Here is a 55674-nt window from a genome sequence, read left to right on the forward strand (position 1 = left end):
GGGACGGCGGACGGGGTATCAAATAGTCTGGCGTTGACTTTTGGCACGCTGTTGAGTTCTCAAGGAACGGACGCTTCCTTCGTACTCACCCTCTCGGGCTTTCCTCCGGGCGCTTCCCTTCGGTGTTCCACCACTCTATCAGGCTTTTCCGGCCTCCCTTACCGCTTCCTTATTCTGCAAATGCAGACACACAGAAGCGGATCCAGGAATTGGATCACGTCCGATAGGTGCTGCCCTCGCCTCGCCTGCAGTGGACTGCGGCACCGGTCGTGGGCAGGGACCCGACAGTACAGCTCCCGCCGGGGCGAGGCAAATCGATTCCGGAGGCTCCGGGGTGCCCTGTGGGCTGCGCCGGGTGGCCCTTGGTCATGCGGAACCCTCAGTTCCTATGACTTAGGCTTCTGGCCAGTGCGCCGTCCGGGACAGGCAGTGACGGCGCGTGATGAATCTCCACCCCTGGGAGGCTTCCCATGACCACCGTGACGTCCCCGCTTGCCGGACGTGCCATCGGACTCGCGGCAGTGCCCGATCCGGTCTTCTCCGGCGCGATGGTGGGACCCGGTACCGCTGTTGACCCCGTGCGTGAGCCCTCCGAGGCCGTCTCGCCCGTCGACGGCGTCATTGTCTCGCTGCACCCGCACGCGTTCGTCGTCGTCGACGGCGAGGGGCACGGTGTGCTCACGCATCTCGGCATCGACACTGTGCAGCTGAACGGCGAGGGCTTCGAGCTGCTCGTCAACAAGGGCGACACCGTCACGCGGGGCCAGGCCGTCGTGCGCTGGAACCCGGCTGCCGTCGAGGAGGCCGGCAAGTCGCCGGTCTGCCCCATCGTCGCGCTTGAGGCCACCGCCGACTCGCTGGGCTCGGTCCAGGAGGACGGCGAAGTGAAGGCCGGCGACACGCTGTTCAGCTGGCAGTGAGCCGCAGCCGTCGCCGCGTCGTGACAGGGATGCGCGGTGGCGGCACGTACGACATCCAACGCGACGGCGACGAAGCCGTCGTATCTAACGGAGCGGGTGACATGGAGACAACGCTGCGAGGCGTCGGCGTGAGCCACGGTGTGGCGATCGGCGAAGTGCGGCACATGGGCACGGCGGTTCTGGAGCCGCCGGCCAAGCAGATCTCGGCGGACGAGGCGGAACGCGAGCAGGGGCGCGCACGCCAGGCCGTGGAGGCTGTGGCCGCCGACCTCATCGCACGCGGCAACCTGGCCGGCGGCGAGGCCCAGCACGTGCTGGAGGCCCAGGCCATGATCGCGCAGGACCCGGAGCTGATCGCCGACGTCGACCGCCGCGTCGCCGTGGGCAGCACCGCCGAGCGCGCGGTGTACGACGCGTTCTCGCACTACCGCGAGTTGCTGGCCGGGGCCGGCGAGTACATGGCCGGCCGCGTGGCCGACCTGGACGACGTGCGCAACCGCATCGTCGCGCGGCTGCTGGGTGTGCCGATGCCGGGTGTGCCGGACAGCGACGAACCGTACGTCCTGGTCGCGCGGGACCTGGCGCCCGCCGACACCGCGCTGCTCGACCCGGCGCTGGTGCTGGGCTTCGTGACCGAGGAGGGCGGGCCGACCAGCCACAGCGCCATCCTGGCGCGGGCGCTGGGGGTGCCGGCGGTCGTGGCGCTGCCGGGCGCCGGTGAGCTGGCCGAGGGCACGGTCGTCGCGGTCGACGGCAGCACGGGCGATGTCTTCGTGGACCCGAGCGCGGACAAGCGTGCCGAGCTGGCGAAGGCGGCGGAGGAGCGCAAGGCCGCGCTGGCGGCCTCGTCCGGTCCGGGTGCGACGTCCGACGGTCACAAGGTGCCGCTGCTCGCCAACATCGGTGGCCCCGCGGACCTCGCGGCCGCGGTCGAGGCGGGTGCCGAGGGTGTCGGTCTGTTCCGTACCGAGTTCCTCTTCCTCGACGACAACAAGAAGGCGCCGTCCGAGGAGAAGCAGGTCGAGGCCTACCGCAAGGTGCTGGAGGCGTTCCCCGAGGGCCGGGTGGTCGTGCGGGTGCTGGACGCCGGCGCCGACAAGCCGCTCGACTTCCTGACGCCGGCCGACGAGCCGAACCCGGCGCTGGGCGTGCGGGGTCTGCGGACGCTCCTGGACCACCCGGAGGTGCTGCGGACGCAGCTGACCGCGCTGTCCAAGGCGGCCGAGGGGCTGCCGGTCTACCTTGAGGTCATGGCGCCCATGGTGGCGGACCGCGCGGACGCGAAGGCGTTCGCGGACGCGTGCCGCGAGGCGGGGCTGCAGGCCAAGTTCGGTGCGATGGTGGAGATTCCCTCCGCCGCGCTGCGGGCGCGCTCGATCCTGCAGGAGGTCGAGTTCCTGTCGCTGGGGACCAACGACCTGGCGCAGTACACCTTCGCGGCCGACCGTCAGGTCGGTGCGGTGTCGCGGCTGCAGGACCCGTGGCAGCCCGCGCTGCTCGACCTGGTCGCCGCTTCCGCGGAGGCCGCGAAGGCCGAGGGCAAGAGCTGTGGCGTGTGCGGTGAGGCCGCGTCCGACCCGCTGCTCGCGTGCGTGCTGACGGGTCTGGGCGTGACGAGCCTGTCGATGGGCGCGGCGTCGATTCCCTATGTGCGGGCGACGCTGGCCAAGCACACGCTCGCCCAGTGCGAGCGGGCCGCCGCGGCGGCGCGTGCGACGGACTCCGCCGAGGAGGCGCGGCTGGCCGCGCAGGCGGTGCTGTCCGGCGAGTGAGCCGGATGTGACGTGCGTGTGAGGTGAGAGGTGCCCCGCCCGACGGCGGGGCACCTTTCGCTTGCCGGTCGTATGCCGGAGACGGTCATGTGTCGTGCGGCCCTTCGCAGTCGGGGGCGGGGTCCGGGTCGGAGTCGGAGTCGGGGTCGGGGAGGGCGATGCCCGCGCGGTAGTCGACGCCGGGTTCGGGCGGTACGGGTTCGCCGGTGCGGGCGTCGGTGCAGTAGGCGGAGAAGACTTCCGCCTCGGTGAGCGGGCGCAGCCGGCCGCCGCGCAGACTCCAGCCCCGCAGGGTGTCCCGTCGGCCGGGGGCCGAGGTGCGCAGGACGATGCCTCCGGGGCGGTCCGTGGCGATGCCTGCGGCGAGGACGGTGCACAGGACGAGGGCCGGTGCTTCCTCCCCCAGGTGCACGCGGCCGTCGGGGGCGTGCTCGGCGTGGAGCGCCGCGACGAGCGGTGTGGCCCCCTCGGCGGGGATGCTGCACACGAGGTGGTGCGTCCCCGGTCCGGCTGCCTCGACGAGCTGTCGGAGCAGTCGGGCGGCCCTGGCGAAGGCCGCCTGTCCGATGTCCTCTCCGCAGCTCGCGCAGTCGCCGCGGGTGAGCAGGCTGGTGGCGTAGTCCCAAGTGGCCTGCTGTTCGGCCTCGTTGATGAGCTCGGGCAGCAGGAGGTGCAGGGGCTGCCCGGCGTAGGTGACCTTGGTTCCGGTGGCGGCGACCTCCGCGACGTAGCGGGTGCGGCTGGCGGTGGTGTCGGGGTCGAGGTGCGCTTCGGCGCAGAACTCCTCGTAGACCACGGGGTCGAAGAGCGTGACGCTCGTGTGCGTGCCCTGGGCGGCGAGTGTGCGCAGCAGCCCCTCCATCTGCCGCAGGTAGGTTGTGTGGTCGTCGAAGCCGAAGGACTTGTACCGTCTCATGGCGGCGAAGTCGTGCTCGTCGGCCAGGACGGCCACGGTGCTGGGCACTTCTCTGCGCAGCCGGCGTCGTGCGCTCGTCCGGCTGCCGCGGTCGGTGGTGTGCGCCATTTTCTTCTCCCCCTCGGCGCGTGTGATCGATGCTCACTCACCGTAACCGCCGCCACTGACAACGCCGTTCGCGCGGGGTCGGCTCAGGAGCGCTCGTGGGCCAGTCGCTCGTAGAACCGCAGGAGTTCGGGGTTGTCGACCGAGCCCGGGTTGACGGCCTTCTCCAGCGGGGTGCCCTGCAGAAGGCGTTTGACGGGCACCTCGATGCGTTTGCCGGTCAGGGTGTGGGGGACGGCGGGCACCTCGATGACCTCGTCGGGGACGTGGCGCGGTGAGAGCTGTTCCCGGATGGTCGTCTTGATACGGGCGAGGAGGGCGTCGTCGAGCGTGGCACCGGGGGCGAGGTGGACGAAGAGCGGCATCCAGTAGCCGCCGTCGGCCTGTTCGATGCCGACGACGAGGGATTCGCGGATCTCGGGGAGGCGTTCGACGGCCTCGTAGATGTCGGCGGATCCCATGCGGACGCCCTGGCGGTTGAGGGTGGAGTCGGAGCGGCCGTGGATGACGACGCTGCCGCGCGAGGTGAGGGTGATCCAGTCGCCGTGCCGCCAGACGCCGGGGAACATCTCGAAGTAACTCTCGTGGTAGCGGCTGCCGTCGGGGTCGTTCCAGAAGCGGACCGGCATCGACGGCATGGGCCGGGTGACGACCAGTTCGCCGACCTCGTCGGTGACGGGTTTGCCGTGGGCGTCCCACGCCTGGAGGTCGGTGCCCAGGCAGGGGGCCTGGAGTTCGCCGATGTGGACGGGCAGGGTGGGCACGGCCCCGGCGAAGCAGCTGCACACGTCCGTACCGCCGCTGACGGAGGCGATCCACAAGTCTTCTGCGACCTCGTCGTGGAGCCAGCGGAAGCCGTCGGGCGGCAGGGGCGAGCCGGTGGTGGCGACGCAGCGGACGCGGGAGAGGTCGAGGTCGTGGCCGGGGTGGACCCCCGCCTTGCGGCAGGCCATGACGTAGGCGGCGGAGGTGCCGAGGAAGGTGGTGCCTGTGCGTTCGGCCACGCGCCACTGGGCGGCGGTGTCGGGGTGGCCGGGGCTGCCGTCGTAGAGCACGACGGTGGTGCCCACCAGGAGTCCGGAGACGAGGAAGTTCCACATCATCCAGCCGGTGGAGGTGTACCAGAAGAAGCGGTCGCCGGGGCCGAGGTCGCAGTGCAGGAAGAGCTGTTTGAGGTGTTCGACGAGGATGCCGCCCTGGGACTGGACGATGGCCTTGGGCAGTCCGGTGGTGCCCGAGGAGTACAGCACCCACAGGGGGTGCTCGAAGGGCACCTGCTCGAAGACCGGCTCGGCGTCGGCGGAGGTCAGCTCCGTCCACTCCAGGGCGCCCTCGGGGGCGGGCGTGCCGAGCAGCGGGACGTGCACGACGGCGCGCAGTGTGGGCAGGCCGGTGCGCAGTTCGGCGACGGTGGCGGTCCGGTCGTGGCGTTTGCCGCCGTAGTGGTAGCCGTCGACGGTGAACAGGACGACGGGTTCGACCTGTTGGAAGCGGTCGAGGACGCTGCGGGCGCCGAAGTCGGGGGCGCAGGAGGTCCATACGGCGCCGACGGCCGCGGTGGCGAGCAGGGCGACGACGGCTTCGGGGATGTTGGGCAGGTAGCCGCTGACGCGGTCGCCGGGGCGGACGCCGAGCCGGCGCAGTGCCTCGGCCAGGGAGCCCACCTGGCGGCGGAGTTCGCGGAAGGTGACGGTGCGGGGCTCGTGGGTCTCGTCGACGTGCAGCAGGGCGGGCTCGTCGGCGCGGGCGGGGTCCTCGGCGGCGCGCAGGGCGTGTTCGGCGTAGTTGAGGGTCGCGCCGGGGAACCAGCGGGCGCCGGGCATCGCGGGGTCCGCGAGCACGCGCCGGTAGGGGCTGCCGAAGCGTACGTCGCAGTATTCGACGAGGGCCTGCCAGAAGCGTTCGAGTTCGGTGACGGACCAGTGGTGCAGCGCGGTGTAGCTCGCGGCGGGGTCGCCGGGGGCCGGGGCGGGGGCGCCGTGGTGCTCGGCCGCCCAGGCCTGGAAGCGGGTGACGCGGGCGCGTGCGATGCGGTCCGCGCCGGGCCGCCACAGGGGCTCGGGGTGCGGGGCGGGCTGCTGAGTGCTGGTCATCTGGCGGCTCCCGGGCTCGACGCGTCGTGGGCGTCACCGCGCACACAGGCGGGGTATGCGCGTGACGCGGCTGACGAGGACGATGCCATGTGATCGACTCGGGCACCAGGGTCGGCGTCTGTCAGTGCCACGGCGCGCGGGGTGGTGCGGGGCGGTGCGGTTCCACAGGGGGTGAACGGCAGTTGAACGGCACACCGGCCGGATCTCGTCGATGGCAGGCTGAGCAGCATGGATGCGGGTGATCTGCGGCGGTTGGCGGGGGCGGTGCGTTCGGCGGACGGGCTGCGTGCCGTGCGCTACGCGTGGCGACGGCGGTGTACGGACGCGCGGGGGCTGCCCCGGGCGGGGGTGGAGCGGGCGCGGGTGCCGGGTGCGGCGACGGGGGCCGAGCCGCTGGCGGGCGGTGGGGTGGTGCGTTTCGCGCGCTCTTCGCTGTGGGTGCGGGTGGCGGCGGGCGGCGCGGTGTTCTGCGGCTGGGACGGTGCCGGGCCGGAGCCCTCGTACGCGCTGGCCGGGCCGGTGCCGGAGGCGGACGAGCGGGCGGTGCTGGAGCCGGACACCGACGGCGGCTGGCGGGTGGTCTCCGAGCGGATGCTGGTGACCGTGGGGCGGCACGGCTCGGTGGAGGTGCGGACGCCCGGCGGGGCCCTGCTGCGCCGCGAGTTGCCGCCCCGCTGGTGGGAGCCGGTGGTTCCGGTTCCGGGGGGCGGGTCCGGGAGTCCGGGGCCGCGGGGCGCGGCTCGGTGGCTGCAGCGGGCCGAAGTCGCGGCGGACGCGCGGTTCTTCGGGCTCGGCGGGCGGGCGGCGGGGCCCCGGTTGCGGGACGGGGCGTACCGGCTGTGGAACACCGATCCGGGCGGGGCCTTCGAGCCGGGTGACGATCCGCTGTATCTGACCATGCCGGTGCAGCTGGTGGTGGCGGACGCGGGTACGCATCTGGTCTTCCACGACAACTCCTGGGACGGCCGCGTCGTGCTGCGTCAGGGCGAGGAGGGCGCGGGTTCCGGGCACGACCGGCCGGGGCGCTGCGACGTCCGTGCGGACGGGGGCCCGTTGCGTTTCTGGGTGCTGGTGGGTACGCCCGCGCGTGTGCTGCACAACTGGGCGCTGCTGACGGGCGCTCCGGCGCTGCCGCCGTCCTGGGCGCTGGGTCATCAGCACGCGCGCTGGGGGTTCGGCGGCGAGCGCGAGGTGCGCCGGGTGGTGGCCGGTTACCGCGAGCGCGGGCTGCCGCTGTCGGCGGTGCATCTGGACATCGACCACTACCGGGGGCACCGGGTGTTCACGGTGGACCGTGAGCGGTTCCCCGATCTGCCGGGGCTGGCCGAGGAGTTGCGGGGGCAGGGGGTGCGGCTGGTGTCGATCGTGGACCCGGCGGTCAAGGCCGAACCGGGGCAGCCGGTGTACGACGAGGGTCTGGCCATGGGGGCGTTCGTGCGGGACGGGCGGGGCAGACCGGTGCGTGGCGAGGTGTGGCCGGGCACCTCGGTGTTCCCGGACTTCACCGATCCGCGGGTGCGCAGGTGGTGGGGCGGGCTGTTCGCGGAGCGGCTCGCGCAGGGGTTCTCGGGGTTCTGGCTCGACATGAACGAGCCGGTGTCCTTCGCGGGGTTCGGCGATCCGACGCTGCCGCGTTCGGCCCGGCACGTGCTGGAGGGGCGCGGCGGTGACCACCGGGAGGCGCACAACGTGTACGGGCTGGGCATGGCGCGCGCCGCCCACGAGGGGCTGTGCCGGCTGCGGCCGGACGAGCGGCCGTTCCTGTTCTCGCGCTCGGGCTGGGTGGGCATGCAGCGTTACGGCGGCACCTGGTCGGGCGATGTGGCGACGGGCTGGCCGGGGCTGCGGGCGTCGCTCGCGCTCGTGCTGGGCCTGGGGTTGTGCGGGGTGCCGTACTCGGGTCCGGACATCGGCGGGTTCACCGGTTCCCCGTCGCCGGAGCTGTATCTGCGCTGGTTCCAACTGGGCGCGTATCTTCCGCTGTTCCGTACCCATTCGGCGATCTCGGCGGGGCGGCGGGAGCCGTGGGAGTTCGGCGGCCGGGTGCTGGAGCACGCGGCGGCCGCGCTGCGGGAGCGGGTGCGGCTGCTGCCGTACTTCGTCACGCTGGCGCATCTGGCCCGGCGGACCGGGGCCCCGTACGCGCGGCCGGTGTGGTGGCGTTCGCCGGAGGACCGGGCGCTGCGCGACTGCGAGGACGCGTTCCTGCTGGGTGATTCGCTGCTGGTGGCGCCCGTGCTGGAGCAGGGGGCCGAGCAGCGGGCGGTGCGGCTGCCGCGCGGGCGGTGGTACGACACGGCCACGCGGCGGGCGTACGACGGTCCGGGGCAGGTGCTGCTGGACGCTCCGCTGTCGCGCGTTCCGGTGCTGGCGCGGGCGGGTTCGGTGGTGCCGGTCGCGGGTGCGGACGGCGGGGTGGAGCTGGAGGTGTGGGCGCCGGCGCCGGGCCGTACGGGCGGTGGCGTGCTCGTCCCGGACCGGGGGGACGGGTGGGAGCCCGCGCGGGCGGTGCGGTTCACGACGCGGTGGCGGGACGGGGTGGTGGCGGTGGAGCAGGAGGGCTCGCCGGAGGTGACGTATCCGGTGCGGGTGCTGGGGGCCGAGGAGGGGCCGGGGCGGCAGTGAGCGGTCCGGTAGAGGGCTGGTCCGGTAATGGGCTCCGTTGCCGGACAGCCGGTCCTCATGCTCCCCCGGACGAGCGGGACGTGCGCGGGTGTCTTCCGCCGCGCGTGAACACCTGATATCTGCCATCGCATGGCTTCCTGTCCCTCGGTCACCGTCCTCCCCCGCCACGTCCGCCCCCGCCACGTTCTCCTGCTGCTGCTCACCGCGCTGTTCGCGCTCGTTCCGTGCTTCACGGCGCAGGCCGGCCCGCTGCGGGACCCTCGTCCTGCGGCGGATTTCGTCGCCCTCTCCGAGGTCGATCCGACGGTCCTCCAGGAGGTGCGGTACTTCACGCCGCACAACTTCACCGGCCGTCCTGTGGAGGGTTATCGGCGTCCGGCGTGCCTGCTGACGCGTCCGGCCGCCGAGGCGCTGCACCGTGTACAGCGTGCGCTCCTGCGGAAGGGTCTCTCGCTCAAGGTCTACGACTGCTACCGGCCGCAGCGGGGTGTCGACGGTTTCGTGCGCTGGGCGAAGGATCTCGACGACCAGCGGATGAAGGGGGAGTTCTATCCCCGCGTCGAGAAGTCCCGGCTGTTCGAGGACGGTTATATCGCCGCGCGCTCGGGGCACAGCCGGGGCAGCACCGTGGACCTCACGCTCGTACGGCTGCCGGTGCTGCCGACGCGCCCGTACGTGCCCGGTGAGCCGCTCGCCCCCTGCTACGGGCCGCGGGAGCGGCGTTTCCCCGACAACTCGGTGGACATGGGCACCGGGTTCGACTGTTTCGACACGCTCGCCCACACGCTGGACCCCCGGGTGGGGGGTGTGCAGCGCGCGAACCGGCTGCTGCTGAAGTCCGCCATGGAGCGGGCCGGTTTCGTCAATCTGCCCGAGGAATGGTGGCACTTCACTTATCAGCCGGAGCCGTACCCGGACACCTACTTCGACTTCCCCGTGTGCTGGTCGCCTCCTACAGGGCCCGCAGACCGTGGATGACGTCGCGCAGCAGGCTCTCGTCGGGCAACTCCGCCGGGGGGACGGGGCGTACGACCCGCACCAGCCGGGCGGCGATCAGGTCGGCGACCAGGACGCGTACCACGCCGGGGGGCAGATCGAGTGCGGCGGCCAGGTCGGCGACCGCCTGGGGGGCGCGTCCGGCCCGGTCGACGATGTCGAGGTGTTCGGGCGCGAGGGCGGGGTCGGTGGCGGCGCGGGCGGCGAGGTCCGTGTCGGCGACGACGAGCGCGATCAGGTCGAGCCCGGCCGCTGCGGGGCCGGCGGTGCGGCCCCGCGTCATCGCGTACGGGCGTACGACGGGCCCGGCCGCGGCGTCGTACCACACGTCCCCGTCGGCGGCGGCCTTGCGGTGCCGGCCCTTGCCCGGGCCCCGGCCGGGCGCGGAACCGGCCGCGGGCGGTCGGCCCGTCCCGGGGGGCATCGCGTCGGTCACCCGTCGGCGGCGCCGGACCGCGGGGCGGTGGCCAGGTGGGCGCCGACGCGTTTGACGAGCAGCGTCATCTCGTAGGCCACCAGGCCGATGTCGGCGTTCGCGTCGGCCAGCACGGCGAGGGCGCTGCCCTCCCCCGCCGCGGTGACGAACAGGAAGGCCCCGTCGAGTTCGACGACGGTCTGGCGGACGTCGCCGGCGTCGAAGCGGTGGCCGACTCCCTTGGCGAGGCTGTGGAATCCGGAGGCCACGGCGGCCAGGTGCTCGGCGTCCTCGCGGGCGAGGTGCTTCGAGGCGCCGGTGGCCAGGCCGTCTCCGGAGAGGACGAGTGCCTCGCGGACGCTGCCGACGCGGTCGACGAGGTCGTCGAGGAGCCAGGTGAGTCCGCCGGCGCCGCCCGGGGCGGTGGCGGGCGCGGCGGGGTGTGCCGTCGTGTGTGCCGTGGCGTGTGTCGCGGTGTGTGTCGCGGCCTTCGGTGCGGTCATGGGCCGTCTCCCTCGGGTGTGGTTCCTGGTGCTGTGCCGGTCGGTGGTGTGCTCGGGGGGCCGTCGGGCGGGGCCGCCCGGTGGTGCGCTCCGCTGTCGTCGCTCTCGCGCCCGCGCTGCCAGCCGCGTTGGAGGGCGGCCATGCGGGCCCGTACCTCGTCGGCGTCGCGTTCGGGCGACGGGCCGGTGGGGGTGGGCCCCGGCTGCGCGGCGAGGGCGGCCTGCCGTACGCGCCGGGGCAGTCCTCCGCTCGGGGTGTGCTCCTGCTCCCCGGGGCCTGCGGCCGCGGTGGGCGGCCGGCGGCGCGGGAGGGGTGCGGGGGCCTCGCTCGCCTGGTGGTGCTGTTCGTCGAACGGGCAGAGCCGGGGCGGTGGTTGCCGTGGCGCGTCGGGCGGCCGGTGGCGCGGCGCGGCCTCGGTGAGCAGGGCGGAGGGGACGAGGGCGACGGCGGTGGTGCCGCCGTACGGGGAGGGCTGGAGCGAGACGCGCACGCCGTGGCGGCGGGCGAGGCGGCTGACGACGAACAGGCCGAGGCGGTCGGTGTCGGTGAGTTCGAACTCCGGTGTCTCGGCGAGGCGGAGGTTGGCCTCCAGGAGGGCGTCGGGGGTCATGCCCAGGCCCCGGTCGTGGATCTCCAGGGCGAAGCCGTTGGGGACCCGCTCGCCGTGGACCTGGACGGCGGTGTGCGGCGGGGAGAAGACGGTGGCGTTCTCCAGGAGTTCGGCGAGGAGGTGGGTGAGGTCGGCGACGGCGGGACCGTGCACGGCGAGCGGGGGCAGCCGGCGCACCTCGACGCGCTCGTACGCCTCGACCTCGGCGACGGCGGCCCGTACCACGTCCATGAGCGGGACGCTGCCGCGCCACTGCCGGCCCGGGGCGGCGCCGGAGAGGATGACCAGGCCCTCGGCGTGCCGGCGCATGCGGGTGGTGAGGTGGTCGAGCCGGAAGAGGTCGGCGAGTTCGGCGGGGTCCTCGGTGCGGCGTTCCATGGCGTCGAGGAGGCGCAACTGCCGGTGGAGGAGCACCTGGTTGCGGCGGGCGAGGTTGACGAAGACGGCGGAGACGCCGCGGCGCAGTTCGGCCTGTTTGACGGCGGCCTCGACGGCGGCGCGCTGCAGGGTGCCGAGCGCCCTGGCGACCTGGCCGAGTTCGTCGGGGCCGTGGTCGGCCGGGGGGGCTTCGGCCTCGATGTCGACGGTTTCGCCGGCGGCGAGGCGGCGCATCACGGCGGGCAGCCGGACGCCGGACGCCTCGTGGGCCTGTTTGCGCAGCGCGCGCAGGTCGCGCACGAGGCCGCGGCCGACGCGCAGCGAGACGACGAGGGAGCACAGGAGGGCGGCCAGGCCGAGGACGCCCGCGCAGGCCGCTTTGGTCAGCACGCCGAGGGCGACGGGTTCGACGCGGTCCGCGTAGCGGTCGACGGCCTCGTGGTCCATGCGGGCGAGGTCGTCGAGGACGGTGGTGACGGTGGACTGCCAGCGCTGCGGGTCGAGTTGTCCGTGGGCGCGGGGGCCGCCGGCGAGGATCACGGCGTCCTCGGTGGTGCGCAGTGCCTCGGCGGCGGAGCCCTGCCAGTAGTCCTCGTAGGTCTCCTGGTCGGTGGTGGGCAGGGCGAGCAGGGTGCTGCTGTAGAGGATCCTGCGTTCGGCGACGCGGTCGGAGAAGGCGCGCAGGTCGGTGCGGCTCATGGTGCCCGCGGCGAGGGCGGCGGCGAGGAGGGCGTCCTCGCGGGAGAGTGCCTCGCGGGCGCGGGCGATGCCGACGAGGGAGCGGCCCTGCCGGTCCATGTCGACGTTCTGCAGGGTGCTCAGGCCGCCGAAGAAGGCGTACTGGGGGTCGACGATCTCGTTGTAGGCGGTGAAGGCGGTGGCGCTGGTGACGGTGTTGTCGTCGACCTTGCGGCGGATGTCGGTGATGTCGTCGAGTCGTTTGTCGATGCCGGTCAGCCGGCGTCCGGCGTCGTCGCCCATGTCGCCGCGCAGGCTCTGGGCGGCGGTGCGGAAGGCGGTGACGGTCCGGTCGGTGGCGTCGCGCCGTTCGCGCAGGGCGGCCTGGGCGGTGGAGTCGCGGCGGTCGGCGAGGTGGACGAGGGTCTGGCGGCGTTCCTGCTGCAGGGCGCGGATCATGTCGTCGGCGGGTTCGCCCAGGTCGCGCAGGACGTCGGCGGCGGCGAGGAGGCGGGCGGCCTCGACGCCGGTGAGGGCGGTGGCGAAGATCCACAGGGCGGTCAGGGACACCAGTGGTACGAGCAGGAGTGCCACGATCTTCCGGCGGATCGACGTGCCCCGTAAGCGCATGGCCTCCCCAACGTCAACCCCGGCGCGCGGGGGTGGTGTTACGACAACAATGCGCCGTGAGCCTACTACTGTGCGGTACAGCTCTCGAAGACCAGTGCGGCCGCCGACTGCCGCCGGGGGGAGCGCAGTTGGCGGCGGGTGCGTTGATTGCGGGGCTTTCACCCCGTACGGGTGGCGGTCAGTGCCGGTCGTGCGGCATCAGCCGATCGCGTGGTGTCGGCCGGTTCTGTCTCCTCGCGGGAACTTCCGGGCGGGCTCGGCCGCTCTTGGTGGTGGGAGAGTCCCGCCGGCCGCGGTCCGTGGTCCGCGCCGGGGGGAGCCACTGGGGGAGGTGGGCCGTGACGGTCCGGAATCACGACGTCCCGTCGTACCGTCCTCGGCCGCTGTGGGTCGAGGAGCCCGCGCGCCGGCCGCGCATGCCGGATCCGGTGCGCGCCGCCGCGGTGCGCGCGGTGCTGATCATCGCGGTGACGCTCGTCCTGGCCATGGTGGGGACGCTGTTCACGCTCGCCGGTTCCTGGTTCGCGCTGCCGGTGCTGCTGTGCGCGGTGGCGGGTGTGGTGGCCGCGACGTGGGGGGTGCTGGATGTGTGGGTGTCACGGCAGGTGTGGTTGCAGCGGCACGGGGTGGTGTCGGTGCCGAGCAGTTCGGCACGGCCGTCGATACGCCGGGCCCGCAGGCCGCGCTATCAGTGACCGGGGCTTCCTCGGTCGGCGGATCCGCCGCCGGGGCGCTGTGCCGGTCGTGCCGGTCCGTGGGAGCACGCCGTCGGGTGCCCGCCCGCTCCTCGGCACGGACCGGGGCGGACGGGCGGGCGGGATGGTGACGACAGGGCCTAGCGGTCCGCGCTCGCGGCGGTCTCCTCCTCGGCCGGGCGGCGGAACATGCGGGTGGCCGTGATCTGGCCGTGCACCGGTTCGGCGTCCGCCTGCTGCTGGGGCAGGCCGGGCCGCAGGTGCTCCTCGACGCTGATGTACTTCAGGCCCGCTCTGAGGTCCGCGTCGTTGCGCAGCCTGATGACGAGGGGGAACTCGGCCAGCGCCGTGGTGTCGAACAGCCCGGTGGTGTACAGCAACTGCACGCCCAGGGCGTCGGCCACCGCCCGCTGGAGCTCCAGCAGATAGGTGGCGTTGGCGCGCCCGATGGGGTTGTCGAGGAACAGGGTGCCCGCGTGCCGCTGTTTGTCGCGGCCCCGGTCGTTGCTGCGCAGGGCGGCCATGGTGCAGTACAGGGCGATGGCCGCGGTCAGCAGCTGCCCGCCGGAGAAGACGTCGCCCATCTGCCCCACGGGCACGCGCTCGGCGCGCAGCACCGCGTCCGGCTTGAGGATCTCCACGGCGACGCCGCGCGGCTGGAGCGCGGCGGCCACTCCACGCAGCAGCAGGGACATTCCGTCGCGGCGCAGATCGGAGTTCTTCCGCACGGCGGAGCGGGTGGCCTCGTCGATGACCTCGCCGAGCCGCTCGGTGAGCGTGCTCTGGTCCGGGTCCTCGAAGCGCATGCGCAGGAATTCCTGGCCCGACCACTCCCCCAGGCCCTCGGGCAGCCGGGAGAGCCGCTGCGCGGAGCGCAGGGTGGTCAGCGAGGACTCGACCAGGCCGCGCAGCCGGTCGACGATGCTGTCGCGGTTGCGCTCCAGCTGCTGCAGTTCGTCGGTGAGCACGCGCAGCCGGGGGGCGAACGCCTCGGCCCAGGCTGCCGCGTGCTCGGGCAGGGCGGCGGCGGGCAGTTCGCGGATCTGCTGCCGGGCGGGGGTGCGCACCTGCTCGTAGCGGGTGGAGTTGGCGTGCCGGACGAGCACGTCGCTCGCCTCGCGCACGGCCGTCTCGGCGGCGGTCAGGTCGGCGGCGCAGCCGCGCAGGGAGCGCCGGGCCTCGGCGGCGGCCTGCCGGGCCTCCTCCAGGCTGCCGGGGTACGGGCCGGGCTGCTCGGTGTCCTCCTCGGCGGCGGGCTCGCGCAGCAGGTCGCGCAGGAGGGCGGCGGTGTCGTCGAAACCGGTGGCGGCGTCCTCGGCGGCGCGGTGGGCGCGCAGCAGGTCGCCGTGCGCGGTACGGGCGCTCTCCAGCGCGCCGGTGCGGGCGGCCAGTTCGGCCGTGGCGGTGCGCAGCAGTTCCTTGGCCTGCCCGGCGTCGGCGGGCACCAGTGCGTCGGGGAGGGCGGTGTGGGCCTCGCCGTCGGCGGGCGCGAGGCGCTCGGCCTCGCCGCGGAGCCGGCCGAGTTGTTCGCTGGCCGTGGAGGTGCGGGTCTCCAGCAGCTGCACGAGCGACTCGGCGCGGGCGGCGGCCGCCTGCCGGGAGGGCCCGTCGGCGCCGTCGGGGCCTTCCAGGAGCTGGGCGGCGCGGGTGCGCACCTTATTGGTGAGGCGGTCGAGTTCGGCGCGGGCGGCGCTCTCGTCGCTCTCGGCGCGGGCCTGTTCGGCGCGCAGGTCGGCGCCGACGCCGACCTTCTCGTAGACCTGTGAGGCGGCGCGGTAGGCCTCGCGCAGGGCGGGCAGGGAGGCCGTGGGCGCGGCGGTGGTGTCGGGGAGTTCGTCGGGGGCGCCGGCGATCTCGGCGCGCTCCGCGCGCAGGGCGCGGGCCGTGCGCCGGGCGTCGTCGGCGGCGCGCTGGGCGGCGCGGCGGTCCTCGTCGGCGGCGCGGGCCGCGTCCACGAGGGCGGCGGCGCGTTCCTCGGACTCGGCGCTCTCCTCGGCGAGTTCGCGCAGCCGCGTCTGCCAGGCGGCGCGCTCGCGCAGCCGGTAGGGGAGGCCCGCGAGGGCGTCGGCGACGCGGCGGGCGCGCTGCGCTCGCTCCTGGCGTTCGTCGCGCACGCGGGCGGCCTCGGCGAGGGCCGCCTCGGCGTCGGCGAGGGCGGCCCGCAGCCCGGCCAGTTCGGCGGTGGCCTCGTCGGCCGCGCCCCGGGCGCGGGCGGCCTCGTCGGCCAGTTCGGCGAGGCGGCCGGCGGGGCGGCCGGCCCGCCAGGAGGCCAGGCGGGCGGCGAGCGTACGGTCGCCGGCCAGGCGGGCCGCCACGGCGCGGATCTCCTCGTCGCGGGCGAGGGCCTTCTCGCGCAGGGCGTGCCGTTCGGCGTCGGCGGCGCTCTCGTCGTGCATGGCCGGGTTCGGCGGCACGAGGAAGACGCCGCTCTCGCGGGCGGCGGTGTCGGGGGCGGGGGCGAGGAGGGCCTCGGCGGTGCCGACGGCGACGGCGGAGCGCGGCAACAGCGAGGCGGCGCCGAGGACTTCGCGGGCGCGGGTGTGCGAGGCGGGGTCGGTGACGACGACGCCGTCGACGAGCTCGGGGCGGCGGGCGAGCACGGCGGCGTGGTCGGCGGGGTCGACGGCCTGGGCGAGGTAGCGCCAGCCGGGCAGGGCGGGGATGCCGTGCTCGCCGAGGTACTCGACGGTGGCCAGCACGTCGGGGCTCGGCGGCAGCAGGCCGCCGTCGCCGAGCGCGCCCAGGATGCGGGCGTCGTCGGCGGCGGCCGTCCGCAGTTCGAACAGCTGCCGTTCGGCGGCGGCGACGCTCTCGTCGAGCAGTTCGCGCAACGCGTCGGCGCTGCGGTCGAGTTCCTCGGCGGTGAGGGGGGCGTCGTGGGCGGCCGGGGCGGCCGCCTCCTCGTCGGGGCGCGCTTCGGCCGGTCCCGCGTGGTCCTCGCCCTCGCGCTGGCCCGGCACCTGGCCGGTGGCCGACGGCTGCGGCAGGCCCAGGAGTTCGGCCAGGCGCCGGTCGGAGCCGAGGGACCCGGCGGCGCGGCGCTCGGCCTCGTGGGCGCTCTCGGCGGCGGTCGCGGCGTCGGCGGCGCGGGCCGCGGCCAGTTCTGCGCGGGACTCGGCGGCGGCGGCCTGCCTGGCCCGCTCGGTGCTCTCGCGGGCGGCCTCGCGGGCGCTCTCGTAGGCGGCGACGGCCGGTTTCTCGGCGTCGCTCGCGGCGAGTGCGGCCCGGGCGGGGTCGGCGTCGGGGGCGGAGTCGTCGAGCCAGCCCGCGCGGACGGCCTCGGCGGTCTCCTGCTCGACCTCCGCCAGGCGCTGGCGCAGATGGCCGCTCTCGCTGCGGGCGCGCTGTGCCTCGGTGGCGGCGGCGGTGGCGTCGCGGTGGGCCGCCTCGCTCGCCTCCTGCAGGGTGGAGGAGCGTTCCTCCTCCTCGTTGGCGAGCCGTTCGGCGTCCTCGGCCGCCGCGTTGAGGGCCCGTACCAGGTCGGTGGCGGCCTCGGCGCGGGCGGCGAGGGCCGGGGCGGCGTCCCGCTCGGCCTCGCGGATGGCGGCGGCCACGCGCGCGGAGCGGTCGGCGGCGGCGCGGTGGCGCAGTACGGTCTCGGCGGCCTGCCAGGCGGCGTGCAGGGTACGGGCGTCGCCGAGCTCGCGGCGCTGGGCGGCGGCGGCCTTCTCGGCGGCGGCGAGTGCCAGCGAGGCGTGCCGGTAGGCGAGTTCGGCGGCGATCAGGGAGCTGTGGCCGCGTTCCCGCTCGGCGTCGGTGACGGCGTGCGCGGCGGCGGCGACCTGCTCGGCCAGCGCTCCGGCGCGGCCGCGTTCCTCGGCGCCGCGGGCGGAGAGCGCGCGGGCGAGCGTACGGGTGCGCCGCTCCGCCCCGGCGTGCACGCCGCGTGCCGTCCCGCGCCGCTCGGCGGCCTCGGCGATGCGGGCGAGCAGGTCCAGGGAACCGGCGGTGAAGTCGCGTTCGGCGGTCAGCTCGGCGCGGCGGCCCAGCTTGTGGGCGAAGCCGTGGACGAGGTCGGCGAGGCCGTCGGTGTCGCGGGTGTCGGTGACGGCGCGCAGCAGCAGGTCGGTGAAGTCGGAGTCGTTCTTGACGGCGAACAGGCCGGCGGCCTCGCCCTCGTCGGCGTTCATCTCCCGCTGGTAGCGGAAGAGTTCGGGGTCGAGTCCGAGCTCGCCGAGGTGCTCGTTCCAGCGTTCGTGGATCTCCTCCCACACCACGTCCAGGTGCGGGTAGGCCTTGCCCGCCTCGGTCAGGGCGTCGCGGAAGCCCTTCATGGTGCGGCGCCGGCCGCGGGCGCCGGAGCTGCCGTCGGCCGCCTCGCGCAGCACGGTGGCCTCGGCGACGGGCAGGGAGTCAAGGCTCATGCCGGGACCGGGGCGGAAGGAGTACCAGGCCTCGGCGAACTTGCGGGGGTCGTTGGAGACCTGCCGGCCGCGCCACTCGCTGACCTTGCCGACCACGACGGTCTCGCCGGTGACGACGTGCTGCCACTCCAGGGCGACGTGTCCGCAGTCGTCGGCGAGCAGGAACTTGCGCAGCACGCCGGAGCTGGCGCCGCCGAGGGTGTTGCGGTGACCGGGCAGCATGACCGAGAAGATCAGCTTCAGCAGGACGGACTTGCCGCCGCCGTTCTCCAGGAAGAGCACGCCCGCGGGGGCGGGGCGGCGCGGCGGACCGACGGGCTCCTCCTCGAAGAACTCCGCCTGCGTGGGCGCGGGGCTGGGCACCGGCGCGCCGACGCCTCTGAGGTCGAGCACGGTGTCGGCGTAGCGCGCGCCGGCCGGCCCGATGGAGTAGAGGCGGACCCGGGACAGCTCGTACATGACGGACTCTCGTTGTCGTGAAGGGTGGCAGGGGTGTGACGGGTGCGGCGCGGGCCGGTGCCGCCTCAGGAGGCGTGGAAGGGCAGTCCGGCGTCGGCGGCCAGGTCGAGGGCGTCGCGCTCGTCCGGGGGCAGCAGGGTGGCGCTGCCGTCGGCCACGGGCACGATGCCCAGCTCCAGCAGTTCGGCCATGGCGGCGGTGCCGGCCATGTCGCGGACCTGCAACTGGTAGCGGGCGGTGGTGCGGTAGGCGCCGCCGGCGTCGTCGCCGGTGCGCTGCAGGAAGCCGGAGTCGACGAGGAAGCCGATGGCCTTGGCGACGATGCCGGTGGTGGAACCGGCCAGGCGGCGGGCGTCCTTGGTGGCTCCTGTGGCGCTGCGACGCGCGTAGACGCGCCAGGCGGCCTCCAGGCCGGGGGCGTCGGTGCTGGGGTCGGTGTTCTCGCCCGCTTCGGCGGCCCGCTCCTCCAGCCGGCGGCAGGCCTGGCGGACGAAGGCGTCGACCCCGTTGACGGTGACGCGGCCGATGTAGCCGTCGTCGGCGAGGTCGGCGGGGCGGGGGAAGGCCAGGGCGGCGACGGCGAGATGGGCCAGGCCGTGCAGGAAGCGGTCGGCGGAGTCGGCGGTGGTCCGGCGGGCGTAGTCGCCCATGCGCACGGCGAAGACGGAGTCCTCGGCGGCGGTGACGGCCATGCCGGCGCGGGTGGACACTTCCAGGACGACCAGGCCGAGGCCGGCCGCGACCGCGTCCGCGAGGCGGGCGAAGGCGGGGTCGTCGCGGTGCCGGCGCAGCAGCTCGGCGTACTCGGCGTCGCGCGCGGGCACGAGCTTGGGCTGGAGGCCGAAGGCCACCAGCCGGGCGGCGTCGGCGGCGTCGGCGGGGGTCACGGTGCCGCTCGCCGCGGAGGGCGGGGCGGGGCTGGGCACGGCTGCCGGGTGCTCGGTGCCGGCGGCGGTGTCGTGCTCGGTCACGGGTCGTGCTCCTGTGGGTGGTTGCTGCGGTGGTGCCCCGGTCCGTGTGCTCACACGGCCTCCGTGCGGTCCGCGGCCATGCCGGCCGCGTCCAGCAGGGCCTTGCCGACGATGAGGTCGGCGCCGCCGAACTCCGGGTCGTCCAGTTCCGTGCCGTCGTCGACGGCGAACAGCAGCTGTCGTTCGCCCTGGCGGTAGGCGGTGCCGACCGGGGGGCTCGCGGCGTGGACGGCCAGGAGGGCCACCAGGTAGGGCAGTTCGGGGTCGCGGCGGCGGGCCTCGGCGAGCAGGCCGGACAGCCGGCGCGGCGCGTCCGGGGGCAGGTCGAGCAGTTCGGTGGCGGCGGCGAGCTGTTCCTCGCTGAACCGGCTGTCGTCGGGCGTCTCGACGAGGTCGGGCTCGGGCATCTCCGCGCCCAGGTGCTCGCGTTCGGCGGGCGGGGTGAGCAGCATCTCGACGAGGTCGCCGACGCGGACAGCGGCCGGGGTGCGCAGTCCGGTGCCGTGGGTGAAGAAGGCGTCGGTGACGCGGCCGGCCTGGTCGAGGGGGAGCGGCAGTACGGGCGCGAGCAGCTGCCCGTACAGATCGAGCCCGGCGCGGGCGGCGGGGGCGGCGAACGCCTGCCGGTCCTGCTCGGCGCGGAAGAGGGGGCCGGCTTCGAGCAGCCGGGACTGCAGCTGGGTGTGGCGGCGGATGCAGTCCTTGACGATGTCGACGAGCTCGGCGGCGCGGCGCTTGTGCTCGGCCGTCCTCGGATCGACCGCGGCCTCGGCCTCGTCGCGCGCCTTGCGGATGTTGGTGAGGATCGCGTTCTCGTGCCGGTAGCGGTCGGCGACGTGGTCGAGCGCTTCGGCGATCATGTCGGGGACGGCCTGCAGCCAGTCCACGGCGCGGACGTTGCGGCGGGTGGCGTCGAGGGTCTTGCGGAGGGTCTCCGCGTACTGCACGGTGCGGTAGCGGGCCTGTTCGGCGGCGAGCTGGGCGTCGGCGAGGCGGCCCCGGCTGATGAGGACCTCCAGCTTGACCTCGGCGGCGATCTGCGCGCTGGTGACATCGGTGTCCAGGGCGCCGACGAGGACGTTGACGGCTTCGTCGGTGGTGCGCAGGAAGACGCTGCCGCCGGGGCCGGGGACCTCCTCGATGAGCTTGAAGTCGTAGTCGCGGCGGACGTAGGCGCCGTCGGGGCCGAAGGTGCCGTAGACGGCGCGGAAGCCGCGGTCGACGCTGCCGACGTTGATGAGGCTCTCCAGGACCCAGCGGGCGACGCGCTCGTGCTCGCTGTGGGGCCGCCGGGGCGCCTGGGCGGCGACGCGGGGCAGCAGCCGGGTCACTATCTGCTCGTGGTCGGCCCCGGTGTCGAAGTCCATGGTGAGCGTGACGAGGTCGATCGCGGCGAGGGCGAGCTCGGCCATGGCGTAGACGCCGCAGTCCCCCGCGAGGCCGGTCTTGCGCGCGTCGAGGTCGTGCAGCGGGGCGGTGCAGGCGAGCGCGCGCAGCCGACGGGCCAGGCCCTCGTCGGCCGCGGGGCCCGGTGCCGGCCGTGACGGCCCGTCGAGCTGGGGCAGAACGGCTGCCTGAGCTGGAGAAGTCACGTCGCACAGAGTAGGCGGTCGCACTGACAACGGACGAAACGGCACGGGGTCGGGGCTCCCCCGCGCGGCGTGCTCGGCCTCAGTGTGTGGCGCCGCCCACAGCGCGGATGTCCTCGGTCCGGTGCGCGGCGGTGACCGCGATCACACGCAGCGCCTCGGCCGTCGTGGACACGGGCAGTGACGGCAGGGTCCGGTCGGCGACCTGTGCGGGCGTGTACGGCACGTGCACGAACCCGCCGCGCAGGGCGGGGCGTTCGGTGGCGGCGAGGTGCAGCAGCCCGTAGAAGACGTGGTTGCACACGAAGGTGCCGGCGGTGTGCGAGAGGGAGGCGGGCAGGCCGGCTTCCCGTACGGCCGTGACGCACGCCTTGACGGGCAGGCGGGCGAAGTAGGCGGCGGGGCCCGCGGGGACGACGGGTTCGTCGAGGGGCTGGGCGCCGGCGTTGTCGGGGATGCGGGCGTCGGCGAGGTTGACGGCGACGCGTTCGACGGTGACGTCGGGGCGGCCGCCGGCCTGGCCGACGCACAGCACCACGTCGGGCGCGCTGTCCTCGACGGCGGCGCGCAGGACGTCGAGGGAGGTGCCGAAGGCGCAGGGCAGCAGCGCGGTGGTGAGGTCGAGGCCGGCGGGGGGCCGCTCGGCGGCGGCGCGGACGGCCTGCCAGGAGGGGTTGACCTCCTCGCCGTCGAAGGGTTCGAAACCGGTCAGCAGGACCCTGGTCATGGCGGTGCTCCCACGAGTGGACGATCACGGGTGGACGATCGCGAGTGGACGGTGCGCGCGGTCAGACGGCGAAGAGGTACATGATGGCGATGTTGCAGCCCAGCAGGACGAAAGCGGTGGGCAGTTGGGCCTTGATCGGCCCGTACTGGTCGGTGAGTTCGAGCAGGGCGGCGGGCACGACGTTGAAGTTGGCGGCCATGGGGGTCACCAGGGTGCCGCAGAACCCGGCGAGCATGCCGATCGCGAGGACGGCCGGGGCGTTTCCGTGGGCCTGTTCGACCAGGACGGGCCAGCCGACGGCGGCGGTCAGCACGGGGAAGGCGGCGAAGCCGTTGCCCATGACGACGGTGAAGAGGAACATGCCGACGCAGTAGAGGACGACGGCGAGGAAGACGGAGCCGTCGGGGAGCACGGCGGTGGTGATCCTGCGGACCTGGTCGCCGACCCCGGCGACGGAGAAGATCGAGCCGAGGGTGGCCAGCAGTTGGGGCAGCAGCATCGCCCAGCCCATGGACTCCAGCATCGAGCGTCCGGCGTGCAGGGGTGTCGCGAGGCGCCTCTCGCGCAGCATGACCATGGCGACGGCGAGCGCGGCGAGCGATCCGATGCCGAGCCCGAGGATGGTCTCGCTGCCCGCCTGCAGCAGCGGACGGCCGCCGACGGAGATCCTCTTGAGGCCGACGGCGCACAGCATGGCGACGGCGGGGATGGTCAGCGCGGGCACGAAGAGGCGGCTGCCGAACCGCCGCGCGGCCGCCTCGCGTTCGGCGGCGGTGGTGGTACGGGCCGTACCGCGCCCGGTGAAGCCGAAGCCGGCGAGGCAGACCATGACGAGGACGGCGGCGCCCAGCGGTTCGGCGGGCGCCTTCTTCTCGACGACCCAGGTGCCGTAGACGAAGCCGAGGCCGAGCAGGCCCCAGAAGGCGGCGGTGCCCAGGCGTTTGGGGTTGGTGCGGTCGGTGAGCATCTGCACGGCCATGGCGAGGAAGAGCGCGCCGACGAGCCAGTAGAACCACTCGGCCCGGATCATGTGGCGTCCCCCCGGCCGTCGTCGGCACGGTCACCGGCGGCGCGCGGTCCGGCGGTGGAGGCGGCCAGGGTCCGGTCCAGGCGCAGCAGCCGGTAGCCGTGCACGGCCAGTGCGCACAGGGCGGTGGGGATCGCCCACAGCGCGAGTTGCAGGGGTTCGAGGTGCGTGTGGTAGGTCGTGTTGACGAATCCGGTGATCAGCAGGATCGAGCCGACGGCGAGGAAGACGTCCTCGCCGAAGAAGAGTCCGACGTTGTCGGCGCTGGCGGCGAAGGACTTGACCTTCTCCCGGGCCCGGTCGGACAGCGCGCCCAGGCGGCGTTCGGCGGCGCCCTCGGCCATGGGGGCGGCGAGCGGGCGCACGGTCTGCGCCTGGCCGAAGACGTTGTTGAGGCCGAGGGCGGCGGCGATCTGGCGCAGCAGGAGGTACAGGGCGAGGAAGCGGCCGGCGGTCAGGGAGCCGAAGCGGGTGATCAGGCGGCGGGCCTGTTCCTGGAGGCCGTGGCGTTCCAGCAGGCCGATGACGGGCAGGGTGATCACGAAGATCGTCACGGAGCGGCTGCCCGCGAACCCCTCGCCGAAGGCGGCGAGTACGCGCTGCGGCGACAGTCCGCCGAGCAGGCCGGTGGCGATGCCGGCCGCGCCGACGACGAGCAGGGGGTTGCGTTTCGTGGCGAAGCCGGCGACGACCACGAGGACCCCCAGGAGAACGATCATGCGTCCTGCCTTCCGGGTTGCCGGATCCCTCGCTCGTTCGCGCGAGGCGGCTCGCGAGGACGCTAAGGTATCGTTCAACAATCCTCAAGGGTCTTGATGGACGATTCCGTATCGCCCTGAACGCCCTTTTCCGCACGGCGACTTCTCGTTCTGCTTGCTCCGGTTCATGCTCCGGCAGTGACAACTGCCGTACCCAGGGGGGATGCCATGGCCCGCTCGACCGCGCAGCGCGTGGCCGACGCGCTGCGCGACCGCATCGAGGAGGGCGGACTGCCGCCCGGCACCCGGCTGTCCGAGGAAGCCCTGGGCCGTGAACTCGGCGTCTCCCGCAACACGCTGCGCGAGGCGTTCCGGCTGCTGGTGCACGAGAGCCTGGTCGTGCACGAGCTCAACCGCGGGGTCTTCGTCAAGACCCTGGGCCCGGCGGACGTCGTGGACATCTACCGGGTGCGCGCTGCCCTGGAGACCGCGGGCGTCCGGGCGGCGGCGAGCGCCCCGGCAGCGCTCACCGCCGCCGTCGGCGCGGCCGCGGACCAGGGTGAACGGGCCGCGGCGGCGGGCGACTGGCGCGGCGTCGGCACGGCCGATCTGCGCTTCCACCGGGCGCTGGCCGCGCTGGACGGCAGCCCGCGCATCGACCGCGCGATGGACCGGCTGCTGGCCGAACTGCGGCTGGCCTTCCACACGATGCCCTCGCCGCGCCGCTTCCACGAGCCGTTCCTGCCGCGCAACCGCGCGCTCGCCACCCTGCTGGAGCACGGGGAAACCGGCCGTGCCGAGGCCGAGTTGGCCGCCTATCTGGACGACGCCCGAGAGCTGATACTCGACGCGATGCGGGAGGCATCCTCATGACCGTGAACGGACCCGCCGGCCCCGTACTCGACCTCAACGCCGATCTCGGCGAGGGGTTCGGGCGCTGGCAGCTGACCGACGACGACTCCCTGCTGTCGGTGGTCACCAGCGCGAACGTCGCCTGCGGCTTCCACGCCGGCGACCCCTCCACCATGCGCCGGGTGTGCGAGAGCGCGGCCGAGCACGGGGTGCGTATCGGCGCCCAGGTCTCCTACCGCGACCTGGCGGGCTTCGGGCGGCGCGCGATGGACGTGCCCCCGGGGGAGCTCGCGGACGAGATCACCTACCAGATAGGCGCGTTGCGCGTCTTCGCGCGGGCGGCCGGTACGGACGTGACGTACGTCAAACCGCACGGCGCGCTCTACAACCGCACGGTCACCGACGCCGAGCAGGCGGCGGCCGTCGTCGCGGGCGTCCTGGGCGCGGGCGGCGCGCTGCCCGTCCTGGGACTGCCCGGCTCCCGGCTGCACGAGGCGGCCCGCGCGGCCGGTCTGGTGGCGGTCGCCGAGGCGTTCGCGGACCGCGCGTACACGGCCGCCGGCACGCTCGTGCCGCGCCGTTCGCCGGGAGCCGTGGTGCACGACGCGCAGGCCGTCGTGGCACGCTCGGTGCGCATGGCGCGCGAGTCGGCCGTCACGGCCGTCACCGGCGAGGACGTCCCCGTACGCGCGCGCTCGTTGTGCCTGCACGGCGACACTCCCGGGGCGGCGGACCTCGCGCGCCGGGTGCGCGGCGCGCTGGAGGAAGCGGGCGTGCGGCTGGGGGCGTTCGCGTGAGTACGCCCGACCGCGCGCGAATACGGCCGCGCGCCGTGCCCGTCGGCCGGCACGCCCTCCTCGTCGAGGTCGCCGGCACCGAGGAGGCCCTCGCGCTCCACGCCGAACTGCTGCGCCGCCGCGCCGACGGCACGCTGCCGCCCGTGCGCGAGATCGTCCCGGCCGCCCGTACCGTGCTGCTGGACGGGCTGGCCGACCCGCGCGGCCTGGCCGACCGGCTGGAGCGCTGGACGGTTCCGCCGCTCGCGGCCGCCGACAGCGAGCCCGTCGTGCTGCCCGTGCGCTACGACGGCGCCGACCTCGCGGAGGTCGCCCGGCTGTGGGAGGTGGGGGTGGAGGACGTACCGCGCGTGCACTCCGCGCTCGAATTCCGTGTGGCCTTCTGCGGGTTCGCGCCCGGCTTCGGCTATCTGACGGGCCTGCCGGAGCGGTTGCGGGTGCCGCGCCGGGCCACGCCGCGCACCGCGGTCCCCGCCGGGGCGGTCGCGCTCGCCGGCGCGTACACGGGCCTCTACCCGCGCTCCTCCCCCGGCGGCTGGCAGCTCCTGGGCCGTACGGACGCGGTGCTCTGGGACACCGCGCGGGAGCCCGCCGCGCTGCTCCGGCCGGGCGTGCGCGTACGGTTCGAGGCGGTCGCGTGACCGGGCCCGCGGCCCCGGGAGCGGCCGTGCTCCGCGTCGAGCGGTGCGGGGTGCTGACGACCGTGCAGGACCTGGGCCGTCCCGGCCACGCGCACCTGGGCGTGGGGCACTCCGGCGCGCTCGACCGGCCCGCGCACCGGCTCGCCAACCGGCTGGTGGGCAATCCCCAGGACCGCGCGACGCTGGAGACCACCGTCAACGGGTGCGCGCTGCGGGCAGGCACGGCGGTGACCGCGGCGGTCACCGGGGCGCCCTGCCCGGTGCGCGTCGACGGCCGGCCGGTGGCCTGGGGCGCCCCGGTGCGCGTACCGGCGGGCGCCGTTCTCGACGTGGGGCCCGCGACGGCGGGGCTGCGCAGCTATGTGGCCTTCGCGGGCGGTGTGGACGTGCCGCCCGTGCTCGGCAGCCGGGCCCGGGACCTGCTCTCGGGGCTGGGGCCCGATCCGCTCGCCGACGGCACGACGCTGCCGCTCGGCGCGCCCTGCGGGCCGCCGCTGTGCGCCGACGTCGTGCCGTGGGCCGCGCCGCCCCTGGGCGAGCTCGTCCTGCCGCTCCTCCTCGGCCCGCGCGCCGACTGGTTCACCCCGGACGCGCTGCGCGCGCTGGCGCGCGGCGGCTACCGGGTGGCGGCCGCAAGCAACCGGATCGGCCTGCGCACGGAGGGGCCGGCGCTGGCCCGCGCCGTGGACGGCGAACTCCCCAGCGAGGGCATGGTCCTCGGCGCCGTGCAGGTGCCGCCGGACGGCCGGCCCGTGATCTTCCTCGCCGACCATCCGACGACCGGCGGGTACCCCGTGGTCGGCGTCGTCCCGGAGCCCGCGCTGGCCGACGCCGCGCAGGCCGTCCCCGGTACCGCGGTGCGGTTCGTGCCCGTGCGCGCTTAGGGCCCGTACGGGCGGGATCCGCGCCGGGCGCGTCCGTCCCGTGGCGCGTGCGGGGCGCCCGGCCGGCGCGTCAGTCGATGCTGCGGATGATGTGCGGCTCCGGGTCGGACTCCTCTCCCCAGACCGGCTTGCTGCCCCACACCGTGCGCCGGGCGCGCGGGGTCTCCTCGCGCTTGTCCACGCGGACCACGGTGCGCTCCCGTTGCTCTTCGAGCTGCTCCACGACGGCTCCTCCCCCTGTCGGTCCCCGGTTCGTTGCCCGGTCCCGCCCGCGCGGCGCGCGTGGCCGGTTTTCCCAGGGTGACCGTGGCGAACCGGCGCCCACCACCCCGGATACGGCCATAGATGGGCGTGCGGAACGGCCCGAACATCTGGCTCCGACCCGGCGTCAAAACGTCCCATCAGCGTTAAAATTTAGGCAGATCCGACCTGACATGGAAAGAAGGTGGCTGACGTGACCGCCCCAACGTCGCCGCGGATCGACCACCACCCGGACATCGTGGCTCTGCGTGCCCACTCCGAGGAGGCCACGAGCACTCCGGTGGCACAGGCCGTGGAGGCTCTCGCCCTCCTGTGCGGCGTCTATCTGGCCGCTTCCCCCTGGATCGTGGGCTTCAGCGGCTCGACGACCCTGGCCGTCAACAACCTGATCACCGGTGTCGCCCTCGCGTTCCTCGTCGGCGGCTTCGGGCAGGCCTACGAGCGTACGCACGCGATGAGTTGGGCCGCTCTGTGCATCGCTGTCTGGACGATCGTGGCCCCCTGGATCGTCTCGGGACACGCCTTCGCCACCCGCGCCGTCGTGAGCAACGTCGTCGTCGGCGCCGTCGCCGTGCTGCTCGCCCTGGCCATGGCGGGCATGGGAATGGTGAGGGCCGAGCAACGGTGACCCGCTGAGGGACCGCGCGGTCCCGCGCCGGGCCGGCCGTCCGCACAGCGCTGCCGCACCGTGATGGTGCGGCAGCGTTGCGTGAACTCCCTGGGTGCGGCAGAGGGTGTGCGCGCACGGTGCCGACGGGTGTCCCCTCCGCGTCCCGCGCGCCTCCCGTACGCGGTGCGCGCTCGCGTGCGTGCGCGGCTGGATCCCGTCGGTCGCGCCGCCCCCTCGGCACCGCGATGTCGCCCTGCGGACACCGTGACGTCGCCTCCTTCCGCACCCGTGACGACGCCCCGACACGGCACGCCCTTCTGCCCGTTCACCCCCGCGGATGAAAACTCCCGTGTTCTACGGCACTGATGTCTCTGCCGCGCGGGAAGTGGCAATGCTCCTGACCACTCCCCCACGTGCCCCCGCGATTGCCCCGCGATTCCCCCGAGACGCCCCAGAGGTGCCGCGCATGAGGACTGTCCGCTCCGCCGCGCATCCCCCACGGACCCGTGAACCGGCCTGCCCCGCCCGGCCGTTGCCGAGCCGCCGCGCGGTGGGCCGATGACGCCCGACGGCGGGGAGCGCGCCGGGGAGCGGGGCGACGGGCCGCCGGACCGCCGCGCCGGAGCGGACCCCCACGAGCCGCACGGGCGCGCCGACGAGGACGGCGGCCCCCGGGTCAGGTCCCACACCCCCGGGCGGCAGGAGCACACCGCGCTCCCGGAGCAGCGCCGTCCGCCCTCGGCGCAGGGCGCCCCCGGCCCGTCCGCGGTCCCGGCCCCCGGCGCACCGGACCCGTCGCCGCGTCCCGCCCCCGATCCCGCCGCCCTCGTGGTGCTGGCGAGGACGCTCGGGGAGGTGGCCGGCGCGCTGCGGGCGACGGGCCGTGTGCTCACCGCGGTCGCCGCCGACCCCGCCCTGCTCACCTCCCTCGGCCGCTCGCCCCGCAGCGGCGCGCTGGCCGTCGGCGCCCTGGTGCGGGCCCTGACCGACCCCGCCGGACTCGGCTTCGCGCCGGACGGCGAGGGGCCGGGGCGGGCCGCGCGGCTGGCCGGGGTCGTCGCCCGGCGCGGCAGCCTCGCCGTCGACGTCGCCGTCGTCTCGCTCAAGCTGCGCATCCGGCTGCGCGCGGTACGGCGCCCGGCGTGCGCCGAAGCCACCGTGGTGCGGCGGCTGCTGACCGCCGTCGAGGCGGACCGGCAGGACGTCGCGCTGCGCATCCTCGGACGCGGCGCGCCCGCCCGGGCCGACCGGCGGGCCCTGGGCGCCCTCGCGCCCGCGCTGCCCGAACTGCTGGCGTGGGACGCGCTGGTCGACGACAACCCCTTCAACGACGCTGCCGCCTGGCGCACCGTCCTCGGCAGTGCCCCGGACGCGCCCGGCCACCGCAGAACCGACGACGGCGGTTGAGCCGGCCGCCGTCGCCGCCTCACTCCGCGCAATCGTCAACCTCTCTTGTCCGCACCCGACTTGTCACGCTCTCTGGAGATGCGCACATGACCCCGGTACCGCGCCCGCGCCGTGAGTGGCACGCTCTGCCCTTCCCCCTCGCCCTGTGGGAGATGAGAAGACAGCGGGACGCGCTGCGCGCGCACAACCTGCACGACACCTCCGGCTCCGGCGAGGTGCGGCTGCGCCGGCCGAGCCGGGAGCTGTTGCCGTTCCGCAGCTACGACGGTTCGGGCTACGACCCGGACGACGCCGACATGGGCCGCGCGGGCACCCGCTTCGACCGCAACTGCGCGCTGCCGGAGACCTTTCCGGAGCCGGAGGACAAGGGCCTGCTCTCGCCGAGCCCCCGCGAGGTGAGCCGGCGCCTGCTGGCACGGCGGCACGGCTTCCGCCCCGCGCCCACGCTCAATCTGCTGGCGGCGTCCTGGATCCAGTTCCAGAACCACGGCTGGTTCGACCACGGCACGCACACCGCCGACCGGCCGCTGGAGGTCCCGCTGGAGAAGGACGACGACTGGCCGAAGTGCCCGATGCTGGTGCCCCGTTCACGCCCCGCGCCCGACGCCCACCCCGACCCCACCCTGCCGCCCGCGTACGGCAACACCGTCAGCCACTGGTGGGACGGCTCGCAGCTGTACGGGGCGAGCGAGCAGCGGTGCCGGTCCCTGCGCACCGGGGAGCGGGGCCGACTCGCCGTGGAGAACGGCCTGTTGCCCGAGGAGAGCGCTCCCGGACTGTGCGGGGTGGACCGGACCGGCTTCAACGGCGACTACTGGGTCGGGCTGTCGCTGCTGCACACGCTCTTCGCCAAGGAGCACAACGCGGTCTGCGACCGGATCGCCGCCGCCCACCCCACGTGGGGCGACGAGCGGCTCTTCCAGGTGGCGCGGCTGGTCACCTCCGCCGTCATGGCCAAGATCCATACGGTGGAGTGGACGCCGGCCCTCGTCGACCGGCCGGTGACGCGGGCCGCGGCGCACCTGAACTGGTACGGCGTGCTGCCCGCGCGGCTGCGCGGCAGGGTGCGCCGCTTCGGGCGGGGCGAGTCGCTCTTCGGCATCCCCGGGTCCGTCACGGAGCACCACAGCGCCCCGTACGCGACGACCGAGGAGCTGGTGAGCTGCTACCGGATGCATCCGCTGGTGCGTGACGAGTACGAGATCCACTCGCACCGTACGGGGGCGCTCGTCGCGCGGACGGGCTTCGACGCCCTGCAGGCGCACGCCACCCGGGGCGCGGTGGAGCGCTGGGGCCTGTCCGACCTGTGGTACTCCTTCGGGACGATGAACCCGGGGGACATCACCCTGCACAACCACCCGGACTGTCTGCGCGCGCTGGCCCGGACCGGCGGGGAGCGCGTCGACGTGGGCACCCTGGACGTGCTGCGCGACCGCGAGCGCGGAGTGCCCCGCTACTCCGCCTTCCGGGCCGCGCTGCACCGGCCGCCGGTCACCGGCTTCGAGGAGCTGACGGGCGGCGACGTGGTGCTGGCGGCCGAGCTGCGGGAGGTCTACGAGGGACGGCTGGACCGTGTCGACACCATGGTCGGCATGTACGCCGAACCCCGGCCGCGCGGCTTCGCGTTCAGCGACACCGCGTTCCGTGTCATGGCGCTGATGACGGCGCGGCGGCTGCGCAGCGACCGTTTCTTCACCAGCGACTACCGGCCGGAGGTCTACACCCCGGAGGGGCTGGAATGGATCGACCGGACCGGGATGCGGGAAGTGCTGCTGCGTCACCATCCGGAGCTGGTGCCCTCGTTGGAGGGCGTACGCAACGTCTTCGCGCCGTGGCGGATGCTGCGGCCGGGAGGGATCGCCCGATGAATCCGGACCCCACGCCGTGCGAGGACGGCGCGCACGCGGCGGACGGCAGCGCGCCCTGGTCGGTGCCGGTCCGCTCGCAGGCGGGTCAACTGCGGGAGCAGGCGGGCCGGTTGCGTTCGGGCGCGGCGGACGTGGCGCTGTCGGGCGCGGAGGCGGCGGCGCTGCGCAGGCGGCTGCTCGCGCACGCCGAGCGGGCGGAGACGGCCGCGCGCTCCCTGGAGCGCGCGGCCGAGGCGCTGGCCCGCCACGAGACGGTGCTCGCGGCGCTCGCGCGCGAGCGCCGCGGACCGGCCGCCGGGGACGGCGGCTGAGCGGCGGCCGGGCGGCGGGGCCGCGCTCAGCCGCCGGCGAGGGCGGGCTCGCGCGCGTACCAGCGGTCGTCGCGCAGCTCCGCCAGCCCCTGCCCGGCGAGACCGTTGACGTGTTTGAGGATGGTGCGCTCGGTGTAGCCCACCGTGGCGCTGAGCTCGTCGAGGGAGGCCCCTGCCGCGCCGCAGGCGCGCAGCCCTTCCCAGGTGCGGGCGGTATGGCGGCCGAGGTCCGGGACCGGGGGCGGCGCGGCCGCGGCCGGGGGCGGTGCCGCGCGGCCGGCGGCGGGGCGTCGGCGGGCGGGCCCGACCGGGCGGGGGGTGCGGTTGACCCTGCGGTGCCTGCGGCCCTTCTGGCGCTTGCTCATGGGTGTACCACTGCTCCGTCCTGTGTCGTGGGTCCTGCTGTCTGCGGTCTCTCCGGAGCGTCAACTCGGCGCGTCGGCAAGCGGTTACGCCACTCCGGAGCGTGCACACAGCATCACACACAGCGAGTATGCGTGATGGCGGGACCCGGACGGCGGAGGCGGCGGGCCGGGTATGTGACGCTGGGGAGGTGCGCATACTGATTGTCGAGGACGAGGTGGGGCTCGCCGACTCCCTCCGCAGGGGGCTGGCCGCCGAGGGGCACCGGGTGGACGCCGTCCACGACGGGCACCGCGGCCTGGAGGCGGCGCTCACCGGCGGTTACGACGTGATCGTCCTCGACGTCATGCTGCCGGGGCTGAGCGGGTACGAGATCTGCGGGCGGCTGCGCCGGCTCGGCCAGTGGACGCCGGTGCTGATGCTCACGGCCAAGGACGGCGAGTACGACGAGGCCGAGGGGCTCGACGCGGGGGCCGACGACTATCTGTCCAAGCCGTTCTCGTTCGTGGTGCTGCTGGCCCGGCTGCGGGCGCTGGGCCGCCGCCGGGGCCCGGAGAGCCCCCGCCGCTTCCAGGCCGGCGACCTCGTGCTGGACCCGTCGGCGCGGCGCTGCCGGCGCGGCGAGCGGGAGATCGAGCTGACGGCGCGCGAGCTGTCGGTCCTGCGCTGCCTGATGGCGAGCGCCGGACAGGCGGTGGCCAAGCGCGACATCCTGGACGAGGTGTGGGACTCGCCCGCCGACACCGACCCGAACATCGTCGAGGTCTACGTCTCCTCCCTGCGCCGGAAGATCGACGTGCCCTTCGGCCGGCGCGCCATCCGTACCGTGCACGGCACCGGCTACCGCATAGCCCCCGACGGTGGCTGAGCGGACCCGCCGCCGCGCGCGGCTGATCCCCGCCACCGTCCGCGGCCGTGCCGCCGCGGCGGCAGCACTGGCGATGGCACTCGTCCTGGCCGTGGGCGGCAGCTGGCTGTACACCGTGCTGCGCGCCAATCTCCTCGACACCACCAACGGACGCACCGAGCTGACCGCGCGCGAGGTCGCCGCGCGGGCGGAGGCCGGGGAGCTGCCCGAGCAGCTGCCGGCGCCCCGCTCGGGCGTCGACGTCGTCCTCGTCCTGGACGCCCGGGGCACCCTGCTCGCCGCCACCCGCCCCTCGGCCGGTCCGCTCGCCGCAGAGTTCTCCCGGCTGCGGCCGGATCCGGGCCGCGACTCCGCCTCCCGCATCCTGGACGGCTCGCACGCCATGGGCGGCCAGCGCGGCGACCTCGTCGTGGTGCGCACCTCCCCGGCCGGCCAGGAACGCTACGTGTACGCGATGACGGTGCTCGGCGACGTGGACGGGGCGACCCACGCGATCGCGGTGGGGCTGCTCGCGGGCGCCCCGCCGCTGGTCGCGCTGGCCGCCGCGATCGCCTGGGCGGTCACGGGCGCGGCGCTGCGCCCGGTGACCGTGATCCGCCGTGAGCTGGCGGCCGTCCGCGCGGACGAGCTGGACCGGCGGGTGCCGGAGCCGGCGGGCGAGGACGAGGTGGCGCTACTGGCCCGTACGGTCAACGGCACCCTGGACCGGCTGGAGCAGACGGTCGCCCGGCAGCGGCAGTTCGTCGCCGACGCCTCGCACGAACTGCGCAACCCCGTCGCCTCGGTGCGTTCCCAGCTGGAGGTCGCGCTGGCCGCTCCCGGCGGTCCGACCGTCGCGGCCGTGGGGGCCGCCCTGGAGGACACCGTGCGGCTGCAGCGCATCGCCGCCGACCTGCTGCTGCTCGCCCGGCTCGACGCCCGGGCACCGGGCGGCGGCGGGGAGCCGGTGGATCTCGCGCTGCTGGCCGCCGAGGAGGCGGCCCGGCGTCCGGCGCCCCGGGTGCCGCTGCGCGTCGAGGCGGAGGCGCCCGTACCGCTGCGCGGCCGCACCGGGCAGCTGGAGCGGCTGCTGGCCAATCTCGTCGACAACGCGCTGCGGCACGCCGCCGGGCAGGTCGTCCTCCGCGCCCGCCTCGACGGGCCCGGCCGGCAGGCCGTGCTGGAGGTCGCCGACGACGGTCCGGGGATCCCCGAGGAGCAGCGGGAGCGGGTCTTCGAGCGGTTCGTGCGGCTGGACGCCGCACGCGACCGGGAGAGCGGCGGCAGCGGGCTCGGTCTGGCGATCGCGCGGGAGATCGCGCACGCGCACGGCGGGACGCTGCGGGCGGAGGCGGCCACGCGCGGGGCCCTGCTGGTGGCGCGGTTCCCGGTGGGGGACGCCGCGGACGGGGCCCGTGGTTCCGGCGGAGTACGACAAGCAATGCCTGAAGAATCTTTCAGAAGCCTCAGGTTTCCTTCAGCAGGTGGAGTCCATCATTGATCAGTGTGACCGTGGAATCCGTGCAACTTCAGGGCAGTGACGACAGCAGGGCGCCCGTGCGCCGGGCGCTGACGTCCGGGCGGCGCAACCGCGAGGCACTGCTGCTCGTGTTCGCCGTGCTGATCTGCTGCTTCGGCTACGCCTACACCGGGCTGTCCACCAAGGACAACGCGTGGGACGGGCTCGCGGGGTTCGCGGGGAGCATGCTGCTGATGGCGCTGGTGCCGCACATCGCGCTGCGCCGCTTCGCGCCGTACGCCGACCCGCTCATCCTGCCGCTGACCACGCTGCTCTCCGGGTTCGGCCTGGTACTGCTGCATCGGCTGGACTTCTCCTACGCCGCCCGTTACAAGTCGGCCGGCACCGCGTCGAACCAGCTGATGTGGACGGTGATCGGTGTCGCCGTGTGCGTGGGTGTGATCGTGCTGTTGCGGGACCACAGACGGCTGCAGCGCTACATCTACCTCACCATGGCCGTCGCCCTGGTGCTGCTGATGGCTCCCGCCTTCTTCCCCGGTGACACCTACGGCGCCAAGCGCTGGATCATCCTGGGGCCGCTGTCCTTCCAGCCCGGCGAGTTCGTCAAGTCCATGATCGCGGTCTTCTTCGCGGGCTATCTGGTCCTGCACCGCGACGCGCTCGCGCTGACGGGCCGCAAGGTGCTCGGGGTGCGGCTGCCGCCGGGACGGCAGCTGGGGCCGATCCTGACCGTGTGGGTGTTCAGCCTGCTGGTCCTGGTCTTCGAGCGGGACCTGGGCACCTCGCTGATCTTCTTCGGCGTGTTCGTGATCATGCTGTACGCGGCCACGGAGCGCACCAGCTGGGTGCTGTGCGGTGTGCTGATGGCCTCGGCCGGCGCGGCGGTGGTGGGCTCGATCGAGCCGCACGTCAAGGGCCGTATCGTCGGCTGGCTGCACCCCTTCGCCGTGTATCTGCCCAAGGACCAGCAGCCGCCGGGGACCGGGTCGGAGCAGGCGGCGCAGGCGCTGTTCAGCTTCGGCAGCGGCGGTGTCACCGGCACCGGCCTGGGGCAGGGGCACCCCGACCTGATCGGGTTCGCCGGGCGCAGCGACTTCATCCTCACCACGGTCGGCGAGGAGCTGGGGCTGGCCGGCACGATGGTGATCTTCATGCTGTACGCGCTGCTGATCCAGCGGGGGCTGAGCGCGGCGCTGCACTCGCGCGACCCCTTCGGCAAGCTGCTCGCGGTCGGGCTCGCCTCGGTGCTGGCACTTCAGGTGTTCGTGGTCGGCGGCGGTGTCATGGGGCTCATCCCGCTGACCGGCAAGGCGCTGCCGTTCCTCGCGAAGGGCGGCTCGTCACTGGTGGCGAACTGGCTGCTGGTCGCCGTGCTGATCCGGATCAGCGACAGCGCGGGACGCAGCCGGGAGGCGATGGAGGCGGCCCCCACCCGGGCATGAGCCCCCTATCTTTCCCGGTGCCGGCGGTGCCGGAGCGGCCCGACGGCCGGCTCCGGCACCGCCGGCTTCCGTGTGTGCGGCGGCATCCGCGGGGCACGCGTGTCACGGGAGGCGTTCGAGGAGGGTGCGGGAGGCGTCGAGCATCAGCCGCACCACCCGCTCGGGGTCGGCGCTCGCGAGCGGTTCCTTGCCGAGCACGCCCCGGCTCAGCCCGATGCCCAGCAGCCAGGCGAGGATCAGGTCGGAGCGCAGGGCGGCGTCGTCGGCGTCGCTGAGCCCGGCGAGGGCGGCCGCGTACTCCTCCCCGAGCCGTCGCCCGCTCTCGGCGGCCTCGTCGTCGCCCCCGGCCGAGCGCAGGAAGACCTCCAGGGAGCGGTCGCGATGGTGGGCGTCGCCGGAGGCCAGGAGGTCGCGCAGGGCAGTCTCCAGGACCAGCTCCGGCGGTGTCTCGCGCAGGCGCTGCCGGCTGCCGCGGGCCATCACCACGCCGAACAGTGAGCGCTTGGAGCCGAAGTAGCGGAAGAGCAGGGCCTGGTTGACGCCGGCGCGGGCGGCGATCTCGCGGACGGTCGTACGGTCGTAGCCGCGTTCCGCGAACAGGGCCGCGGCGGCCTCGACGAGGGCCTGCCGGGTCGCGTCGGCGTCCCGCTTGCGCTCACCGCCGCCCGGCTGCGGGCGTTCGCCCCCGGCAGCCCCGCCTGGGTCCGCGGTGGGCTGCGCGCGTCCGCTCCGCGCATCCTGCCCGCGCCCGCCGCCCGCCCGCCGCCCGGACCCGCCGCCGGCGCTCGCGGAGGCGTCCGGCGCCTCCGCCCTGTCGTGTGCCGCCGCCGGGCCGGGCCCGACCGCCGTGTCCGCGTCGCCTGTTGTCATGCCGCACTCCTCCCCCAGGGGCGGACAGGATAGCTGCCCCTGCCATCTCCCTTGGGGGACAACCCCGTTGACGCGCGGCCGAGCACACCTCTACCGTTTGTAAGCAGCCGCTTACATGCGGCGCGAGGGAAGGGGTATGCCATGACCACCACCCATGTCGAGCCCGTCGCCTATCCGTTCAACGAAGCCACCGACCTGTCCCTGTCCGATCTGTACGAGCGGGCGCGCGAGACGGCGGGGCTGCTGCGGGTGCGGATGGCCTACGGCGAGCCGGCCTGGCTCGCGACCCGTTATGCCGACGCCCGTCTCGTGCTGGGCGACCGCCGCTTCAGCCGGGCCGCAGCCGCCGAGCGGGACGAGCCCCGGCCGACGCCCGGCCGGCGCGAGCCCGGCATCCTCGGGATGGATCCGCCCGACCACACCCGGCTGCGCACCCTGGTGACGAAGGCGTTCACCGTGCACCGCGTCGAGCGGCTGCGCCCCGGGATCCGGGCGATGGCCGAGGAGCTGCTCGACGCGCTGATCGCGGCCGGGCCGCCCGCCGATCTCGTGGAGCACTTCGCGCTGCCGCTCCCCGTGGCCGTGATCTGCCGGCTGCTGGGCGTGCCCGAGGAGGACCGGCCCAAGTTCCGCGAGTGGAGCGACGACGCGCTGTCGACGAGCCCGCTGACGACCGAGGAGATGGCCGTCAGCCAGAACGAACTGCGCGCCTATATGGCCACGTTGGTCGCCGAGCACCGCAAGCGGCCCGCCGAGGACCTGATGACCGCGCTCATCGAGGCACGCGACCGCGACGACCGGCTCTCCGAGCGCGAGCTCATCGACCTGTGCGTCGGGATCCTCGTGGCCGGGCACGAGACGACGGCGACCCAGATCCCCAACTTCCTGCTCACACTGCTCGATCACCCGGGCGAGCTGGAGCGGCTCCGCGCGGATCCCTCGCTCGTGGCGGGCGCGGTCGAGGAGTTGCTGCGTTTCGTCCCCCTGGGGGTGGGCGCGTCCCAGCCCCGCTACGCGACGGAGGACGTGGAGGTGGGCGGCACGCTGGTCCGGGCCGGGGAGCCCGTCCTGGTCGCCGTCGGCGCCGCCAACCGCGACGGGCTGCGCTTCACCGCGGCGGAGCGGCTGGACATCGGGCGGGAGGGCAATCAGCACCTGGGCTTCGGGCACGGCGTCCACCACTGCCTGGGCGCGCCGCTCGCCCGTCTGGAGCTGCAGGAGGCCCTGCGGGCCCTGGTGACGCGGATGCCCGGCATACATCCGGCCGGTGACGTGGTGTGGAAGACGGAGATGCTGGTGCGCGGTCCGCGCTCGATGCCGGTGGGGTGGTGAGGATGGCCTGGGAGGTGTCCGTGGACCGCGGGAGCTGTCTGGGCTCGGGGATCTGCGCGGCTCTGGCCCCCGAGCTGTTCGAGCTCGCGGACGAGCGCTCGCGGGCGCGGCAGGAGCGGATACCGCCGGACGGGGCGGCGCTGGACGCGGCGGACTCCTGCCCGGCGGCGGCGATCACGGTCCGGGAGGAGGGCAGGGTGATCGGCCCCCGGCGCTGAGCACGCTGCCGCGCTCCGCGCGGCTCACGACCCACGACCCACGCCTCACTGCTCACGCCTCACGGCTCACCGCTCACGGGCACGGCCACAGGAGGCCGTGCCCCGCCCCCGGGTCCGGGCTCCGCGCCCGGCCCGGATGCCCGTCGGCGCCGGCGCGGTGAGGGCCCCACCCGGCCCGGCCACGGGTGGACGCACCCGTCCGGCTGGTGGTGCGGGTACGGCCGATACCGGTGCGCGGTGCGGGAGTTGTGCGGTATCGCGGCATGGGTAGGCTGACGGACGTTCGACCGCTCTGTGCCCACTCTCTGAAAGGGCGTCAGCCATGTCGGAAGTCCGTTCCGCGCGGCGGCGAGGGGGCAAAGCGCTCCTCGCGCCGTTCCTCGCTCTGCTCTGTGCCACCGCGACGGCCGCCACAGCCACCGCCGCCCCGCAGGCCCCCACCGCCACGGACCGCGCGGCCAGACCGGTCGTGCGCACCGACCACGGGGCGGTGCGCGGCACGGCGCACGGCGCGTATGCCACGTATCAGGGCATCCCGTATGCCGCGCCGCCGACCGGGCCGCTGCGCTGGCGCGCCCCCGAGCCGGCGCGGTCCTGGCAGGGCGTGCGGGACGCGGGGGCGCCGGGCCCCAAGTGCGCCCAGCTGGAAGCCTCCGGGAGCGGCCAGGAGACCAGGCTCACCGGCTCGGAGGACTGCCTGTATCTGAACGTGACCACCCCGACGGCCCGTCCGGCGGAGCGGGCGGGCAAGAACCGGCCGGTGATGGTGTGGGTGCACGGCGGCGGGTTCACCTCCGGCTCCGGCAGCGACTACGCGGCCGAACAGCTGGCCGTGCAGGGCGATGTCGTGGTCGTCACCGTCAACTACCGGCTGGGGATGCTCGGTTTCTTCGGCCATCCGGAGCTCGGGCGCTCCGGTGACTTCGGGCTGGCGGACCAGCAGGCGGCCCTGCGCTGGGTCCGCGCCAACGCGGCCCGTTTCGGCGGGAATCCGCGCAATGTGACCCTGTTCGGCGAGTCGGCGGGCGGGCTGAGCACCTGTGCGCAGCTGAGCGCGCCCGGCGCGGCCGGGCTCTTCCACAAGGCCGTGATCCAGAGCGGCCCCTGCGCCCTGTACATGCCGCGGGGCAGCACGACCCCCGGCTCGCCCGCCGGCGGCCTGTGGACCTCGCAGGCGGCGGCGCAGGCCACGGGCACGGAGACGGCCCGCAGGCTGGGCTGCCCGCGTGCGGCCGAGGCGCTGTCGTGCCTGCGCGCGCTGCCGCTGTCCCGGCTGGTGACGCCGGAGCTGACCTCGGCGTTCTCGAAGGTCGCCTACGGCAACGCGGTGCTGCCGCTGGAGCCGCAGCGGGCGCTGGAGCGGGGCCGCTTCCAGCGGGTGCCGGTGGTGCAGGGCACGAACCACGACGAGATGCGGCTGTTCGTCGGCCTCACGCTGGCCGACCAGCCCATCCCGGACGAGCGCGCCTACCGGGCCCGGCTGCGGGACTCCTTCGGCACGGCGGCGGGCGCGGTGGAGAAGGAGTATCCGGCGGCCGCCTATCCCTCGCCCGCGCTGGCCTGGTCCGCGCTGCTCACGGACCGGGCCTGGGCGTGCACGGCGCTGCGCACGGACCGGGCGCTGGCCGGCCATGTGCCGTTGTACGGCTACGAGTTCAACGACCCCCATGCGCCGAACCCGCTCCCGCTCCCCGCGCCCAAGGGTTTCCCGTACGGGGCGTCGCACGCCTTCGAGCTGCCCTATCTGTTCTCCTTCCCGCAGGCCGGGCCGCTGACGGATCAGCAGCGCAGGCTGTCGCAGCAGATGATCGGCTACTGGACGCGCTTCGCGCACACCGGTGACCCCAACGGCAAGGGCGCGCCGCGCTGGGCGCGCCTGGGCAGCGGCAGGCCGCTGGTGCAGTCGCTCGCGCCGGGCCGGGGCGGCATCAAGCCGGTGGATCTGGGGGCCGAGCACCACTGCGGCTTCTGGTCGCGGCACGGCGCCTGACCCCTGTCCCGCAGGAGCGTACGGCGGCCTCCCCGGAGTGCGGGCCCAAGCGGACCCAAGGGGCCCCGAGCGGGCCCGAACGGGCCCGAGCGGTTCCGGGGAGGCCGCCGCGCGCCGGTCAGCGGCCGATGTCGGCCGGGCACAGTCTGCGCGGCGTCGTGTCGCCGCGCAGCGTCGCGTCGACGCAGCCGCCGGGCAGCCCGTCACGGGCGCTCGTGCCGAAGTTGGCGGTCACGGTGAGGGTGCCGTCGCCGAAGACGGTGCGCTGGAGCGTGCGGTCCTCGGTCAGGGTCCTGAAGTCCGTCATGGGCTCGGTGCCGGCGGCCTTGTGCAGCGGGGCGAAGTACTTCTGGAGCGCGGCGAGTTCGCGGCCGTGCTCGGTGAGGGAGTCGCCGTCGAGCACGAAGTTCAGCGGCGTGTTGTAGAGCATGGCCAGCAGGGCGCGGGTGGTCTTCTGCCGCGGCAGCTTGTCGTAGGACAGTTCCCATCGTTCGGTGTTGACGAGCGCGTCGTGCAGCGCGGTCTCGTACAGCGGGACGCGGTAGGCCGGGTCGTACATCGCCTTGGCGACGCGCGCCGGGAGTTCGGTGGGCTTGAAGAAGAAGGCCGGTGCGTCGGCGGGCCAGAAGCCGCCCCACTGCTGCTTGTCGTTCTGCGCGGCCCACAGGCCGTCGGCGGCGGGTGTGCCGGAGCCGTGGTCGAAGGCGAGCACCTGGTTCGCCCAGGCCCCGGCGGACTCCGAGCCGAGCACGAGCCGGTTGTCGTCGACGATGCGCCGCATCCGGGCCAGCCGGTTGGCGCGGTCGCGCGCCCGGGTCATGGGGTGGGCGGTGCTGTGGTCGCGGAAGAGCTCGCCGGCGGCGTCGACGTCGAGGAAGTAGCTGTCGGCGCCGTTGGCGGTCATGCCGCGGGTGCGGTCGGCGAGGTAGTGGTGGTCCGGCTCGGCCTGCTCGAAGGCCTCGGAGCTGAGGTAGCAGCCGCGGCCGCCGAAGCCCTTCACGGGGTGGTGACCGGCGTCCTCGACGCAGTACTGCGGATAGACCCCGTCGGGCCACACGGAGGTGGGGGTGTCGGCGGTCCCGGGGTCCTGGCCGTTGGCGAAGGTGTCGTACGGGCCGACGAGATAGCCGGCCTTCTTGGCGGCGGCGACGGCGTCCGCGTCCATGGGCCGGTCCCCGGAGGCGTAGCCGAGCCACATCCGGTCCACTCCGAGCGCGCGCAGCCGCTCGACGCCCTCGGCGGTGCGGGCGTCGCCCCACAGGTAGGCGTGGAAGGCGCCGAGGAGCTTGCCGGTGGCGGGTACGGCCTCGGTCTTCCGCTTGAGGCTGCCGAGCAGGCCGTGCTGTTCCAGCCAGGCGCGGTAGTCGGCGGCGGGCGCGACGGGCGAGCCGTCGGTGAGGGAGAGGGCGACGGTGTAGTCGGTGGTGCCCTCGGCGCGGGAGAAGGTGTGGATGGCGGTGGCGCGCAGTCTGCCGTGCTCGGAGTCCGGGCGCACAGCGGTGCCGATGTCGGTGGGGACGAGGTAGCTCACGCCCTGCCCGCCCATGGTCCAGCCCCACAGCGGCAGGGTCAGTTCGGACTCCATGGCGAGTCGGGTGCCGGCGAGTCCGGCGTCCGCGGAGTTCCAGAAGGGGTCCGCGACGGGCAGGGAGAGCCCTTCGCCGCGCGGGAGCTGCAGGGCGGTGGCGGCGGGGTCGCCTCCGGTCACGGGCCAGGACAGGCTGCGGTCGTCGGTGCCGGTGGACCGTACGGTCATCAGCAGGCGGCCCTGTTCGGCGCGGGCGGTGACGGTCAGTCCGGTCGCGGGGTACGACCAGTGGGCGCCGTCGCTGTCGGTGGTCACGGGGCCGGGGGCGCCGGGGCCGCCGTCGGCGGCGGGCGCGGACAGTTCCACGGTGCCCAGGCCGGTGCGGGCGGTGACGCGCAGCGAGGCGACGTCGACGGTGGCGGTGCCGCCCCGGAGGGGAAGGTCGACGAATCCGCCGTGCACGCGGGCCTCTTGGGCCGCGTGCGGTGCCGCCTGGGCGGACGGGGAGGCGAGGGTGACGCTCGGCAGGACGGCGGCCAGGACGACGGCGGCCGCGCGCAGGGTGCGCCGGGAACGGTGGCAGGAAGAAGTCAAACGCATGGGAGAGTTGATAACGGTCGCTCTTAAGAGATTTCTGAGAGCGCATCAGACACCCGCCCTGAAGCGCCGCCCGTCCCAAGGAGGCGGCGTGCCGAGCGGTTTGACGCCACGTCACTCCGGCGCGCTGCGGGCCGGTGCCCCGAGGTGTCGGCGGCCCGGGGCGCCGGCCGCAGCGCTCGTGCTCCCCTGCTACCGCCCCTTCTGGAAGAGCTCCAGCAGGTCCTGGCGGCCGAACACCCCGGCGGCCTCGATCGCCGAGGGCGTGCCGGCGGACGGGTCGGCGCCGTTGTCGAGCAGCAGGCGCACGACCTCGTCCTCGCCCTTGAAGACGGCGCCCGCGAGCGGGGTCTGGCCGCGGTCGTTGGCGCGGTTGGGGTCGGCGCCGCGCTGCAGGAGTGCCTCGGCGGTGTGCGCGTGGCCGTGGTAGGCGGCCAGCATCAGGATCGAGTCGCCGCGGTCGTTGGTGAGGTTGGCGGGTACCCCGGCGTCGACGTAGGCGGCGAGGGTGTCGGTGTCCCCGTGCCGTGCCAGGTCGAAGACCTTGGCCGCGAGCTGGAGCACTTCGGGGTCGTGGGCGGGCTCGGTCTCGGGGGTCTGCTCGGTCATGGTCTGCGGTCCTCCGGGTTTCGCGCCTGGCGGCACCCTGCTTCCGGGTGCGCCCCAACCCTACGTACGGCCGCGCCCGCCGGGGTCCGCGGACCGGCGGGCCGCCGCTCGGCGGACCGGAAACGGACGCGCCCGTACGGGTGAATCCACAGCCTCGCCGGTGACGGCCGACACCTGACGCGCCCCGGACGGCCATGATCGCCCCAGTACCGGTTTCGGGGCTCTTTCAAGCGGTTTGTTTCCTTTGCGGCGATGAGCTGTCCCCTCGGTGATCAACCCTGGGAAGGTCCCGTACGGCACCTCTCCGCTTTTGCCTTGTTAATACTTTCTGTGACGCTTGAGGGACCCATGGTGACCGTCCTCGACCACCCAGGAGAACGTCATGATCCTGTCCATCTCCGGCGTCGTGCTGTTCGGCATCGTCGTGTTCCTGTTCTTCCGGAAGGACGGGCTGAAGCCCTCGCACGGCATCGTGTGCGCCCTGTTCGGCTTCTATCTCGCGGGTACGGCCATCGCCCCCAGCATCCGGGCGGGCAGCGCCAGCCTCGCCGGTCTCCTCGGCGGGCTGAGGTTCTGAGCGCCTCCCGCCGACGTCTCCCCCGACGCCCCGACCCCAGGAGCCCGTTGTGGGCCGGCGACCGCTCCCCCGCTCCCTGACCGGGGCCGGCCCGCTGCTGCGCGGGCACGCCCTCGCGCGGGGGGCGGCGTACGGCGCGGCCGACGTGCTCCACCCGCTGCTCGTGATCGCGCGCGGGCTGCGGGCGCTGGCGGTCGCCGGGTGGCGGCGCTGGGAGCGGACTCCCAAGGACCGGCGCGGCCCCGCCGCGCTGCTGGCCGTCTCGTGCCTGGCCATCATGGCGCTCCTCCCCTACGGGCCGGTGCTCGGCCTGCTCTCCCTGATGGGCGCGGCGGCCTGGGCCGGCCGGGACCGCGCCGCCACGGCCGCCCGGGGCGAGGTGCGCATCGAGGACCAGCGGCTGCGGGCGCTGTACGAGGCCCTGGTGCCGTATCTGTCCACCCCGCAGGACCCCGAGCCGCTGTACGCGCACGGGGGCAGCTGGCAGGAGGTCTTCGAGGAGTACGTCTTCGACGAGGACGGCCGGCTCACCGCTCTCCAGCTGCGCTACCCGGCCTACTTCGCCGACGGCGAGGCCGAATCCCGCTCCAGGGTCGAGCAGTTGCTCCAGGCCAAGGCCGGGCGCGGCCGGGAGTACCGGTTCGAGTGGGACGAGGAGACCGGGCGGCTCGCGCTGACCGTGCTCTCGGCGCTGCCCACCTGCATCCGCGCGCAGCGGTTCGTGACCGCGCCCGGCGAGACGGTGCTCGGCTTCACCGACCCGTGCGCGGTGCAGCGGCGGCTGCCGGTGATCGACGGCACGGGGGTGCGCGACGCGCCGCCCGTCCTGTGGCGTACGGGCCAGCGCTCCACCGAACCGCACCTGCTGGCCCTGGGCCGTCCAGCCTCCGGCACCACCACGCTGCTGCGCTCGATCGCCCTGCAGGCGCTGCGGCACGGCGACGCCGTACTGATCGACGGCGGCGGCACCGGCGAGTACGCCTGTCTGCTGGGCCGCGCGGGCGTCCTCGCGGTCGAGTCCTCACCGGCGGGCGCGCTCGCCGCGCTGGAGTGGGCGGCGCACGAGACCGAGCGGCGGCTGCTGGCCGCCCAGGACGCCCGCTCGCAGGGCCGGCCGGCCCCCGACGACGTGCGCCGGCCGCTGTGGATCCTCGTCGACCGGCCCACCGCGCTGGGCCACCTCGCCGCCGCCGAGGGCCTGGGCGACCCGCAGGAGCTGCTGCAGGTGCCGCTGCTGCACGGCGGGGTCGCCCATGTCACGGTCGCCGTGGCCGAACACCTCGACAGCGCCGACCTGTTGGACACCGAGGTGCTCAAGTGCGCGCGGGCCCGGGTGGTGCTCGGCGCCGTCACGGCGGAGCAGGTGCGCGCCGCGCTCGGCGCGCCCCCGCATACCACGCCGCCGCCCGAGGTGCCGCCCGGCCGCGGCTACGCGCGCCTGGGCGGCGGCCCCGTGCACCGCCTGCAGGTGCCGGCCACCCCGGACCCGTACGACGAGGAGACGCCCGACGCGCAGCGGCTGGCCGTACGGGACCTGCTGCCGCCGTCCCTGACCCGGGGCACGGCGTGGCACGCGCGGGACGACAGGCAGCGCGCCGAGGAGTAGCCGGCCGCTCAGGCCACGTACGTACGGGGCGTGCCCTCGGCGAAGACCGCTCCGCTCGCGACCAGTCGGGCGGCCTCGGCGAGCCGCAGCACCGCCTGCTCGGCGACCGCGCCGCCCACGGTGAACGGCAGCCGCACATACCCCTCGAAGGCGCCGTCGACCCCGAACCGCGGCCCGGACGGCACGCGCACCCCCAGCCGCTCCCCCGCCTCGGCGATCCGCGAGCCGGACAGCCCGCCGGTGCGCACCCACAGGGTGAGGCCGCCGCTCGGGACGGTGAACTCCCAGTCGGGCAGGTGGCGTTCGAGGGCCGCCAGGACGTCGGCGCGCATCTCGCGGGTGGTGGCGCGCCGTATGGCGACGGCGGCGTCCCAGCCCTCGCTGGTGAGCAGCCAGGTGACGGCGAGCTGTTCGACGACGGGCGTGCCGAGGTCGGCGTAGGCGCGGGCGGCGACGAGGCTGCGGATCACCTCCGGGGCCGCGCGCACCCAGCCGATGCGCAGCCCCGCCCAGAAGGACTTGCTCGCCGAGCCGACGGTGATCACGGTGCTGCCGGCCGGGTCGAAGGCGCAGACCGGGCGCGGGAGTTCGAGGCCGGGCTCCAGGGACAGCTCGGCCATGGTCTCGTCGGCGACGAGCACCGTGCCGGCGGACCGCGCCGCCTCGACGAGCTCGCGCCGCTGGTCCTCGGGGGCGAGCGCGCCGGTGGGGTTGTGGAAGTCGGCGATGACGTACGCCATGCGGGGCGCGGCGTCCCGCAGCACCTGGCGCCAGGCGGGCAGGTCCCAGCCGGCGAGGCCGCCGGCCATCGCGACGGGCACGAGCCGGGCGCCCGCCTCGCGCATCAGTTGCAGGACGTTGGCGTACGAGGGCGACTCGACGGCGACCCGCTCGCCGCGTCCGGCGAGGAGTCGGCAGATGGCGGCGACGGCGCCCATGCCGCCGGTGGTGACCATGATCTGCTCGGGCATGGTGGGCACGCCGCGCGCGGTGTAGCGGTCGGCGATGGCCTGCCGCAGGGCGGGCAGACCGGCGGGGTAGTCGCCGTGGGTGTGGGCGAAGGGCGGCAGCTCCTCGACCGCGCCCCGGAAGGCGCGGGTGAGCCAGGGCTCGGGGGCGGTGGGGGCCGCGCAGCCCAGGTCGATGACCGAGGCGGCGGCCTCGGGGGGCAGCGGGTCGAGGGCGCGGGTGGGCAGCGGGCTGCCGGCGGGCACGGCGGTCCAACTGCCCGCGCCGCGCCGGGACTCCAGGAAGCCCTCGCCGCGCAGGGCCTCGTAGGCGGCGGCGACGGTGGTGCGGCTGACGCCGAGGGCGGCGGCGAGTTCGCGCTCGGCGGGCAGCCGGGAGGCGACCGGGACGCGGCCTTCGAGGACGAGCAGGCGCACCCCGTCCGCGAGGCTGCGGTAGGCGGGGGACCGGCGGCCCCCGAGCGGGGTCACCGTCGCGCCGCGGGGGTGCTGCGAGCCGAGGAGGCGCGCGAGCTTCTGCGCGCCCACCGTCGAGGTCCACTGCGTCATGGCGAGCGGTCCACCTTCCCGGGATTGGCCATGGATCTTGGGTCTGCCCAGTCCACATACTGCCACCGGTAAGGCCACTTGCACCATGCAGCGCCATGTCGCAGCCCGCCTCCGGCCGATCGGCCGGGGGCGGGTCGTCGTGCGGCCGGGTGCGCTTCGAGAGGAGAAGGGGGAGATGTCCGTGTCCGGTCCCCAGTGCGCGGCACCGTCCGTTCCTTGTGCGGCGCCGTCCGTTCCGGCGGCCGTGGCCCGGCCGCCGCGTGCGGGCGGCGGCCGCCGCCTGGCCCGCCGGCTGCCGCAGCTGTACGGCGGGCTCGTGCTGTACGGCGTCAGCGGGGCCCTGCAGGTGCGGGCCGGGCTCGGGCTCGCGCCGTGGGACGTGCTCAACCAGGGGGTGGCCCGGTGGACGGGGCTGTCCATCGGCGCCGCGTCGATCGCCGTGGGCGCGCTGGTGCTGCTGCTGTGGATCCCGCTGCGGCAGCGGCCGGGGCTCGGCACCGTCTCCAACGTCCTCATGGTGGGGCTCTCCCTGGACGCGACCCTCGCCCTGCTGCCCGGGACGGGGTCGCTGCCGCTGCGGATCGCGCTGCTGGTCTGCGCCGTCGTGCTGTGCGCCGCGGCGACGGGGCTCTACATCGCGGCGGGCTTCGGCCCCGGCCCGCGCGACGGGCTGATGACGGGGCTGCACCGGCGTACGGGCCGTTCGCTGCGGCTCACGCGGACCTGCATCGAGGTGGCCGTGCTGGCGGCGGGGTGGGCGCTGGGCGGGACGGCGGGGGCGGGGACCGTGCTCTTCGCCCTGGCCATCGGACCGCTCACGCAGTACTTTCTGCGCCGTTTCACACCGGGCGGGGCGGCGGCCGGAGCCGCTCCGGCGGGAATCCGGATGCGCGCGGAAGGGGTCCTGAGGGACCCTGGATGCGGGCCGGGAAACGCGGGCCGGTAGTGTACGCCCTTGATCCGCCGGACGGACCGTTACTGCGCGCTAAAGCTTCGGAGACGCAGGGTGACATCCGTTGCCAGATGTGACAAAACGGGCGCTGGTGGGTACAACAAGGGGCGGCACGACGGGCGACGCATGTCCCTCAACGGGGAATCTTCACCGCCGACCGGACGTTGACCGGATGACGACGACAGCGACACCTGTCCTGTGGGCGACTAAGCCCGGGAGGCACGATTCATGAGTGAGCGAGCTCTCCGCGGCACGCGACTTGTGGTTACCAGCTACGAGACCGACCGCGGCATCGATCTGGCCCCGCGCCAGGCGGTGGAGTACGCATGCCCGAACGGCCATCGATTCGAGATGCCGTTCTCGGTGGAGGCGGAGATTCCGCCGGAGTGGGAGTGCAAGGCGTGCGGCGCCGTCGCACTCCTGGTGGACGGCGAAGGTCCCGAGGAGAAGAAGGGCAAGCCCGCGCGTACGCACTGGGACATGCTCATGGAGCGGCGCACCCGCGAGGAGCTGGAGGAGGTGCTGGCCGAGCGGCTGGCGGTCCTGCGCTCCGGCGCCATGAACATCGCCGTGCATCCGCGGGACAACCGCAAGTCCGCCTGACGACGGACTGGTTGGACTCAAGGGGCCGGGCCACTGCGTGAAGCAGTGGCCCGGCCCCTTGTTGTGCCTGCCGGGGCCGACGGGCCCCGTGGGGGGTGGCTCGCGGCCGTCCACGGCGCCCGTGAACGGCCGTACGGGCTTGTTCAGCGCGGCAGTTGGGGGCCGTCGTGGCGCGGCCCGGAGGGTTCACGCCCCTCGTCGCGGACGACCTCGCCCTGGACGACCTTGCCGTCGGGGTGGTGGATGCGGGCCTGTTGGAAGGCGTCGCCGAAGGAGCCGGGCGCGAAGGCCGTGGGCGCGGCGAGCCTGCTGCCCACGGTCCTGCGCAGCAGGGCCCGGGTGGGCGGGAAGAGGCACAGCAGTCCGGCCGCGTCGGACAGGAAGCCGGGCAGGATGAGCAGCAGCCCGCCGAGCATGGTCAGACCGGTGCCGCCGCTCTCGGGCGCGGGCGCGGCCGAGGGGCTGCCGGGCTGCAGGGAGTCGGACAGCCGCCGCCAGGCGCGGCGTCCCGCCCGCTTGACGACGATGCTGCCGAGGACCGCTCCGGCGATCAGCAGGGCGAGCACGGTGAGTCCGCCCGCCGCCTCCGCGACCACCGTCAGCAGCCAGATCTCCAGGACCGCCCACAGGGCCACGCCCAGGGGAAGAAGCCTGCGGGCGCGGCCGCGTCCGGGCGGCCGGCCGCCCGGGCCCGCCGCGCTCCGACCGGGTTGCTGCTGTGCTCCGAACGTCATGCCTCAAGTGTGCCTGGGCGGCGGCGGAACGCGGGGCCCGGGTGCGGGCCCCGCCGGGCGGGCGCTCAGGTGCGGTCCGGGCCCCTGCCGAGTGCCTTGCCGAGCCGGGAGCCGATGCCCCAGGAGGTCACCCGCCACAGGGCCTCCGCGACGATGTCGCGGCTCATCTTGCTGTCGCCCAGCTCGCGCTCGACGAAGGTGATGGGGACCTCCACCACGTGGAAGCCCTTCCTGACCGCGCGCCAGGCCAGGTCGACCTGGAAGCAGTAGCCCTGGGAGGCCACCTCGTCCATGCCGATGCCCTCCAGGGTCTCCCGGCGGAACGCCCGGTAGCCGCCGGTGACATCGCGCAGGGGGACGTCCAGCATCAGCCGCGAGTAGGTCGAGCCGCCGCGGGAGAGGAACTCGCGGGACTTGGGCCAGTTGACCACGCGCCCGCCGGGCACCCAGCGCGAACCGAGCACGAGGTCCGCGCCCTTGAGCGCGGTGAGCAGCCGGGGCAGTTCCTCGGGCTGGTGCGAGCCGTCGGCGTCCATCTCCACCAGGACGCCGTAGCCGTGGTCCAGGCCCCAGCGGAAGCCCGCGAGGTAGGCGGCGCCGAGGCCTTCCTTGCCCGTGCGGTGCAGCACCTTGACGTGCTCGTCCTCGGCGGCCAGTTCGTCGGCGAGCTTGCCGGTGCCGTCGGGGCTGTTGTCGTCGGCGACGAGGACGTGCGCCTCCGGCACGGCGGACCGCACCCGGGCGACGACGGTCTTGATGTTCTCCGCCTCGTTGTAGGTGGGGATGATCACCAAGGTGGTGCCGAGCGGACCGTATCTCCGCTGACCATCGTCGATCACTTGTGTCGCTGTCCCTTCTTCGCCTTCTTGCCCGTCTTCTCCCCCTGTGTCCGACGGCCGGTCAGCAGCGCGGCCGCACAGGACGAAAGCCCCACGATAGCGAGCGCCCATTCCGGAACCGCACCGACGCGGTCGGCGAGGGTGGTCCCGTCACGCAGGGGGATGCGTGCGCTGATGACCTCGCGGGTGAACTCGGGGGCCCGCTGCTCGACGCGGCCGTTAGGGCCGACGACGGCGCTGATGCCGCTGGTGGCGGCGGTGACCACGGTACGGCCGTGCTCGACGGCGCGCAGCCGGGACATGGCCAGCTGCTGCTCGGGCTGGTCGGTGCGGCCGAAGGTCGCGTTGTTGGTCTGGACGACGAGGGCGCGTGCTCCGGCGCGCACGGTGTCGCGGACGATCTCGTCATAGGCGATCTCGAAGCAGATCACGTCGCCGAGCCGGGCGGGCCCCACCTGCAGCAGACCGGTGCGGTCGCCGGGGTAGAAGTCGCGGGGGACGCGCTGGAGGCGGGAGATGACGCTGCTGAGTTCCTCGCGGAAGGGCACGTACTCCCCGAACGGCACCGGGTGCTGCTTGGTGTAGGAGGCGCCGGGCCCGCTCTTCGGGTCCCAGACGATGCCCTCGTTGAAGACGTAGCCGGGCTTGGTGGGGTGGTCGACGAGCGCGCCGACGAGGATCGGCACGCCGATCGCGCTCGCGGCCTCCTGGATCCGGTCGTAGGCCTCCACGTCGCGGAAGGGGTCGAGGTCGGAGGAGTTCTCCGGCCAGATCACCAGGTCCGGCCTGCGCGCCTTGCCCGCCTTGACGTCCCGGGCGAGGTCGAGGGTGGCGTTCACGTGGTTGTTGAGGATCATCATCGGGCGGCCGAGGAAGTCCATGCCGGGCTTTTGCACATCGCCCTGGACGACGGCGATGTCGACGGTGTCGTCGGCGCCGGTCGGCACGGGCACCGCGTAGCCGGCGCAGGTGAGGGCCGCCGTGAGGGCCACGGCCCCGGCGGCGGGCAGCGCTGTACGGACGCGGCGCACCGTCCGCAGCCGCCGCGCGGCCAGTGCCGCGAAGGCCAGCAGCGTGCCCGCGAGGGCCACGGCGAAGCCGACGAGCGGGGCGCCGCCGAGGGCCGCGAGCGGGGTGAAGGGCGAGTGGGTGTTGGCGAAGGCGAGCCGCCCCCACGGGAAGCCGCCGAAGGGCACCCGGTCGCGCGCCCACTCCTGGGCCACCCACAGACAGGCCGCCCACAGCGGCCAGGCCCGCAGCCGCGAGGTACGGGCCAGACCCGCGCCGAGCGCCGCGACGAACAGGGCCTCCACGGCGGACAGCCCGAACACCACGTCGTAGCCGACGACGTCCAGCCAGCGCAGCAGCAGCACGAAGAAGGGCAGTGCCAGGGCGAAGCCGGTCCAGGCGCCCTGGCGGGCGCTGCGGCCCCGGGTCAGCAGGCTGAGCGCGGCCACGGCGAGCACCGACAGCGGCCACAGGTCGTAGGGCGGGAAGGCGAAGGCCAGGGCCGCCCCGACGGCGGCGGCGAGCGCGGTGCGCGGTGCCTCGCGGCGCACGAGCCGGGCCAGGCGCACGGCCCGGCCGGGGCGCGGAACGGGTGCCGGGGCGGCCGCCCCGGCACCCGGTGTGCCGTCGCCGGCGGGCGTGGACGCCGCGTCGGTTCCGGCGGAGGTGTGGGGACCCGGGGGCACGGTCGAGCCTTCCTGCTGCTTGTGCGATGGTGAAGCCGACCGTACAACGCGCGGCGGGGGAAGCCGCAGGGGGTGTGCGGCGGGCGAATGGGGGCCCGGTGTCCTTCGGGCCGGCCGGGGACCCGCTGGCTGCGGGTCGGCCCGAGACCGTTGTCTACTGAACCTCCGGGCCCCACCCGGGTCGCACCTGCCGGCCCGGCGGAGCCTTCCCTCGCCCCCGTGCGCTGGAACCTGGCTGCCAGTGGCGGTGCGCCCCTGCGGCGCCCCGCCCCATGGCCCAGCGGCGTTCGACGACTGTGTGGAGACCCACCGGCCGGACGTCCTGTGGTGGACCCGGCCGAACCTACCGGCCGCCGCCCGCACCCTGTCAACAGCGCTGTGACCTGGGGGGTTTCCTCAAATCAGCAGGTCACTGCGGCGCGTGGGGCGAGGCGGCGACAGGCCGACGGCACGTCGTTCGGCGGTACGCGGGCGCGGGGGCGTCACTCGTTCGGAGCCCGCGCCCGTTCAGCGTGCGGTGGCCTCGTGGACGGTGCGGCCGCCGACGACGGTGCGCTCGCACACGGGCAGTTCGAGGCCGGGGGTCAGGTCGGGCAGGCCCGGGGTGCCGGAGCGGGGGTCGGTGGACCAGTTGGCGACCCGGGTGTCGGGCACCTGCACCACGAGCTCGCCGGCCCGCCAGACCGCGTAGTCGGCGGGCGCGCCGGGCACCAGCACACCCGCGTCGTCGCGGCCGATCGCCCGCCAGCCGCCGCGGGTGTGCGCGGTGAAGGCGGCCCGCACCGAGATCCGGTGCTCGGGGGTGCGGTGGAAGGCGGCGGCCCGCACGGTGCCCCAGGGGTCGAGGGGGGTGACGGGGCTGTCGGAGCCGAGGGCGAGCGGGACGCCGGCGCGCAGCAGGGCCGCGAAGGGGTTGAGGGTGCGGGCCCGCTCCGCGCCCAGGCGCCGCGCGTACATGGCGTCGTCGCCGCCCCAGGCGGCGTCGAAGGCCGGCTGGACGGAGGCGGTCAGGGCGAACTCGGCGAAGGCCGCGATGTGTTCGGGGGTGAGCATCTCGGCGTGCTCGATCCGGTGCCGGGCGGCGCGGATCCGGGCGGTGCCGAGCTTGTCGGCGGCGGTGCGGACGCCGTCGAGGACGGCGGTGAGCGCGGCGTCGCCGATCGCGTGGAAGCCGGCCTGCACCCCGGCCTCGGTGCAGGCGGTCACGTGGGCGGCGACGGCGGCGGCGTCGAGGTGGGCGGTGCCGTGGTGGCCGGGCGCGTCCGCGTACGGCTCGTGCAGGCACGCGGTGCGCGAGCCGAGGGCCCCGTCGGCGAACAGGTCCCCGGCCGCACCGAAGGCGCCCAGTTCGCGGACGCGAACGGCTTCCTCGGCGGAGGTGACGGCCTCGGCCCAGTAGCCGGTCACGCGCGGGCCGGGCCGCTGGGCCGCCAGTGCCAGCAGGCCGGTGAAGTCGTCGGGGCCGGAGATGTCGGGGCCGGCGCACTCGTGGACCGAGCCGATGCCGAGGGCGACGGCGCGGTCGAGGGCGGCGCGCTGGGCCTCGGCGCGCTGGGCGGGGGTCAGGCTCGCGTGCGCGGCGGTGCGCACCGCGTGGTGGGCGGCGTCGGTCAGCGGTCCCTCGGGGGTGAAGCCGCGCAGGTCCCGCACGCTGGGGACGAGGTCGAGCAGGGCGGTGCTGACGGCGGCGGAGTGCACGTCGACCCGGCTGAGGTAGAGCGGGCGGCCGCTGGCGGCCTCGTCGAGCTCGTGGCGGGAGGGGGGCCGCTCCTCGGGCCAGACGCTGTTGTCCCAGCCGTGGCCGAGCAGGACGGCGTCGGCGGGGCGGTCCGCCGCGTGCGAGCGGACGCGCTCCAGTGCCTCGGTGAGGGTGCGGGCACCGGTCAGGTCGAGGCCGGTGAGGGTGAGCCCGGTCGCGGTGGTGTGCACGTGCGCGTCGGTGAACGCGGGGGTGACGAGGGCGCCGTCGAGGTGGACGACCTCGTCGACGCCGTCGGCGAAGGAGTCCGCGGCGCCCTCGGAGCCGACCCAGGCGACGGCGCCGCGCTCGACCACCATCGCGGTCGCGAAGGGGTCGGCGGGGCTGTGCACGGTGCCGCCGCGCAGCAGCACGGTGCGGGGGGCGGCTTCGGCGGCGCGGTTCGTCTCGCTCACTGGTTCTCGCCTCATGGGGTCGTTCGCGGCAGGAGTTCTCGCGGCCCGGCGGGGCCGCGGCTCACAGTCTCGCCCCAGGTCCGCTCCGCCGTGCACCCGGGTCCGGCGGCGGCGCGGCCGGGGAGACGTCAGCCGACCCTGGGGGGCCGTGCCTCGTAGGGGGTGGAGAGCACGATCGTGGTGCGGGTGGAGACCCCGGCCAGCGAGCGGATGTGGGCGAGGAGGTGCTCCAGCTCCAGGGGGGTGGCCACCCGGACCTTGAGGATGTAGTTCTCGTCCCCGGCGACGCTGTGGCAGGCCTCGATCTCGGGGATCTCGGCGAGCCGGTCGGCGATGTCGTCGGGCGCGCTGGGGTCGAAGGGTTTGACCGAGATGAACGCGGTGAGGGGCAGCCCGACGGCCTCGGGGTCGACGACGGCGGCGTAGCCGCGGATGACCCCGCGCTGTTCGAGCCGGCGCACGCGTTGGTGCACCGCCGAGGTGGACAGGCCGGTCGCCTTGCCCAGGTCGGTGTAGCTCATCCGCCCGTCCCTGACGAGCAGTTCCACGATTTCTCTGTCCAGCTCCTCCACGCGGATCAACCTACTGTGTCCGGGCCCGCACGGCACAGCCGACGGCCCGGAGCCCCGCCCCGGCCGGGCCGGAGGCGGATCGGGAGCCACCCGTGAAGCATGTGACGAACAACACACATATGCACCCGTGTCCTTCCGGGTGCGGCGATTACCGGACTCTTCGCGCGGGAAGTGCTCCGGGTGGCCGCCGCCGAGCCTGGCCGGCCCATCCGAGGGGGAGAAAGACTATGCCCAGCCTGGAACGTTTCACTGACGGCGACGGCACCTGCGGGACCCACGGGGTCGAGGAGTCCGTCGAGATCGCCGAGCCGGCCGCGATGTTCCGGGTGCTCTGCCCGGACTGCGCCCGCCCGATCGCGCTCCTCGCGGACGAGGACGTGCTCCCGGAGCACGCGCTGTGCCCGTCGCCGTGGAATCCCTTCGGGCTCACGGTGTGCCCGGGTTCGGGGCTCTCCGTCGAGGACGTCCCCGCGGCGGACGAGGCGTCCGGCTCCCAGGAGTTGGACCCGGCGCTGCTGCTGACGCTGCCGGAGAGCCTGGACTGGCGGACCCAGCCGTTCTCGCACATCGGCGGTCCGGGGTCGCGCCCGGTGCGGGTGCCTCAGATGCGGCGTCCCCGCTGATCCGCGCGTGTCCGGGAGCGGACACGCGAGAAGTGAACACCACGACGGCGGCCGGGACTTCGGCCGCCGTCGCCGTTGCCCCCCCGCAGTCTTCGAGGAGTTCCGTATGCCGATCCCGCCGCTGACCTGCCCGCGCTGCGGGACGACCGCCGAGGACCTCTCGGGGTGCGCCGCCTGCCGCGCGCAGGGCGTCGGGGCGAACCCCGTGCCGCCGCTCGCGGATCTGACCGGCTTCCGTCTCGCGGACTTCCCCGGCGGCCCCTGGGGTCTGCCCGCCGCGCTGCCCGTTCCGGGGGAGTACGCCGCGGCCGTCGGCCTCGGCGAGGGCGGCACCCCCAACGTCCGTATTCCTCACGGGGGTTCGGCGGGGGGCGAGCTGTGGGTGAAGTACGAGGGCGGCAATCCGACCGGCTCGCACAAGGACCGGGCGATGACCGTGGGCGTGGCGGCCGCGCTCGCGGCGGGCGCGGACACCGTCGTCGCGGCCTCCTCGGGGAACGCGGGCGCGGCCGCCGCCGCGTACGCCGCACGGGCCGGGCTGCGCTGCGTGGTGTTCACCACGCCCAAGGTGCCCGAGACGCTGCGGGCGCAGATCGACGCGCTGGGCGCGGTACGGGTCGTCCGGGAGGACTTCGCCGCGCGCAACGCCGCGATGCGCGCGGCCGTCGGGCGTTTCGGCTGGTATCCGCTGACGAGCTTCGCCGCTCCCCCGGCGGGCGGCAACGGGTATGCCAACGAGGGCTACAAGAGCGTCGCGTACGAGATCGCCCGGGACTTCGGCGAGCGGGTGACGGCCGTGGTGGTGCCCGTCTCGCGCGCCGATCTGCTGTCGGGGATCGCGCGCGGCTTCCGCGAGCTGCGCTCGGCCGGGCTGCTGGCCCGTACGCCCCGGCTGGTCGCGGCCGAGGCCTCGGCCGCGGCGCCGTACGCGGCGGCGCTCGCGCGCTCCGGCCGGGCGGAGCAGGAGCGCACCACGGTGGTGGACGGCCCCTCCCCCGCGTTCTCCCTCGGCGGACAGCGGCCGACGTGGCAGGGGCTGGACGCGCTGTGGCGGTTCGACGGCGCGGCGCTCGCGGTGCCCACCGGGGAGTTCATGGCCGAGCACCGACGGCTCGGCGCGCGGGGCCTGTTCGTGGAGCCGTCCTCGGCGGTCGCCGTCGCGGCGGCCCGCCGCTGGGCGGACGCGCGAGGGGGCACGGTCGTCGCGATCGGCACGGCCACGGGCCTGAAGGACACCGCGAGCGTACGGGCGCCGGCCGCGCCCGTACCGGAACTGGCGGAGCTGACGGACTGACGGCCTGACAGCCCCGGTACGGCCGGGCCGGACGGGCAGCGCGACGCGACGCGGTGCGTCAGTGGGACTCGGGGCCCATGAGGTGCCGGGCGACGACGAGCCGCTGGATCTGGTTGGTGCCCTCGACGATCTGCAGCATCTTCGCCTCGCGCATGTAGCGTTCGACGGGGAAGTCCGCGGTGTAGCCGTAGCCGCCGAGGAGTTGTACGGCGTCGGTGGTCACGCGCATCGCGGCGTCGGTGCAGAACAGCTTGGCCATGGCGGCCTGTCGGGAGAAGGGCCTGCCCGCGTCGCGCAGCCGGGCGGCGGCGAGGTAGAGGGCGCGGCCGGCCTCGATCTGGGTGGCCATGTCGGCGAGCATGAAGCGCAGGCCCTGGAAGTCGGCGAGCGGGCGGCCGAACTGGCGCCGTTCGGCGGTGTAGGCGAGCGC

General features: G+C 74.8%; 47 protein-coding genes and 1 pseudogene (1 of these 48 only partly in view). 25 read left to right on the top strand and 23 right to left on the bottom strand.

What is annotated here, in order from left to right; all coding sequences use genetic code 11:
* Positions 1-470 precede the first annotated feature (470 nt).
* Together ACFP1Z_RS29355 and ptsP are read left to right on the top strand one after the other, a co-directional pair.
* On the top strand, positions 471-920 hold the full coding sequence (locus ACFP1Z_RS29355; RefSeq protein WP_390320735.1) for a PTS sugar transporter subunit IIA: 450 nt from the start codon (positions 471-473) through the stop codon (positions 918-920).
* 101 nt (positions 921-1021) lie between these two features.
* Positions 1022-2692, top strand: coding sequence for a phosphoenolpyruvate--protein phosphotransferase (gene ptsP / locus ACFP1Z_RS29360; protein ID WP_390320736.1), 1671 nt, complete (start codon positions 1022-1024; stop codon positions 2690-2692).
* 85 nt (positions 2693-2777) lie between these two features.
* Here the strand turns inward: ptsP and ACFP1Z_RS29365 are convergent, their stop codons facing one another.
* Positions 2778-3716 carry a hypothetical protein gene (locus tag ACFP1Z_RS29365; RefSeq protein ID WP_390320737.1) on the bottom strand — a complete coding sequence of 313 codons (939 nt, stop codon included), beginning with the start codon at positions 3714-3716 and terminating at the stop codon, positions 2778-2780.
* Between the two features lie 83 nt (positions 3717-3799).
* Positions 3800-5806 carry an acetoacetate--CoA ligase gene (locus ACFP1Z_RS29370; protein WP_390320738.1) on the bottom strand — a complete coding sequence of 669 codons (2007 nt, stop codon included), beginning with the start codon at positions 5804-5806 and terminating at the stop codon, positions 3800-3802.
* A gap of 228 nt (positions 5807-6034) precedes the next feature.
* Between ACFP1Z_RS29370 and ACFP1Z_RS29375 the strand changes: the two genes are divergently transcribed.
* Both ACFP1Z_RS29375 and ACFP1Z_RS29380 read left to right on the top strand, forming a co-directional pair.
* A complete protein-coding gene (locus ACFP1Z_RS29375; protein ID WP_390320739.1) occupies positions 6035-8431 on the top strand; it encodes a glycoside hydrolase family 31 protein in 2397 nt (798 codons plus the stop codon).
* 129 nt (positions 8432-8560) lie between these two features.
* Positions 8561-9409, top strand: a complete 849-nt coding sequence (locus ACFP1Z_RS29380) for a M15 family metallopeptidase (protein ID WP_390320740.1) — start codon at positions 8561-8563, stop codon at positions 9407-9409.
* Here the strand turns inward: ACFP1Z_RS29380 and ACFP1Z_RS29385 are convergent.
* From ACFP1Z_RS29385 to ACFP1Z_RS29395, 3 genes are read right to left on the bottom strand one after another with little or no spacing between them, the layout of a single operon-like run.
* Entirely contained in the window at positions 9384-9851 is a 468-nt protein-coding gene (locus ACFP1Z_RS29385) for a DUF742 domain-containing protein (RefSeq protein WP_390320741.1), read from the bottom strand. The two genes, ACFP1Z_RS29380 and ACFP1Z_RS29385, sit on opposite strands and share 26 nt — an antisense overlap.
* An 8-nt stretch (positions 9852-9859) precedes the next feature.
* Positions 9860-10345 (bottom strand): roadblock/LC7 domain-containing protein, encoded by a 486-nt coding sequence (locus tag ACFP1Z_RS29390; RefSeq protein WP_390320742.1) that lies wholly within the window; start codon positions 10343-10345, stop codon positions 9860-9862.
* Positions 10342-12642 (bottom strand): sensor histidine kinase, encoded by a 2301-nt coding sequence (locus ACFP1Z_RS29395; RefSeq protein WP_390320743.1) that lies wholly within the window; start codon positions 12640-12642, stop codon positions 10342-10344. Before ACFP1Z_RS29395 ends, ACFP1Z_RS29390 begins: the two co-directional genes overlap by 4 nt.
* Before the next feature lie 338 nt (positions 12643-12980).
* Here ACFP1Z_RS29395 and ACFP1Z_RS29400 point away from each other — a divergent pair.
* Positions 12981-13334 (top strand): annotated as a pseudogene (locus ACFP1Z_RS29400) (hypothetical protein); the annotation flags it as partial.
* Between the two features lie 143 nt (positions 13335-13477).
* Here the strand turns inward: ACFP1Z_RS29400 and ACFP1Z_RS29405 are convergent.
* From ACFP1Z_RS29405 to ACFP1Z_RS29430, 6 genes are all read right to left on the bottom strand, one after another.
* The gene (locus tag ACFP1Z_RS29405) at positions 13478-18160 is read right to left on the bottom strand and encodes a hypothetical protein (RefSeq protein ID WP_390320744.1); all 4683 of its coding nucleotides are present in this window, start codon (positions 18158-18160) and stop codon (positions 13478-13480) included.
* A 65-nt stretch (positions 18161-18225) separates the two neighbouring features.
* Positions 18226-19086, bottom strand: a complete 861-nt coding sequence (locus tag ACFP1Z_RS29410; protein WP_390320808.1) for a hypothetical protein — start codon at positions 19084-19086, stop codon at positions 18226-18228.
* Between the two features lie 95 nt (positions 19087-19181).
* Positions 19182-20723: a hypothetical protein gene (locus ACFP1Z_RS29415; RefSeq protein ID WP_390320745.1), complete on the bottom strand. Its 1542-nt coding sequence runs from the start codon at positions 20721-20723 to the stop codon at positions 19182-19184.
* 79 nt (positions 20724-20802) lie between these two features.
* Positions 20803-21447 (bottom strand): pyroglutamyl-peptidase I, encoded by a 645-nt coding sequence (pcp, locus tag ACFP1Z_RS29420; RefSeq protein ID WP_390320746.1) that lies wholly within the window; start codon positions 21445-21447, stop codon positions 20803-20805.
* Between the two features lie 61 nt (positions 21448-21508).
* A complete protein-coding gene (locus tag ACFP1Z_RS29425) occupies positions 21509-22477 on the bottom strand; it encodes a DUF979 domain-containing protein (protein ID WP_390320747.1) in 969 nt (322 codons plus the stop codon).
* Positions 22474-23193 (bottom strand): DUF969 domain-containing protein, encoded by a 720-nt coding sequence (locus tag ACFP1Z_RS29430; protein WP_390320748.1) that lies wholly within the window; start codon positions 23191-23193, stop codon positions 22474-22476. Before ACFP1Z_RS29430 ends, ACFP1Z_RS29425 begins: the two co-directional genes overlap by 4 nt.
* Before the next feature lie 207 nt (positions 23194-23400).
* Between ACFP1Z_RS29430 and ACFP1Z_RS29435 the strand changes: the two genes are divergently transcribed.
* The 4 genes from ACFP1Z_RS29435 to ACFP1Z_RS29450 are packed head-to-tail and all read left to right on the top strand — an operon-like array spanning position 23401 to position 26346.
* Entirely contained in the window at positions 23401-24045 is a 645-nt protein-coding gene (locus ACFP1Z_RS29435) for a GntR family transcriptional regulator (RefSeq protein WP_390320749.1), read from the top strand.
* Positions 24042-24821: a LamB/YcsF family protein gene (locus ACFP1Z_RS29440; protein ID WP_390320750.1), complete on the top strand. Its 780-nt coding sequence runs from the start codon at positions 24042-24044 to the stop codon at positions 24819-24821. Before ACFP1Z_RS29435 ends, ACFP1Z_RS29440 begins: the two co-directional genes overlap by 4 nt.
* Positions 24818-25462, top strand: coding sequence for a 5-oxoprolinase subunit B family protein (locus ACFP1Z_RS29445; protein WP_390320751.1), 645 nt, complete (start codon positions 24818-24820; stop codon positions 25460-25462). The genes ACFP1Z_RS29440 and ACFP1Z_RS29445 overlap by 4 nt, the downstream gene beginning before the upstream one ends.
* On the top strand, positions 25459-26346 hold the full coding sequence (locus tag ACFP1Z_RS29450) for a 5-oxoprolinase subunit C family protein (RefSeq protein WP_390320752.1): 888 nt from the start codon (positions 25459-25461) through the stop codon (positions 26344-26346). The genes ACFP1Z_RS29445 and ACFP1Z_RS29450 overlap by 4 nt, the downstream gene beginning before the upstream one ends.
* A 70-nt stretch (positions 26347-26416) precedes the next feature.
* On the opposite strand, the gene ACFP1Z_RS29455 is transcribed toward ACFP1Z_RS29450, so the two are convergent.
* On the bottom strand, positions 26417-26569 hold the full coding sequence (locus tag ACFP1Z_RS29455) for a hypothetical protein (protein ID WP_390320753.1): 153 nt from the start codon (positions 26567-26569) through the stop codon (positions 26417-26419).
* A gap of 231 nt (positions 26570-26800) precedes the next feature.
* On the opposite strand from ACFP1Z_RS29455, the gene ACFP1Z_RS29460 reads away from it, so the two are divergent.
* The 4 genes from ACFP1Z_RS29460 (at position 26801) to ACFP1Z_RS29475 (ending at position 30803) form a co-directional block, all read left to right on the top strand.
* On the top strand, positions 26801-27235 hold the full coding sequence (locus tag ACFP1Z_RS29460) for an SPW repeat protein (protein ID WP_390320754.1): 435 nt from the start codon (positions 26801-26803) through the stop codon (positions 27233-27235).
* Between the two features lie 540 nt (positions 27236-27775).
* Positions 27776-28624, top strand: coding sequence for a hypothetical protein (locus ACFP1Z_RS29465; protein WP_390320755.1), 849 nt, complete (start codon positions 27776-27778; stop codon positions 28622-28624).
* A gap of 86 nt (positions 28625-28710) precedes the next feature.
* Positions 28711-30492: a peroxidase family protein gene (locus ACFP1Z_RS29470; RefSeq protein ID WP_390320756.1), complete on the top strand. Its 1782-nt coding sequence runs from the start codon at positions 28711-28713 to the stop codon at positions 30490-30492.
* On the top strand, positions 30489-30803 hold the full coding sequence (locus ACFP1Z_RS29475) for a hypothetical protein (RefSeq protein WP_390320757.1): 315 nt from the start codon (positions 30489-30491) through the stop codon (positions 30801-30803). Before ACFP1Z_RS29470 ends, ACFP1Z_RS29475 begins: the two co-directional genes overlap by 4 nt.
* Positions 30804-30829: 26 nt before the next feature.
* On the opposite strand, the gene ACFP1Z_RS29480 is transcribed toward ACFP1Z_RS29475, so the two are convergent.
* A complete protein-coding gene (locus ACFP1Z_RS29480) occupies positions 30830-31168 on the bottom strand; it encodes a hypothetical protein (protein WP_390320758.1) in 339 nt (112 codons plus the stop codon).
* Positions 31169-31356: 188 nt separating this feature from the next.
* On the opposite strand from ACFP1Z_RS29480, the gene ACFP1Z_RS29485 reads away from it, so the two are divergent.
* Genes ACFP1Z_RS29485 through ACFP1Z_RS29495 form a run of 3 tightly spaced genes read left to right on the top strand, consistent with a single transcriptional unit; the run spans position 31357 to position 34935 of the window.
* Positions 31357-32034 carry a response regulator transcription factor gene (locus ACFP1Z_RS29485; protein WP_390320759.1) on the top strand — a complete coding sequence of 226 codons (678 nt, stop codon included), beginning with the start codon at positions 31357-31359 and terminating at the stop codon, positions 32032-32034.
* Complete coding sequence (locus ACFP1Z_RS29490; protein ID WP_390320760.1) at positions 32027-33514, top strand: sensor histidine kinase; 1488 nt, start codon at positions 32027-32029, stop codon at positions 33512-33514. Before ACFP1Z_RS29485 ends, ACFP1Z_RS29490 begins: the two co-directional genes overlap by 8 nt.
* Before the next feature lie 56 nt (positions 33515-33570).
* Complete coding sequence (locus tag ACFP1Z_RS29495; RefSeq protein ID WP_390320809.1) at positions 33571-34935, top strand: FtsW/RodA/SpoVE family cell cycle protein; 1365 nt, start codon at positions 33571-33573, stop codon at positions 34933-34935.
* A 102-nt stretch (positions 34936-35037) separates the two neighbouring features.
* Here the strand turns inward: ACFP1Z_RS29495 and ACFP1Z_RS29500 are convergent, their stop codons facing one another.
* On the bottom strand, positions 35038-35805 hold the full coding sequence (locus ACFP1Z_RS29500; protein ID WP_390320761.1) for a TetR/AcrR family transcriptional regulator: 768 nt from the start codon (positions 35803-35805) through the stop codon (positions 35038-35040).
* 141 nt (positions 35806-35946) lie between these two features.
* On the opposite strand from ACFP1Z_RS29500, the gene ACFP1Z_RS29505 reads away from it, so the two are divergent.
* The 3 genes from ACFP1Z_RS29505 to ACFP1Z_RS29515 all read left to right on the top strand — a co-directional run bounded on the left by ACFP1Z_RS29505 (position 35947) and on the right by ACFP1Z_RS29515 (position 39345).
* Positions 35947-37137 carry a cytochrome P450 gene (locus tag ACFP1Z_RS29505; protein WP_390320762.1) on the top strand — a complete coding sequence of 397 codons (1191 nt, stop codon included), beginning with the start codon at positions 35947-35949 and terminating at the stop codon, positions 37135-37137.
* 2 nt (positions 37138-37139) lie between these two features.
* The gene (locus tag ACFP1Z_RS29510) at positions 37140-37355 is read left to right on the top strand and encodes a ferredoxin (protein WP_390320763.1); all 216 of its coding nucleotides are present in this window, start codon (positions 37140-37142) and stop codon (positions 37353-37355) included.
* A 322-nt stretch (positions 37356-37677) separates the two neighbouring features.
* Positions 37678-39345 carry a carboxylesterase/lipase family protein gene (locus tag ACFP1Z_RS29515; RefSeq protein ID WP_390320764.1) on the top strand — a complete coding sequence of 556 codons (1668 nt, stop codon included), beginning with the start codon at positions 37678-37680 and terminating at the stop codon, positions 39343-39345.
* A gap of 118 nt (positions 39346-39463) precedes the next feature.
* On the opposite strand, the gene ACFP1Z_RS29520 is transcribed toward ACFP1Z_RS29515, so the two are convergent.
* The gene (locus tag ACFP1Z_RS29520) at positions 39464-41473 is read right to left on the bottom strand and encodes a glycoside hydrolase (RefSeq protein WP_390320765.1); all 2010 of its coding nucleotides are present in this window, start codon (positions 41471-41473) and stop codon (positions 39464-39466) included.
* 189 nt (positions 41474-41662) lie between these two features.
* Positions 41663-42079 (bottom strand): ankyrin repeat domain-containing protein, encoded by a 417-nt coding sequence (locus ACFP1Z_RS29525; protein ID WP_390320766.1) that lies wholly within the window; start codon positions 42077-42079, stop codon positions 41663-41665.
* Between the two features lie 382 nt (positions 42080-42461).
* On the opposite strand from ACFP1Z_RS29525, the gene ACFP1Z_RS29530 reads away from it, so the two are divergent.
* Entirely contained in the window at positions 42462-42656 is a 195-nt protein-coding gene (locus tag ACFP1Z_RS29530; RefSeq protein ID WP_390320767.1) for a hypothetical protein, read from the top strand.
* A 49-nt stretch (positions 42657-42705) separates the two neighbouring features.
* Positions 42706-44262: a hypothetical protein gene (locus ACFP1Z_RS29535; RefSeq protein WP_390320768.1), complete on the top strand. Its 1557-nt coding sequence runs from the start codon at positions 42706-42708 to the stop codon at positions 44260-44262.
* Positions 44263-44270: 8 nt separating this feature from the next.
* Here the strand turns inward: ACFP1Z_RS29535 and ACFP1Z_RS29540 are convergent, their stop codons facing one another.
* On the bottom strand, positions 44271-45779 hold the full coding sequence (locus tag ACFP1Z_RS29540; protein WP_390320769.1) for an SCO1417 family PLP biosynthesis transcription factor: 1509 nt from the start codon (positions 45777-45779) through the stop codon (positions 44271-44273).
* Between the two features lie 175 nt (positions 45780-45954).
* Between ACFP1Z_RS29540 and yczE the strand changes: the two genes are divergently transcribed.
* Complete coding sequence (gene yczE / locus ACFP1Z_RS29545; RefSeq protein WP_390320770.1) at positions 45955-46725, top strand: membrane protein YczE; 771 nt, start codon at positions 45955-45957, stop codon at positions 46723-46725.
* A 234-nt stretch (positions 46726-46959) separates the two neighbouring features.
* Positions 46960-47334 (top strand): RNA polymerase-binding protein RbpA, encoded by a 375-nt coding sequence (locus ACFP1Z_RS29550; protein ID WP_390320771.1) that lies wholly within the window; start codon positions 46960-46962, stop codon positions 47332-47334.
* 143 nt (positions 47335-47477) lie between these two features.
* Here ACFP1Z_RS29550 and fxsA read toward each other — a convergent pair whose 3' ends face one another.
* From fxsA to ACFP1Z_RS29575, 5 genes are all read right to left on the bottom strand, one after another.
* On the bottom strand, positions 47478-48068 hold the full coding sequence (fxsA, locus tag ACFP1Z_RS29555) for an FxsA family membrane protein (RefSeq protein ID WP_390320772.1): 591 nt from the start codon (positions 48066-48068) through the stop codon (positions 47478-47480).
* A 65-nt stretch (positions 48069-48133) separates the two neighbouring features.
* Positions 48134-48907, bottom strand: a complete 774-nt coding sequence (locus ACFP1Z_RS29560) for a polyprenol monophosphomannose synthase (protein ID WP_390320773.1) — start codon at positions 48905-48907, stop codon at positions 48134-48136.
* Positions 48904-50601, bottom strand: coding sequence for an apolipoprotein N-acyltransferase (gene lnt / locus ACFP1Z_RS29565; protein ID WP_390320774.1), 1698 nt, complete (start codon positions 50599-50601; stop codon positions 48904-48906). Before lnt ends, ACFP1Z_RS29560 begins: the two co-directional genes overlap by 4 nt.
* 507 nt (positions 50602-51108) lie before the next feature.
* Positions 51109-52770 (bottom strand): amidohydrolase, encoded by a 1662-nt coding sequence (locus tag ACFP1Z_RS29570; protein WP_390320775.1) that lies wholly within the window; start codon positions 52768-52770, stop codon positions 51109-51111.
* A 113-nt stretch (positions 52771-52883) separates the two neighbouring features.
* Positions 52884-53327, bottom strand: coding sequence for an Lrp/AsnC family transcriptional regulator (locus ACFP1Z_RS29575; RefSeq protein ID WP_390320776.1), 444 nt, complete (start codon positions 53325-53327; stop codon positions 52884-52886).
* A 227-nt stretch (positions 53328-53554) separates the two neighbouring features.
* On the opposite strand from ACFP1Z_RS29575, the gene ACFP1Z_RS29580 reads away from it, so the two are divergent.
* Together ACFP1Z_RS29580 and ACFP1Z_RS29585 are read left to right on the top strand one after the other, a co-directional pair.
* The gene (locus tag ACFP1Z_RS29580) at positions 53555-53950 is read left to right on the top strand and encodes a hypothetical protein (protein ID WP_390320777.1); all 396 of its coding nucleotides are present in this window, start codon (positions 53555-53557) and stop codon (positions 53948-53950) included.
* A gap of 106 nt (positions 53951-54056) precedes the next feature.
* A complete protein-coding gene (locus ACFP1Z_RS29585) occupies positions 54057-55244 on the top strand; it encodes a threonine synthase (protein ID WP_390320778.1) in 1188 nt (395 codons plus the stop codon).
* 58 nt (positions 55245-55302) lie between these two features.
* Here ACFP1Z_RS29585 and ACFP1Z_RS29590 read toward each other — a convergent pair whose 3' ends face one another.
* Positions 55303-55674 carry the final stretch of an acyl-CoA dehydrogenase family protein gene (locus ACFP1Z_RS29590; RefSeq protein WP_390320779.1) on the bottom strand. It continues 801 nt past the right edge of the window, so only the last 372 of its 1173 coding nucleotides appear in the window; its start codon lies off the right edge, out of view; it ends in the stop codon at positions 55303-55305.

Origin of the sequence: Streptomyces gamaensis (assembly GCF_042656465.1) — a bacterium.
Classification (GTDB): domain Bacteria; phylum Actinomycetota; class Actinomycetes; order Streptomycetales; family Streptomycetaceae; genus Streptomyces; species Streptomyces gamaensis.

Excerpts from the sequence above, each read along its gene's own strand:
- fxsA (WP_390320772.1), bottom strand. The coding sequence starts at position 48,068 with ATGACGTTCGGAGCACAGCAGCAACCCGGTCGGAGCGCGGCGGGCCCG.
- yczE (WP_390320770.1), top strand. The coding sequence starts at position 45,955 with ATGTCCGTGTCCGGTCCCCAGTGCGCGGCACCGTCCGTTCCTTGTGCG.
- ACFP1Z_RS29550 (WP_390320771.1), top strand. The coding sequence starts at position 46,960 with ATGAGTGAGCGAGCTCTCCGCGGCACGCGACTTGTGGTTACCAGCTAC.
- ACFP1Z_RS29530 (WP_390320767.1), top strand. The coding sequence starts at position 42,462 with ATGATCCTGTCCATCTCCGGCGTCGTGCTGTTCGGCATCGTCGTGTTC.
- ACFP1Z_RS29380 (WP_390320740.1), top strand. The coding sequence starts at position 8,561 with ATGGCTTCCTGTCCCTCGGTCACCGTCCTCCCCCGCCACGTCCGCCCC.
- ACFP1Z_RS29375 (WP_390320739.1), top strand. The coding sequence starts at position 6,035 with ATGGATGCGGGTGATCTGCGGCGGTTGGCGGGGGCGGTGCGTTCGGCG.
- ACFP1Z_RS29430 (WP_390320748.1), bottom strand. The coding sequence starts at position 23,193 with ATGATCGTTCTCCTGGGGGTCCTCGTGGTCGTCGCCGGCTTCGCCACG.
- ACFP1Z_RS29510 (WP_390320763.1), top strand. The coding sequence starts at position 37,140 with ATGGCCTGGGAGGTGTCCGTGGACCGCGGGAGCTGTCTGGGCTCGGGG.
- ACFP1Z_RS29570 (WP_390320775.1), bottom strand. The coding sequence starts at position 52,770 with ATGAGGCGAGAACCAGTGAGCGAGACGAACCGCGCCGCCGAAGCCGCC.
- ACFP1Z_RS29525 (WP_390320766.1), bottom strand. The coding sequence starts at position 42,079 with ATGACCGAGCAGACCCCCGAGACCGAGCCCGCCCACGACCCCGAAGTG.
- ACFP1Z_RS29355 (WP_390320735.1), top strand. The coding sequence starts at position 471 with ATGACCACCGTGACGTCCCCGCTTGCCGGACGTGCCATCGGACTCGCG.
- ACFP1Z_RS29390 (WP_390320742.1), bottom strand. The coding sequence starts at position 10,345 with ATGACCGCACCGAAGGCCGCGACACACACCGCGACACACGCCACGGCA.
- ACFP1Z_RS29475 (WP_390320757.1), top strand. The coding sequence starts at position 30,489 with ATGAATCCGGACCCCACGCCGTGCGAGGACGGCGCGCACGCGGCGGAC.
- ACFP1Z_RS29440 (WP_390320750.1), top strand. The coding sequence starts at position 24,042 with ATGACCGTGAACGGACCCGCCGGCCCCGTACTCGACCTCAACGCCGAT.
- ACFP1Z_RS29500 (WP_390320761.1), bottom strand. The coding sequence starts at position 35,805 with ATGACAACAGGCGACGCGGACACGGCGGTCGGGCCCGGCCCGGCGGCG.
- ACFP1Z_RS29540 (WP_390320769.1), bottom strand. The coding sequence starts at position 45,779 with ATGACGCAGTGGACCTCGACGGTGGGCGCGCAGAAGCTCGCGCGCCTC.
- ACFP1Z_RS29425 (WP_390320747.1), bottom strand. The coding sequence starts at position 22,477 with ATGATCCGGGCCGAGTGGTTCTACTGGCTCGTCGGCGCGCTCTTCCTC.
- ACFP1Z_RS29395 (WP_390320743.1), bottom strand. The coding sequence starts at position 12,642 with ATGCGCTTACGGGGCACGTCGATCCGCCGGAAGATCGTGGCACTCCTG.
- ACFP1Z_RS29365 (WP_390320737.1), bottom strand. The coding sequence starts at position 3,716 with ATGGCGCACACCACCGACCGCGGCAGCCGGACGAGCGCACGACGCCGG.
- ACFP1Z_RS29580 (WP_390320777.1), top strand. The coding sequence starts at position 53,555 with ATGCCCAGCCTGGAACGTTTCACTGACGGCGACGGCACCTGCGGGACC.
- ACFP1Z_RS29405 (WP_390320744.1), bottom strand. The coding sequence starts at position 18,160 with ATGTACGAGCTGTCCCGGGTCCGCCTCTACTCCATCGGGCCGGCCGGC.
- ACFP1Z_RS29385 (WP_390320741.1), bottom strand. The coding sequence starts at position 9,851 with ATGCCCCCCGGGACGGGCCGACCGCCCGCGGCCGGTTCCGCGCCCGGC.
- ACFP1Z_RS29585 (WP_390320778.1), top strand. The coding sequence starts at position 54,057 with ATGCCGATCCCGCCGCTGACCTGCCCGCGCTGCGGGACGACCGCCGAG.
- ptsP (WP_390320736.1), top strand. The coding sequence starts at position 1,022 with ATGGAGACAACGCTGCGAGGCGTCGGCGTGAGCCACGGTGTGGCGATC.
- ACFP1Z_RS29465 (WP_390320755.1), top strand. The coding sequence starts at position 27,776 with ATGACGCCCGACGGCGGGGAGCGCGCCGGGGAGCGGGGCGACGGGCCG.
- ACFP1Z_RS29520 (WP_390320765.1), bottom strand. The coding sequence starts at position 41,473 with ATGCGTTTGACTTCTTCCTGCCACCGTTCCCGGCGCACCCTGCGCGCG.
- ACFP1Z_RS29480 (WP_390320758.1), bottom strand. The coding sequence starts at position 31,168 with ATGAGCAAGCGCCAGAAGGGCCGCAGGCACCGCAGGGTCAACCGCACC.
- ACFP1Z_RS29370 (WP_390320738.1), bottom strand. The coding sequence starts at position 5,806 with ATGACCAGCACTCAGCAGCCCGCCCCGCACCCCGAGCCCCTGTGGCGG.
- ACFP1Z_RS29435 (WP_390320749.1), top strand. The coding sequence starts at position 23,401 with ATGGCCCGCTCGACCGCGCAGCGCGTGGCCGACGCGCTGCGCGACCGC.
- ACFP1Z_RS29505 (WP_390320762.1), top strand. The coding sequence starts at position 35,947 with ATGACCACCACCCATGTCGAGCCCGTCGCCTATCCGTTCAACGAAGCC.
- ACFP1Z_RS29515 (WP_390320764.1), top strand. The coding sequence starts at position 37,678 with ATGTCGGAAGTCCGTTCCGCGCGGCGGCGAGGGGGCAAAGCGCTCCTC.
- ACFP1Z_RS29470 (WP_390320756.1), top strand. The coding sequence starts at position 28,711 with ATGACCCCGGTACCGCGCCCGCGCCGTGAGTGGCACGCTCTGCCCTTC.
- pcp (WP_390320746.1), bottom strand. The coding sequence starts at position 21,447 with ATGACCAGGGTCCTGCTGACCGGTTTCGAACCCTTCGACGGCGAGGAG.